The sequence below is a fragment of the Pectobacterium sp. A5351 genome (assembly GCF_028335745.1).
Lineage (GTDB): Bacteria > Pseudomonadota > Gammaproteobacteria > Enterobacterales > Enterobacteriaceae > Pectobacterium.
The window spans coordinates 3,111,072-3,168,742 of sequence record NZ_CP116477.1 but is presented as its reverse complement, the minus strand read 5'-3'; the positions used below and the strand labels follow the sequence as shown (position 1 = coordinate 3,168,742).

Here is a 57,671-nt window from a genome sequence, read left to right as displayed (position 1 = left end):
CGCAACAAGAGATTGAACAGGCGGCGCGGCTTGCCAGCGTTCATGACGACATTCTGCGTTTGCCTCAGGGTTACCAGACTGAGGTGGGTGAGCGTGGTGTGATGTTATCTGGCGGTCAAAAACAGCGGATTGCGATTGCCCGTGCGCTGCTGCTGGATGCTGAAATTCTGGTGCTGGACGATGCGCTGTCTGCGGTGGATGGGCGAACAGAGCACCAGATTTTGCAGAATCTTAAAACATGGGGCGAAAAACGGACGTTGATCATCAGCGCGCATCGCCTGTCAGCCCTCACTGAAGCGAATGAAATCGTGGTGTTGCAGCAAGGACAAACGGTGCAGCGTGGCACACATCGGGCGCTGGCGGCAGAACCCGGCTGGTATCGGGATATGCACCGCTATCAACAGCTGGAGGCGGCGCTGGATGATGTACCGCTGGTGGAAGGAACGAAAAAATGAATAGCCCTCAACAGTTTTGGCCAACCCTGAAACGCCTGTTGGCCTATGGTTCACCCTGGCGAAAACCGCTGATGTCAGGTGTCGTGATGTTGTGGGTTGCTGCTGCCGCAGAAGTTTCCGGCCCTATATTGGTGAGTTATTTTATTGATGTTCTGGTGGCCAAAGGCGAATTCCCGCTGGCGATTGCGGCGGGTCTGGCGATGGCCTACATCCTGCTGCAAGTTCTGGCGGCACTGCTGCACTATTTTCAGACGCTGTTGTTTAACCGCGTAGCGGTCGGTGTCGTTCAGCAACTGCGCATTGATGTAATGGATGCGGCTTTGCGCCAGCCACTGAGCACATTCGATACGCAACCCGTTGGACAACTGATTTCACGCGTCACCAATGACACCGAGGTCGTCAAAGATCTGTACGTCATGGTGGTGTCAACGGTATTACGCAGTGCGGCGCTGGTCGGTGCGATGCTGGTGGCGATGTTCAGCCTGAGCTGGCAGATGGCGCTGATTGCGCTGATGATTTTCCCTGCGGTCGCGGTGGTCATGGCGCTGTACCATCGTTTCAGTACGCCGATTGTACGCAAGGTGCGAAGCTATCTGGCCGACATTAATGATGGTTTCAACGAAGTGATTAATGGCATGGGCGTCATTCAGCAGTTTCGCCAGCAGGCCCGCTTTGGCAAGAAACTGGGGGCCGCCAGCCACGCGCATTATGACGTGCGAATGAAGGCGTTGCGTCTGGAAGGTTTCCTGCTGCGGCCACTGCTGAGCCTGTTTGCTGCGATGGTGCTGTGTGGTTTGTTGATCCAATTTGGTTTCAGTTCGATGGGATCGGTTGGCGTCGGGGTCTTGTACGCGTTTATCAACTATTTGGGCCGTCTGAATGAACCGCTGATAGAACTGACAACCCAGCAATCCATGTTGCAGCAGGCGGTCGTCGCTGGTGAACGTATCTTTGAATTGATGGATGGCAAAAAGCAGAGCTACGGCGATGACGAGCGTCCTTTGGCGACGGGGCGCGTCGATATTGACGATGTCTCTTTCTCATATGGTACAGAAAAACGCGTGCTACAGAATATCTCGCTGACGATCCCAGAGCGCGGGTTCGTCGCGCTGGTCGGGCATACCGGCAGTGGGAAAAGTACGCTAGCCAGCTTGCTGATGGGGTATTACGCGCCGGATGAAGGTGAGATTCGGCTGGATGGCCGCCCGCTGTCGATGCTCTCTCATGCGGTGTTGCGCCAAAATGTGGCAATGGTGCAACAGGATCCGGTTGTGCTGGCGGAATCCATGTTTGTGAATGTGACGCTGGGGCGTGATATCAGCGAAGAAGCCGTCTGGCACGTGCTGGAAGTGGTACAGCTTGTCGAACTGGTTCGGGCTTTCCCTGAAGGGCTGCATACGCGCATTGGCGAGCAGGGGAATAACCTGTCTACCGGACAAAAGCAGCTGTTGGCGATAGCGCGGGTACTGGTGCAAACGCCTAAGATTTTGATTCTCGATGAAGCGACGGCGAATATTGACTCTGGCACGGAACAGGCGGTGCAAAAGGCGCTCCGTATCATCAGGGAACAGACGACCTTGATTATCATCGCCCATCGGCTTTCTACTATCGTTGAGGCCGACACGATTATGGTGCTCCATCATGGACAAACCGTTGAACGGGGAACACATGATCAACTGCTGCAACAGCAAGGGCGCTATTATCAAATGTATCAGTTGCAACTCGCCGGAGAGGATCTTGCAGCCACCAGCACTGAGCCTTGCATTGCCTAACTCTATTAGCTGTCATTCTGTGGTCTGCACCGCCTTGAGTGGTGCAGACTGACAGTCTGCTCACGGCTTCGCACCATCAGTAAGCATCGTGATTCCGGTTTTTACCTGTACTGCACTGAAAACACCCCTCGCGCACTAAAATAGTGCAATTCTTGCCCGGTTCTTCCTGCATTTCTTTCCCGCTGTGTTTTCTTTTTGCCCTTTCTTATCGTTAATCGCGTTCTCTTTCCTGATTTATGCCAGATAAATCATTTATGGCACACCCTTTGCTTTAGTCATGACGTAGACCTACTTCATAGAGCACGTAATCGAACAAGTGACGGGCGAAAGCCTGAACGTAATGGCTAGGGGGAAGACAAATGAAACTGGTTACTGTGGTGATAAAACCATTCAAGCTGGAAGATGTACGTGAAGCGTTATCTTCTGTCGGCATCCAGGGGCTCACCGTCACTGAGGTGAAAGGATTTGGTCGTCAGAAGGGGCACGCGGAACTCTACCGTGGTGCAGAATATAGCGTTAACTTTTTACCCAAAGTAAAAATTGATATTGCGATTGCAGACGACCAATTGGATGAAGTGATCGATGTTATCAGCAAAGCGGCGTACACCGGAAAAATTGGTGATGGCAAAATTTTTGTCGCCGAGTTGCAAAGGGTTATCCGTATTCGTACGGGTGAAACTGACGAAGCCGCACTTTAACAACACCTAACGTAGATACGTAAATAGGGATGGATGAAAATGAAAAAATTACTCTCTTCATTAGGTCTCGGTGTGGCGGCATTACTCCCGTCCTGGGCAATGGCTGCAACACCGACGATTGATAAAGCGGATAACGCTTTTATTATGATTTGTACCGCGCTGGTACTTTTTATGACTATACCGGGCATCGCACTGTTTTATGGCGGCCTGATCCGCTCGAAGAACGTTCTGTCCATGATGACGCAGGTGAGCGTAACATTCGCGATGGTTTGTATCTTGTGGGTGGTTTACGGATATAGCCTGGCTTTCAGCGAAGGTAATGCCTTCTTCGGTGGCTTCAGTACGTTTATGCTGAAAGGCATCGGAATTGAATCGATTAGCGGCACCTACTATCAATTTGTACACGTGGCGTACCAGGCTTCCTTTGCCTGCATCACCGTTGCGCTGATTGTCGGGGCGATTGCTGAACGTATCCGTTTCTCTGCTGTACTGATTTTCGTTGCGCTGTGGCTGACATTCTCCTATCTACCGATGACGCACATGGTGTGGGGCGGTGGTTATCTGGCATTGGATGGCGCGCTGGACTTCGCGGGTGGTACGGTGGTTCACATTAACGCCGCGGTCGCTGGGTTGGTTGGTGCTTATTTGCTGGGCAAACGTGCTGGTTTTGGCAAAGAAGCCTTCAAACCACATAACCTGCCGATGGTGTTTATCGGTACGGCGATTCTGTACATCGGCTGGTTTGGCTTTAACGCAGGTTCTGCGGGTGCCGCAAACGGTATTGCTGCTCTGGCTTTCCTGAACACGGTTGTCGCTACTGCTGCTGCGATTTTGGCGTGGGTTGGTGGTGAGTGGATGGTGCGCGGTAAGCCTTCTCTGCTGGGTGCATGCTCCGGTTGTATCGCGGGTCTGGTGGCAATCACACCAGCAGCGGGTACGGTTGGCGTCGGTGGTGCACTGATCATCGGTCTGGCTGGCGGTATTACCGGTCTGTGGGGCGTTACGGTACTGAAAAGATGGCTGCGTGTGGATGACCCATGTGATGTATTTGGTGTACATGGTGTGTGTGGTATCGTTGGTTGCATTCTGACTGGTGTATTTACTTCGGCATCTTTAGGTGGCACGGGCTATGCGGAAGGCGTGACGATGGCGCATCAGGTTTGGGTCCAGTTATTCAGTGTGATCATTGCTCTGGTTTGGTCTGGCGTGGTGGCATTCATCGCTTTCAAAGTGGCGGATATGATTGTCGGCCTGCGTGTTCCTGAAGATCAAGAGCGCGAAGGTTTGGACATCAACAGCCATGGTGAGAGTGCTTACAACCAATAATTGAGCTTGTCCAAATGCAACAAACGGGCGTGGAGTTTCCTCCACGCCCGTTTTACGTTATGAGGCTGCCACAGTCTTTACGATTGGCGGCGGCGCATCACCCCTTCCTGTACGCTGGATGCAACCAGCACGCCTTCTCGGGTATAGAACTGCCCACGGACAAAGCCACGAGCACCGGATGCGGATGTACTTTCTATGGTGTATAACAGCCAGTCATCCAACCTGAAATCACGGTGGAACCACATTGAGTGATCAATCGTGGCGACCTGCATACCCGGCTCCAAAAAGCCAACGCCATGAGGCTGTAAGGCTGTGAGTAGGAAGTTGCAGTCAGAGGTATAGCCAAGCAGATATTGGTGAATACGCTTATCGCCCGGCAATGGGCCGCAGGCCCGGCACCAGACATGTCGTACCGGTTCGTCCACTTCGCCTTTTAGGGGGTTATGGAATTTAACCGGACGCATCTCAATCGGGCTGGCCTGAATGAATTTATCGCGAAAGCGGGGCGGCAGGAGATGCTGCATATCTTGCGCGATTTCCTGCTCGGATTTCAGCGCTTCTGGCGGTGGAACCTCAGGCATCACATTCTGGTGTTCAAACCCTTCTTCATGACTTTGAAACGAGGCCGTCATATAAAAGATAGGGCGACCATTCTGGATGGCACTGACGCGTCTGGCGCTGAAACTGTTGCCATCGCGCAGGTTTTCAACGTCATAAATAATCGGTTTCTGGCTGTCGCCGGGCAGCAAAAAGTAGCTGTGGAAAGAGTGAATGTTACGTTCTACGGGAACGGTCTGTTTGGCGGCTGACATGGCTTGGCCTACGACTTGCCCGCCAAAGACCTGGCGCAGTCCCAAATCATCGCTTTGTCCGCGAAATAGCCCTTCTTCGAGCTTCTCTAAATGCAGGAGGTCGAGAAGGTGTTGTAGTGGTTGACTCATGGTATCAGCCCCAATAGATGAAAATGGCGAGTTATATGTTTGTTTTGTAAGGTTTAAAATATCTAATTATGGCTTTTCACTACAATAAATATGTGGCTTTAAGGAAAATATCAGAATTTTGCACCATTATTATTGTGTTGGGTGAATCATACTCTTTATGAGTACCAGTTTTCGATACTGGTAGTCTGACAATAATAAAGGAGACTGACCGAATGAAATTATGGCATATCTTAGGTGGTATCACGTTATCGGTGGCTCTGGCTGCATGCACACAGAGGGGGGATTATGGCGTATCTCCTCAAACTGGTGCACCTGTCACCAGTGTGTCTTCACAGCACCCGGTTGTTGCCATGCCAGCGGTAACCGGTACTGTGAATATTCGTCAGCGCATTACGCTCCCTCACAACGCCGTGTTAACCGTTACGGTGTCTGATGCATCGCTGGCAGATGCGCCTTCAAAAGTCATTACTCAGCGGGTGACGAGAACAGAAGGAAAGCAGGCACCTTTCCAATTCGAGTTACCGTATAATCCGGCTGATATTCAACCCAACGCACGTATCTTACTCAGTGCAGCAGTTGCAATTGATAATCGCGTCGTGATGGTGACGGAGAACGTCTTGTCGGTCATTAGCAACGGGGTCAATAACGCCGATTTGGTGCTGGTCCCTGTCGCCTCTGTTCCTCTACCGGCTAAAAATCAGGGATCGATGATATCCAACCCGGCGAATGAGACCTCTCATATGCTTCAGGGGCAACCTGCATCGTCACCTGTGGCAACCTGGTAACATGAGCTGCATACGCGCCGCTATGGCGCGTATTGCCAGCGGTATTTCGCCAGTTCAATCTTTCCCTGACGATTGAAAATAACGCCCTCTGCTTGCAGCGCTGATTTCTGACGCACATAGTCTCCACCGACCAGCGATATTTCGCCTTTACGATTGATTACCCGATGCCAGGGGAGTTTGCTGTCCTTCGGCAGACGTTTTAATACACCTCCTACTTGCCTTGATGCCCTGGGGGAGTCGGCAAGCTGAGCGATGTCGCCATAGGTCGCTATTTTTCCGTAAGGAATGGCCGCGACGATTTGAAAAACGCGTTGGCGGAAATTATCGTTTTCTTCTGACATCAGCGGATGTTCCTGCTGTTCCTAAACTGATTGGGTATCATAGTGGCACAGTGGGGTGGGTAAGAAAACAACGGTTAGTCTGTGTTAGCTTGCAATTGCTTATCCCATCGCCGATAATGCCCACCGCTTTGTGACACGCTGTCGTTATCATGTGCGAGCTGTTATAAAGTCGTCAATGGAGGCCCTGTCGGTTCTCCCGCAACACTAACCTGTGGATTCGGTCAGGTCCGGAAGGAAGCAGCCGCAGCAGGAAACGTGTGTGCCGGGATGTAGCTGGCAGGGCCTCCACCATTTCTGCTCTTCTATAGCCGCTTCGTCGTCAGAGTAGCCTTCATCTTCTTCCGGGCGTAAACCCAACGCTTTCTGCCATAAATCTACTCTTTGGCACACATAAGATCTGAACTGCCGCTCTCCGTTTTACCGTTCTTTGTTTCTTCGGAAGGATATCGTGCATCTTTACCAGGTGAGTAATAATTGCGCCAATTATTACCTCTTCTGTTTTCATCACTGGATATACTATTAGTGATGTTATCGATACGGTTGTTATAAATGATAAACGGTGGGGAAATAAGCGTAGTGGTATGAAGTAAAATTCATTCTTACTTAATATTAAAAAATACAATTTGTTACAAGTCTTACTCGATTAATACGTTAAAAAGATAATAAAAACAAAGGCCGATAATATTATCGGCGCAGTGTATTTAATGTCAGTTTTTGTATGCGTTTCGTTGGAAATTAACGGACGTATCGCCATACCGCAGTAGGCACTTTGTCATAGAGTTTGTTCATCGTCAGTTCTGCCAGACGATGATCGGCAGCGGAAAAGAACATCTCCAGTTCATCATTGGATAGCTCATACTTGTTTTTTTCAATAACGCGTTCGAGGGTGTCAATGGTTGTGCATTTACGCAAACGCATCAAATAGTCAATTTTTTTCATAATGGCCTATGCAAACAGTACCTGGTGGTTAAAAAATATAAATAAATTATTGCTTAAGTTTTAGCAGGCGTACAGACGTTCTCCCCTGAGAACATTCCGAATAATTTTGCTTTGGACTTCTGCCAGCACCGCAGCTCAGCATCATTAATACCGTAGTTGCTAAACAAGACGTAAGTATCATCCAAATACTTTTCAACCTGCTCTGAAAGCTCACTTTCGTTAGGGTATTTTATTTTAAATGTGAGAATAAACGTAGCGATATGCTCAATAAGTTCATTTAATTGGAGATTGATCGCAGATGTTGGATCATTGACCCAGCCGTGACTGCTATCACCTAACGTTGCTATGCTTTCGTCACACAGATTCTCACATAAGAATCTGAGTTGGGCAATATCATAATGTTTTGGTGTGTACTCATCCATATCAATCCCTCCGTTAAGCCGTTATTCAGTGTTACTGCGGTTAACACCTGGTAAACAGGTAGACTGATGAAACTTGCAAGATAAAACGTTAACGCTGTTTCGTATTCATGTTGTGACAAACAGAGCATTGAGCCATTGTGATTTGTTCAGCAATGAAGGAGACAACAGAGATGTTTGTACCTCCTACTCTCTACTATGTCGTGAAATAGGGTTGGCGTAAATACCAACCTATCATGACTTAACCTTAAGTATAGCTATACCATGTTGGTTATGGTTACGTCATTCTATATATGACTATAGCAAAAGCGTTCGTAAAATTCGCGGATAATAGGTAAGGTTTTTACCGCTATTTATTTTGATTAATTCTCAGATTTTTTGTTGTAACAATGAGCATAGAATAAACTCGGCTGCGGATTATTTAATTATTTCTATCTGAAAATATGAGAAATGGCAGAAGGAATGCGAAGAGATTGTTCAGTGGATAAGTTATGTTGGTGCGGATTATCTTATTGTTTCATAAGTTTTTTCATGCGCGCATCCCGTACAGTCTTGTTAACGTCATAACACAGACTGTACGGGATGGGGTCGAGAAAGATTAACCTTTTTTCTTTTTCCCGCCTTGCACGGCCTTAAAGCGCGGATTAGATTTGCATATAACGTAAACTCGACCGCGACGACGGACCACAATACAATCTTTGTGACGATTTTTTGCTGAACGCAGCGAACTAAGCACCTGCATTTAATAACCCTCTCTGATTACTTGAAGAAGTTCCCAAAGCGCTGCTGGAAGCGCGCCGTGCTGCCTTCTTTGGAATACTCTTTTTGCTTCCCGGTGTAATAGGGATGCGATGCCGAAGATACGTCAATGGTGACGTAAGGGGAGCTGGTACCCTCCAGTTCAATGGTTCGATCGGTTTTAATCGTTGATCCCGTCCTGTAATAGACATCTGCGCTGGTATCATGAAATACCACGGTGCGATAGCCAGGATGAATACCTGCTTTCATATCTGCTCCTTTTGTTATGTTATAACGTAATAATATTGCGCTTTTTTGGCATCAGGATCAACCATTATGTTGTGTTGAGGCTGTTGCATCCCCTAAGTCACTATAGACACGGATAAAGAGGTAAACAGCGCTGCTTGGCACGAGTTAGTCGACCTGAAAGGGAAGAGGATCTGGGAATAAAAAAGGCCGCGAGGCGGCCTTCAGAGTGATGACAAAGTCCTGGTCGTAAGGGCAGGACTTTGATCTAATAAGGTCAGTGCAAGTAATGGATAATGGACTGACCACCATGCTCAGAGAACCTTTCCCTCAGCAGTACCCGTTTGAAACCATCACCCTTGATGAACTGGTCCCGAAAGACCATCTCGTACGTAAAATCGATGCCGCCATCGACTTCGAATTTATCCGCGATGCGGTAAAACATCTTTACTGCCACAACAATGGCCGCCCGGCTATTGACCCCGTGCGGCTGATTAAAATGATGCTCCTGGGCTATCTGTTCGGCGTCCCCTCTGAACGCCGGTTGGTGAAAGAAATCCAGGTCAATGTGGCTTACCGCTGGTTCCTGCGCATGGGCCTGACGGAGAAAGTCCCTGACGCCTCCACCCTCAGCCAGAACCGCATCCGCCGGTTTAATGACAGCGATGTCTTTCAGCACATTTTTGACCATATCGTGGCGCAGGCCCTGACTCAGGGAATGGCGAACGACCGGGTGCTCTATACCGACAGTACCCACCTTAAAGCCGACGCGAACCCGCGTAAGGCGGTGAATGAGCCGCGTCCGGAAGGCGTCAGCGAATATTTTGCAGCGCTGAATGCCGCCGTGTAGGCCGACCGGAAGCAGCACGAAAAAAAGCCGCTGCCCGGCGTAAAAAAGACGCCAGAAAGCGCCGCCGCCGTTAAGAACACCAAAGTCAGCACCACCGACCCGGAGAGCGGCTTCATGCACCGGGACAACAAACCGAAGGGCTTCTTTTACCTTGACCACCGCACGGTGGACGGGAAACACGGCATCATCACCGATACCTTCGTCACGCCAGGGAATGTGCATGACAGCCAGCCGTTCATCGGCCGTCTTAAGCGTCAGACAACGCGGTTCGGTCTGGATACGGTGGCGGTGGGCGTGGACGCAGGTTACTTCACCTCAGCGGTCTGCCATCTGACACAGGAGATGGGCATCAGGCTGGTACCGGGTTACCGGAGGCCGAACAAAGGACAGAATGCGTACCAGAAGAAGCACTTCACGTATGACCCGCAGAACAATGTGTATATATGCCCGGCGGAACAGCGCCTGACGCACGGTACGACAGACCGTAACGGCTACCGGCATTACCGGTCAGATAAAATGCGCTGCGCGGTATGCCCGTTACGGGAGAAATGCACGACCAGCAGACAGATGCAGAAAACGATAACGCGACACGTATGGGAGGCGTCGAAGGAAGAGGCGAACAGGCTGCGGCTGACGAAATAGGGTAAAAAGGTGTACGCCCGACGTAAGGAGACGGTGGAAAGGAGCTTCGCGGATGCGAAACAACATCATGGTCACCGGTATGCGCGGTACCGTGGCCTGACGAAAGTCCAGATGCAGTGCCTGCTGGCGGCGACGGCACAAAATATGAAGAAGATGGCGCTGCTGGCGCTACTTTATAGTCTTTATCGGTGGCTGAAAGCGTGCGTAGAAGGCCGGAAAGCCCCCTCAGTCGGAGAGAAAACACAGATGCCTGGGTTATGGAAAAATCTCGCGATCGCGACCTTTGGTCGCTAAAAAAAGAACCCCACCTGAAAACGTGGGGTTCGTCAGCAGTCTGAAAGGCCGCGAGGCGGCCTTTCAGAGTAGATATGGGGCTGTCTTAGTGCGCTGTTGTGTCGTCTACTTTCTTGCCGAAGCGACGGCGGACAACCACAAAGAACACTGGAACGAAGAAGATAGCCAGCACGGTTGCGGTAATCATCCCGCCCATTACGCCAGTACCAACGGCGTTCTGTGCACCGGAGCCTGCGCCGCTACTGATTACCAGCGGCATCACGCCCAGGATAAAGGCAAGGGATGTCATCAAGATTGGGCGCAAACGCATACGAACGGCATCCAGCGTTGCTTCTATCAGTCCTTTCCCTTCTTTTTCCATCAGATCTTTAGCAAACTCGACGATCAATATGGCGTTCTTCGCGGATAGCCCTATGGTTGTCAGCAAGCCCACCTTAAAGTAAACGTCATTTTCAAGACCTGTCATATTTGCCGCAATCAATGCACCGATGATCCCTAATGGAACAACTAGCATAACGGAGAACGGTATTGACCAGCTCTCATAAAGTGCTGCCAGACACAGGAACACGACTATCAATGAAATGGCATAGATTGCAGGTGCCTGGTTGCCGGATAACCGCTCTTGATAGGACATACCCGTCCATTCGTAGCCGATACCTTGCGGTAATTGGGTAACAAAGTTCTCCATCAATGCCATGGCTTCACCGGTACTCTTACCTGGTGCGGCTTCGCCTTGGATCTGCATGGATGGCTGGCCGTTATAACGCTCCAGACGCGGTGAACCATATTCCCAGTGGCTCTGTGTAAATGCAGAGAATGGCACCATTTGTCCGTTACTACCGCGGATGTACCAGTTTTTGATGTCATCCGGTAGCATACGGAAAGGTGCATCGGCCTGAACGTAAACTTTCTTCACACGACCACGGTCGATAAAGTCATTCACGTACGAGCCGCCCAGCGTTGTCGCCAACGTTGAGCTGATGTCCGACAGTGACACACCAAGCGCCTGTGCTTTTTCCTGATCGATATCAAGACGGAACTGCGGGGTATCTTCCATTCCGTTTGGACGAACCTGTACTAACGTATCAGGGCGTTGTGCGGCCATACCCAACAGTTGGTTACGTGCTTCCGTCAGTTTTGCATGGCCAAGGTTAGCCTGGTCAATCAACTGGAAGTCGAAACCTGTCGCAGTACCCAGTTCGATAATTGCAGGAACGTTGGCGGCAATAACGATAGCTTCTTTATACTGGCTGAAGACCGCGTTAGCTCTTCCTGCAATGGCCTGAACTTTATTCTCCGCGCCGCTCCGTTCACTCCAGTCATTCAGGCTGGCGAAAGCCAGACCGGCATTCTGCCCACGACCCGAGAACCCGAAGCCTGTTATGGTAAACACAGACTTGACGTTACCTTTCTCGTTCTCGAGATAGTATTGCGTCATTCTGTCCATGATTTTCTGGGTGTTTTCCTGCGTTGCCCCTGAAGGCAACTGAACGATGTTCAGGAGAACCCCCTGATCTTCGTCTGGCAGGAAGGAGGTCGGTAAACGTAAGAACAACAGCGCCAGACCGACAACAATCAGCAGATAGATGACCAGGTAACGACCCGTGCTGCGCAGGATATTGGCTACGCTATCGGTGTAATGATGCGTGCTTTTCTCAAACAGCCTGTTGAACCAGCCGAAGAAGCCTGTTTTCTCACCGTGATCGCCTTTGGCAATCGGTTTGAGCAAGGTTGCACAAAGTGCTGGCGTCAAAATCAACGCGACTAGTACCGACAGCACCATTGCCGAAACGATTGTGATGGAGAACTGGCGGTAGATTGCCCCTGTGGAACCACCGGTAAACGCCATCGGGACGAATACCGCAGACAGCACCAGCGCAATACCAACCAGCGCGCCCTGGATTTGCTCCATAGAACGTTTGGTTGCTTCTTTAGGCGACAGACCTTCTTCCGCCATGACACGTTCCACGTTTTCCACAACGACGATGGCGTCATCTACCAGAAGCCCGATGGCGAGAACCATCGCGAACATCGTCAAGGTGTTAATGGAATAACCAAATGCAGAGAGGATAGCAAATGTCCCCAGCAAGACGACCGGCACCGCGATAGTTGGGATTAGCGTGGCACGGAAGTTCTGTAAGAACAGATACATAACCAGGAATACCAGTACGATGGCTTCTACCAGCGTTTTCACTACTTCGTTGATCGAGATCTTAACGAAGGGCGTTGTGTCGTAGGGGTAAACGACTTTCAGGCCGGCAGGGAAAAATTCTTCCGCTTTGGTTAATGCATTTTTTACTGCAGTTGCCGTATCCAGCGCATTCGCGCCCGTTGCTAATTTAATACCAATACCGGCAGCGGGCTGGCCATTAAAACGTGCAATCGTGTCATAATTTTCTGCGCCCAGCTCAACGCGTGCGACGTCTTTAAGGCGAACCTGAGATCCATCAGCGTTAACCTTCAGAAGTATTTTAGAAAACTCTTCTGCTGAATTCAGTCGGGTTTGCGCAATGATCGATGCGTTCAACTGCTGGCCAGGAACCGGTGGCGCGCCACCCAGTTGCCCTGCGGCAATCTGGTTGTTTTGAACTTTGATCGCGGCGGTGACATCACCTGAGGTTAGTTGGTAATTATTCAGCTTGTTCGGATCCAACCAGATACGCATCGCGTATTGGGCACCAAACAGTTGTGCATCACCCACGCCGGATGTCCGGCTAATAGGATCTTTAACGTTAGCAGCCACGTAGTCAGCGATATCTTCCTGTGACATTTTGCCGTCTTCACTGATGAAGGCGGCAACCATGAGGAAGCTGCTACTGGATTTCTGAACGTTAACCCCTTGCTGCTGTACTTCTTGCGGTAGCAGTGGCATAGCCAGTTGCAGTTTGTTCTGCACCTGAACCTGCGCGATGTCCGGATCCGTACCTGCCTCAAACGTCAGCGTAATCTGAACCGTACCAGAAGAGTCACTGCTTGATGACATATACATCAGGTTATCGATACCGTTCATATTCTGTTCGATAACCTGCGTCACGGAATCTTGCAGCGTTGATGCATCGGCCCCTGGATAAGTTGCCGTTACGTCAATCGCGGGTGGTGCGATCGTCGGATACTGGGCAATCGGTAATTTAACAATTGCCAGCAATCCCGTCAGCATCACCATGATGGCGAGTACCCATGCAAAAATGGGTCGATCTATAAAAAACTTAGCCATGAATTATACCGGCTCCTGTTAGAACGTCTTAAGGCTTCGCGGGTTCTGCTGGCGCTTGCTGCGCCTGCTGATTTTCTTGAGCGACTTCTTTAGCCTTCACCTGCGCACCGGGTCTGATTTTTTGCAGACCCGTAACAATAATGCGATCGCCCGCTTTCAAGCCTTCGGTAACCAACCATTTGTCACCAATTGCCTTACTGGTTGTAAGCGTGCGAGGTTCCACTTTATCGCCTTCCCCAACTACCATGGCGGTAGCCTGGCCACGTGGATCGCGGGTGACACCTTGCTGCGGCACTAATAAGGCCGTCGGGTTAACACCGGAATCAAGACGCGCGCGTACAAACATACCAGGAAGCAGGTTGTGCTGTGGGTTAGGGAAAATGGCGCGCAGCGTGATGGAACCAGTGGTTTCATCTACCGTGACATCAGAAAATTCCAATGTACCTGCCTCGGTATATTCAGTACCGTTTTCCAACAGCAGTCGGACATTGGCTTTGCCTGCACTTTGTTTCAGCGTACCGTTTTCCAGCTCTCTTTTGAGTTGCAGGAAATCATTGCTGGACTGCGTGACATCAACATAGATCGGATCAAGCTGCTGCACGGTTGTTAGTGCTGTGGCTTGCCCAGTTGCCACCAATGCGCCTTCCGTGACTGTAGATTTACCCACGCGCCCTTCGATGGGAGCATTCACTTTGGTGTAAGCCAGATTGATTTGTGCGGTGTCCACTGCTGCTTTAGCTGCTTGAACGGCAGCATCAGCCTGACGGGAAGTGGCAACGGCCTGATCGTAATCCTGCTTGCTGACGTAGTTGGTGCCCAACAGCGGTTTATAGCGGTTAACGGTCAGATTAGCAATTTCTGCCTGAGCCTGAGCCTGAGCGAGTGAACCTTTGGCGCTGTTGTAGCTTGCCTGATAGGTCGCCGGATCGATCTGATACAGCGATGCGCCCGCTTTAACGTCAGATCCTTCAATAAAATTGCGTTTGAGGATAATTCCGCCGACCTGTGGGCGAACCTCGGCAATGCGGTAAGCACTTGTACGGCCCGGCAGCTCGGTCATCACATTCAGTGCTTCCGTTTTCAGCGTAACAATACCCACTTCAGGCATCTGCTGCTGTGCGCCGTCTTGCTGATTATTGCCGCTATCACATCCTGCGAGCATTAAGCCGCCAGAAAGCATCAGAACTGCCGCCAGAGGCGTTAGCCTTCTGTTTTTGTTCATAGATAAACCTCAAGTGTCCGATTTGAAATTGACCAATGGATCACAAGCCCAAAAACCCATTGCTGCTATAGTCTTATGTTCGTGCTATGTTACAAACATACTTGAATGTATGTAAATCTTAATTTCCTTCAAATACAGCGATATGGCACGAAAAACCAAACTATCATGGCGCGAAAAACTAAAAAACAGGCTCAGGAAACCCGACAACAGATACTGGATACTGCGTTAAGAGTGTTCTCTGAGCATGGTGTGTCTGCGACTTCATTGTCCGACATTGCAACTGCTGCTGGTGTGACTCGCGGTGCTATTTATTGGCACTTTAAGAACAAAACCGAAATTTTCGATGAGATCTGGGCGCTGGCAGAGTCAAAAATCAGTGAGTTTGAAATAGAGTATCAGACAAAATTCCCTGATAATCCACTCCGCGTGATGCGTGAATTATTGATTTATATGCTGCGTTTAACCGTTAGTGATACTCACTGGCGTTCCATTATGGAGATTGCTTTTCACAAATGTGAGTTTGTCGGTGAAATGCTGCAATCGTACAATGCGCGCAAAGAACTTTATCTTTCCTGCTATGTCGACATTGAAGAAAACCTGATTGAGTGCATTCGTCTGGGCATGTTGCCGACGGACATTCATCCCCGCCGTGCAGCGATTGCGCTGCGTGCCTATTTTTCCGGCGTAATGGAGAACTGGCTATTTATGCCGGAGAGTTTCGATCTCGATCAGGAAGCTCCGGCGCTTGTGGATGCCTTTATCGATATGCTGCATTTTAGCCCGGCGCTACGTAAACCCGCTGAGTAAGCCGTCGCTCAACGGCGCTAACGCCTCTTCTCTCTAATCACCTGGGTGATCTTTGATGATGAGGTCTGCATCGCTTTCTTTTGGCGAGAGCTTTTTCTCAAAATCGGTACGTACAATCTCCAGAGCAGCTAGCGCAATACGTGGTTCGATCTGGTTTTCTTCCAGCAACATAATCAAATCGACTGCTAGTTTGATTTCGGGTGGGGCGTTTTCAAGTGACATGAAGTCGTTCCTTTTTTTCCTCGGCGATGCCGCCGCGCTATAGCCCTCGCTCCCGGCGTTCGATCTGGCGCTCCAGTCGCGACAGCGCCTGACGGCAGCGTGATAGTCGTCCTTCCAGCGCTGCCAGTTCTTTTTGCAATCGCTGTTGCTCGCTGAAAAGCGTCTGCGCAATGAGCAGACTTTCTCTATCCTGAATCATAGAGAGCAAACGGCGTTCATAATCCTGATGTTCTGCCAGTTTGTGATACACATCTTCCGGCGTCGGGGCCGCATGCTGCTCTTGCCTGCGTAATGACTGGGTTGCCAGTTCACGCTGTAGTGCGGCTATCTGGCTGACCAGCTTTTCTGCCAGAAATGCCACACGCTCGGTGCGTTGCTCTGCGACCAACTGTTTTATTGTCTGCAAATTTTGTTCAACTTCGGCGCGATAATCCCGTAGTCGGGTGCCATAGCTGCTAAAAAGCTGGCGATCAAAGCGCGATTGCGGCACGGCTTTATCCGCCAGCGGTTCGAGTTCTTTCGCCAGCGTAGTAATTTGTTGTTCAAGCGCCTGTAGCAATCGGTGCGTGTTCACTGGTTTCCCTTACGGTAAGGCTGATGATTCAGCAAGTCGGCGCGTGGTGTATTGATAATCGTTAGCCAACATCGCCTTAGTACCCTGCATGAGGATATCTTAACTAATTCATCAGGCAAGGTGGTGATAAAGTGTGATGGACATTATCGTAGACAAAGCATATTGAGTAGACAAAACCTATTGATAGCGAACAACGTATAAAGGTGAATATGTATCGCGTGTTGCTGATTATATTAGGGTGGGTTTCCGTTGTGCTGGCAACGTTGGGCGTCGTGTTACCTTTATTACCGACAACGCCTTTCTTGCTACTGGCCGCCTGGTGTTTTGCCCGCTCGTCCCCGCGTTTCCATGACTGGCTGCTGTACCGCTCCTGGTTTGGCAGCTATCTGCGCCATTGGCAGCAGCATCGGGCACTGCCGCCGGGCGCAAAATGGAAGGCAGTCACCATGATTCTGTTAACGTTTGCGCTTTCGCTCTGGCTGGTCAAACTGGTTTGGGTCAGGATTTTGCTATTGGTCATTTTGGCTATTTTGTTGACCTTCATGCTTCGTTTACCCGTGATTGATCCAGAACAACAAACGCAGGGCGCGGATCCGAAAAGATAGCGTAAGCGGCAGCCTCTGTGACGGGAATACAAAAAATACGCACCCAGAGTGCGGATAGTTGCATTTGCCCGTCACTTTGACTAAATTTGACCGTTTTCGTGCGCGGGTCGCCATTTTCCTCTTTGTCATAATGCCTCTTCATCACCTCATGCGATGATGAAAGCCTTGTGGTGACCGGCATTTGTATGTTCAGAACGTTTTATCAGGCACAACTATGATGACCGTAACAGCCCAGCAGCAGGCAGAATTAATTAAAAACAGTATCAAAAGCATCCCCGATTATCCGAAGCCGGGCATACTGTTCCGTGATGTCACCAGCCTGCTGGAAGATCCTGTGGCCTATGCAGCCAGTATTGAGATGCTGGCAAACCGTTACCGCAACACCGGTGTGACGAAGGTTGTTGGTACGGAAGCGCGTGGTTTCCTGTTTGGCGCTCCGGTTGCGTTGGCGCTGGGCGTGGGTTTTGTTCCCGTGCGTAAACCGGGCAAGCTGCCACGTCCGACGATCAGTGAAAGCTATGAGCTGGAATACGGTTCAGATACGCTGGAAATTCATGCAGATGCAATCTCCGCTGGTGATAATGTGCTGGTGATCGACGATCTGCTGGCAACCGGTGGTACGCTTGAAGCCACAGTGAAATTGATCCGTCGTTTGGGTGGTTCGGTCAGTGATGCCGCTTTTATCATCAATTTGTTCGATCTGGGTGGCGAGCAACGCCTGACCGAGATGGGTGTCACCTGCTATAGCCTGGTTGACTTCCCCGGACATTAATCATAACAGTCTCGCCGATAGCGGCGTGGCTGTGTTAGCATGATTGCCTCAATAACTCGACTGTTGCGGTATTGATGAGCTATCAGGTTCTTGCCCGTAAGTGGCGTCCCCAAACCTTTACCCACGTTGTCGGTCAGGAACATGTCCTGACCGCGCTGGCTAACGGCCTTTCCCTAGGCAGAATCCATCACGCTTATTTGTTTTCTGGCACCCGTGGCGTCGGGAAGACGTCGATTGCCCGTTTGCTGGCAAAAGGGCTGAATTGCGAACAGGGCGTGACGGCAACGCCCTGTGGCCAATGTGATAACTGCCGTGAAATCGAACAGGGCCGTTTTGTCGATTTGATCGAAATCGATGCCGCGTCTCGCACTAAAGTAGAAGATACGCGCGATCTGCTGGATAACGTGCAATATGCCCCCGCGCGTGGGCGGTTCAAGGTGTACCTGATTGATGAAGTACACATGCTATCGCGTCACAGCTTTAATGCGCTGTTGAAAACGCTGGAAGAACCCCCTCCGCACGTTAAATTCTTGTTGGCGACTACCGATCCGCAGAAATTGCCTGTGACCATTCTGTCACGCTGCCTACAATTTCACCTCAAAGCGCTGGATGTCGAACAGATTCGTGCGCACCTAGAACAGGTATTGCAGGCAGAGAATCTCATCAGCGAACCTCGTGCGTTACAGCTTCTGGCGCGTGCCGCCGATGGGAGCTTGCGCGATGCGCTGAGCCTGACCGATCAGGCTATTGCTATGGGGCAGGGGCAGGTCACGACCGCTTCAGTCAGCCAAATGCTGGGCACGCTGGACGATGAGCAACCGCTGGCACTTATTGAGGCGTTGGCGAAAGGCGATGGTGCACAGGTCATGTCGCTGTTAGATCAGGTCGCGGCTCGGGGTGTGGACTGGGAATCGCTGCTGGTAGAAACCCAGACGCTATTACACCGCATTGCGATGGTTCAACTGCTGCCTGCTGCGCTGGGTGATGATTACGCCGCAGTTGAAGCCCGCATGCGGGATTTGGCGCGTGCGCTGCCGCCTGCGGACGTGCAGTTGTATTACCAGACGATGTTAATTGGCCGCAAAGAGCTGCCTTTTGCGCCAGATCGTCGCATGGGCGTTGAAATGACGCTACTGAGAGCGCTGGCGTTTCATCCCAGCCAGATTATCGCCGAACCTGTAGCGCCGGTGAGTGCTGCGCCTGCTCAGGCTGCGCGAGCTCCTGTTACTCAACCCGCCGTGCCGCCGCAGCCTGTTGCCGCTGCATCGGTGAGGACTCGTACGCCAGCGCCGCAGAACAATGAACCTCTGGCTGACGTACAGGCACCCATTTATTCTCCCGAACCACCGATGGATGCATCCGCGTATTCGCCACCGTTAGGGGAACCCTCTGCCTCATCGGCTTCTCAGCAGCCGCATGGTGAGAGTGAATTGCCTGATGCGACTTCCCAATTGCTACAGGCTCGCAGCCAACTGCTGCGAAAACAGGGGAGTACACCACCAAAAAAGGCTGATCCGGCAGCGTCTGACAACACGCGGCCGGCAACCTCAGCGCTGGAGCGATTGGCTTCGGTGACTGAGCGCAGCATTCAACGGCAAAACGCGAAAACGTCTCCCTCCGAGCCCAAAAAGCCGGAAGCGTATCGTTGGCGGGCGCAGAATAAAGTCGAAGAAGAGAAGGTCGATATCGCAACGCCAAAAGCGCTGCGTTCAGCATTAGAGCACGAAAAAACGCCAGAACTGGCGGCACGGCTGGCGGAAGAGTCACTGGAGCGGGATGCCTGGGCGGCGGAAATCCATCGCCTGACGCTACCAAAGCTGGTACAACAGCTGGCACTCAATGCGTTTAAAGAGAGCGAAGAGGCAGACAAGATTCATCTGCATCTGCGTTCATCCCAGCGGCATCTGAATTCGCCTGCGGCGCAAAAGACGCTGGCGGACGCATTGACGGCCCACTACGGGCATCCTGTAGAATTACTGATTACTGAAGACGATAACCCGGCGGTGCGGACGCCGCTGGAGTGGCGTCAGGCTATATACGAAGAGAAACTGACGCAGGCGCGTCAGTCGATTCTGGCCGATACAACGATTCAAACGCTGCGGCGTTTCTTTGATGCGGAACTGGACGAAGAAAGTATCCGCCCTGTTTAACCGCTGCGAGTGCGCAGCCCGACGTGATAGAGAGAAAACTATGTTTGGTAAAGGTGGAATTGGCAACCTGATGAAGCAAGCCCAGCAGATGCAGGAAAAAATGCAGCAGATGCAGGAAGAAGTGGCGAATCTGGAAGTCACGGGCGAATCGGGCGCGGGTCTGGTGAAAATTACGATCAACGGTGCGCATAACTGTCGCCGCGTAGAAATCGATCCCAGCCTGATGGAAGATGACAAAGAGATGCTGGAAGATCTGATTGCTGCGGCATTCAATGACGCCGCCCGCCGCATCGCGGAAACGCAGAAAGAGAAAATGGCGTCTGTTTCCAGCGGTATGCAACTGCCGCCGGGCTTCAAGATGCCGTTCTGATGCAGACCAGTCCGCTTCTTGAATCATTGATGGAAGCGCTGCGCTGCCTGCCGGGCGTTGGGCCCAAATCGGCACAGCGCATGGCGTTTCAACTGCTGCAACGTAACCGCAGCGGCGGTATGCGTCTGGCGCAGGCGTTGACGCGGGCGATGTCCGAAATCGGTCACTGTAGCGATTGCCGGACATTCACCGAGCAGGACGTGTGCGCGATTTGTTCGAACTCGCGCCGCCAGCAAAACGGGCAGATTTGCGTGGTGGAAAGCCCGGCGGACATTCAGGCTATCGAACAGACGGGACAGTTTGCCGGTCGTTACTTTGTACTGATGGGACATTTGTCGCCGCTTGATGGCATTGGCCCGGACGATATCGGTTTGGGGCGGCTGGAAGAGCGCCTGCAAGTGGAATCGATAAGCGAAGTGATCCTGGCTACTAATCCGACGGTAGAAGGCGATGCTACGGCAAACTATATCGCGGAACTGTGCGCGCAACACGGCGTGATGGCCAGCCGCATTGCACACGGCGTTCCCGTTGGCGGTGAGCTGGAAATGGTCGATGGCACCACGCTTTCCCATTCGCTCGCGGGCCGTCAGCCTTTCCGGTTTTAATCTGTCGGCTGCCAGCATCATTATCTGGCAGCCGCAGTCTTGTTTTCCTCTTTCATCTCACCGTTTTCTTTTTTCGCTGAAATTTACCCCTTGAAATCCCCCCGGTTTATCCCCATTTGCTACTTATCGTCAGTTTAATCAGCCTGAATAATATTAGGATTGAGGTAAGCAATAATGAGTATGAAAGGCCAAGAAACTCGCGGGTTCCAGTCTGAAGTTAAGCAACTCCTGCATTTGATGATCCATTCGCTTTATTCCAACAAAGAAATTTTTCTGCGTGAATTGATCTCCAACGCCTCCGATGCGGCAGATAAGCTACGTTTCCGTGCGCTGTCTGCACCGGAACTGTATGCGGGCGATGGCGACCTGCGTGTGCGGGTATCTACGGACAAAGAAAAACGCACGCTGACGATTTCTGATAACGGCATCGGCATGAGCCGTGATGAAGTGATTGATAATCTCGGTACGATTGCGAAATCCGGCACCAAGGCGTTTCTTGAATCGATGGGTTCCGATCAGGTTAAAGATAGCCAACTGATTGGCCAGTTCGGTGTAGGCTTCTACTCTGCCTTCATCGTGGCAGATAAAGTGACCGTGCGTACGCGTGCTGCGGGCGCGAATGCCGATCAGGGCGTGTACTGGGAATCTGCCGGGGAAGGCGATTACACCATCGCTGACATCACCAAAGACGACCGTGGAACGGAAATCACTCTGCATCTGCGTGAAGGCGAAGACGAGTTTCTGGATGACTGGCGTGTGCGTTCCGTCATCAGCAAATATTCCGACCACATCGCGCTGCCGGTGGAAATTGAATCCCGGACGGAAAGTGAAGAAGAAGGTGGTGAGTCCACCGTTAGCTGGGAAAAAATTAACAAGGCACAGGCTCTGTGGACGCGCAGTAAGTCTGAAGTCAGCGATGATGAGTACAACGAATTCTATAAACACATCTCCCACGACTTTTCCGATCCGCTGAGCTGGAGCCACAACCGTGTGGAAGGTAAGCAGGAATACACCAGCTTGCTCTACATCCCTGCCCGTGCACCGTGGGATATGTGGAACCGCGATCATAAACACGGTCTGAAATTGTACGTTCAGCGCGTCTTTATTATGGATGACGCCGAACAATTCATGCCGAACTACCTGCGTTTTGTTCGCGGCCTGATTGATTCTAACGATCTGCCATTGAACGTTTCCCGTGAGATTTTACAGGACAGCCGTGTGACGCAAAACCTGCGTAATGCGCTGACCAAACGCGTGCTGCAAATGCTGGACAAACTGGCGAAAGACGACGCGGAAAAATACCAGACGTTCTGGCAGCAGTTCGGTCTGGTACTGAAAGAAGGCCCGGCAGAAGACGGCAGCAACCGTGAAGCGATTGCGAAACTGCTGCGTTTTGCTACCACGCAATCTGACAGCTCCGCGCAGACAGTGTCGCTGGAAGATTACGTTAGTCGGATGGTGGAAGGTCAGGACAAGATCTACTACATCACGGCAGACAGCTATGCGGCGGCGAAGAGCAGCCCACATCTGGAGCTGTTCCGTAAGAAAGGTATCGAGGTTCTGCTGTTGTCCGATCGTATTGACGAATGGATGATGAGCTACCTGACTGAGTTCGACGGTAAATCCTTCCAGTCAGTCAGCAAGGCCGATGAGGCACTGGATAAACTGGCTGACGAAGAAAACGAGGAACAGAAAGAAGCGCAAAAAGCGTTGGAGCCGTTTGTTGAACGTGTGAAAACCCTGCTGGGCGAGCGCGTTAAAGACGTGCGTTTCACCTACCGTTTGACTGATACACCTGCGATTGTCGTGACGGATGCGGATGAGATGAGCACGCAGATGGCGAAGCTGTTCGCGGCAGCGGGCCAGCAAGCACCGGAAGTGAAGTACATTTTTGAGCTAAATCCGGATCATGCGTTAATTAAACGCGCGGCTGACGTTTCTGATGAAGCAGAGTTTGGCGAATGGGTCGAACTGCTGCTTGATCAAGCTCTGCTGGCTGAGCGTGGGACGCTGGACGATCCGAACCTGTTCATTCGTCGTATGAATCAGCTGCTAAGCGCCTGATAGTGATACCCTTCAGACCCCGGAGTTAACCGGGGTCTTTCCCCCCGATTTTTACGTTTCCTTCCGTTATTGCACATTTCTTCGTCTACACTGAATGGCAACATTGGGCAGACGGCAAACCGTATTTTTGGGTATCAGGCTTTTTTTCGTCTGCCTGCGCGTTGCTGAAGCGTGCCCGTTCCTTGAGCATAAGCGTCTGGAATGGTATGGTTTAGCGTTTTTCAAATTTATTTTATAAATATTACATAGCAAGGGGATTTACGCGATGCGTATTATTCTGCTGGGCGCTCCGGGCGCAGGCAAAGGTACTCAGGCTCAATTCATCATGGAAAAATACGGTATTCCGCAGATTTCCACGGGTGACATGCTGCGTGCAGCGGTAAAAGCCGGTACTGAATTGGGCAAGCAGGCTAAAGAAATCATGGACGCGGGTAAACTGGTCACTGATGAACTGGTCATTGCTCTGGTTAAAGAGCGCATCGCCCAGGACGATTGCCGTAACGGTTTTCTGCTGGATGGCTTCCCACGCACCATCCCGCAAGCTGATGCCATGAAAGAAGCAGGCATCAATGTCGATTACGTTATCGAATTTGCCGTTCCTGACGAACTGATTATCGATCGTATCGTTGGTCGTCGCGTCCATGCCGCGTCTGGTCGTGTCTATCATGTAAAATTCAATCCGCCTAAAGTTGAAGGCAAAGACGACGTGACGGGCGAAGAGCTGACTATTCGTAAAGACGATCACGAAGATACCGTGCGTAAGCGTCTGGTTGAATATCATCAGCAGACGGCACCACTGGTTTCTTACTATCAGAAAGAAGCGGATGCGGGCAACACGCGCTATTTCAAAGTAGAAGGCACGCGTAAAGTGGAAGAAGTTCGCGCAGAACTGGAAACTATTCTGGGCTAATTTTTCGCTGCGAGTCCCACCTTGTCACAGAAATGCCAGACGACGGTCTGGCATTTTTTCGTTCTAAAATCCTCACAGGCTTGGTTTCCTCTATTGATAGCATCGGCGTTATCCCTGCTATCTACCCGTATTTGTTTAGCTTTTTTTCGCTACAATGGACACTTGATGTTACGCACTGGCGGGCTGAAAGAAGGCCTGCTTCTCCATAAAAGGAAGACGGCGATGAAACAAGAGAAATACGGTGTGCTGATGGTGAACTTAGGGACACCCGATGCGCCGACGCCGCAGGCGGTGAAGCGTTATCTGGCGGAGTTTCTGAGCGATCGCCGCGTAGTGGATACGCCACGTCTGCTATGGTGGCCGCTGCTGCGCGGTATCATTCTGCCAACTCGCTCACCACGAGTGGCGAAGCTCTATCAATCGGTCTGGATGGAAGGAGGATCGCCGCTGTTGGTGATTAGCCGTCGACAGCAGCAGGCACTGGCGGCGCGAATGCCGGAAACGCCCGTTGAGCTGGGGATGAGCTATGGTTCACCCAGCCTGCGTTCGGCGCTGGATAAATTACTGGCGCAGGGCGTAACGCAACTGGTGGTCTTGCCGATGTATCCGCAATATTCCTGCTCAACAACCGCAGCAGTGTGGGATGGGCTAGCGACACAGCTGCGTGATAATCGCCAACTGCCTGCGATTCGCTTTATCCGTGATTACGCCGAGCATTCTGCTTATATTGCAGCGCTGAAGCACCGTGTCGAGCAGTCTTTTGCTGAACATGGTGAACCGGACAGGTTAGTAATCTCTTATCACGGTATCCCCGTGCGGTATGCCAATGAAGGAGATGACTATCCGCAGCGCTGTCGGGCGACGACAGAGGCGCTGATTGCCGCACTGGGACTACCGGCAGAGAAAGTGATGATGACCTTCCAGTCGCGCTTTGGCCGTGAACCCTGGCTGACGCCGTACACGGATGAAACCATGCAGGGGCTGCCCGCGCAGGGCGTTAAACATATTCAGATTATGTGCCCAGGTTTTGCTGCTGACTGTCTGGAAACGTTGGAAGAGATTCAGGAACAGAACCGTGAAATTTTCCTTCATGCAGGCGGAGAGGCTTTCCACTATATTCCGGCGCTTAATGACGATCCGCTGCACATCGATCTGCTGGAACAGTTAGTGAGTAAAGCAGAGTAGGGACGAGATTGCCTTGTCTGGTGATGTTTGAAGACATGGCGCACAGCGTAAAAAAATGGCGGGCTTATATTTGCCCGCCATTTTTGTTTGTCTCTAACGTGCCGCTATTTAGATAGGACACGCCTGAGGTGCTGGGGGAACATCATCCAGCTTCAGCAGCGTGATCATGCTATTGGCAATCTCCCGCTCGCCCATGACCACCTCGTTGGCACCGTGCTCGGTAATGTAGCTGACTTCATCGTCGTAGTGCGCGCGGGCAATAATCTCCAGGTCAGCGCGCTTCTCACGGGCTGCCGCGACAATTTCCCCCGCTTCATAGCCGTTCGGAATCGTCAGCAATAACCAGCGGGCACAGTCCAGACGCGCAATGTCCATGATTTCAGGCTTGGTCGCGTTACCCAATACCGCTTTAATTCCCTGTTCACGCAAGGCATCAACGCGGGTACGGGAATTCTCAATGACCACGATGGGAATGCCAGCCTGATGCAGTTTGGCACCAATCAGGCTCCCTACGCGACCATAGCCGACCAGCAGCGCATGATTGCACATATCGACAGGAATCTGTTTCTCTTCCTCAATCGCTTCTTCCACGATCTGCTCTTCGATGGTTTCATGCTTCGCCAGATAGCGTTCAAGCAGCGTAAACAGCAGCGGGTTTATCATGATGGAGAGTATAGCGCCGGCCAGCACCAGATTCCGCCCCTCTTCGGACAGCAGCCCCAACACAATGCCGAGCCCAGCCAAAATAAAGGCAAACTCACCGATCTGCGCCAGACTGGCGGAAATCGTTAATGCCGTCCGTTTTGAGTGGCCAAAGAGTCGAACCAGCACGAAAGCGGCGGCTGACTTACCGAACACGATAATGGCCAGGGTGATCAGCACGGAAATGGGGTCGTTGAGCAGGATCATCGGATCAAACAGCATACCGACAGAAACGAAGAACAGTACGGCGAAAGCATCGCGCAGCGGCAGCGTATCGTGCGCCGCACGCTGGCTGAGTTCTGATTCGTTTAGTACCACGCCAGCGAAGAAGGCACCCAGCGCAAAGGAGACATCAAACAGTTTCACTGCGCCGAAGGCGATACCCAGTGCCATTGCTAACACCGCCAGCGTGAAAAGCTCGCGTGAACCAGTGCTGGCGCTTTTTGCCAACACCCACGGCACCAGACGGCGACCCACAACAATCATCAGGGTGATAAACGCAATCACTTTACCGATGGTCCAGGCCAAATCGGCTAGCAGTTTGCTGGTGTCAGCATGCTCAGCGCCGATCATATCGCCGAAGGCCGGTAGCAGAACCAGCGTCAGCACCATCGCCAGATCTTCCACAATCAGCCAGCCGATGGCGATTTGACCGCGTTGGCTATCAATAAGCTGTCGTTCCTCCAGCGCGCGTAGCAGAACCACGGTACTGGCGGTGGACAGACAGAGGCCGAAAACCAGGCCGCTCGCCAGGCTCCAACCCAGCATGGAGGATAATCCCATTCCAAGCAGCGTCGCCACGGCAATCTGGGCTATGGCGCCAGGAATGGCGATGGACTTTACCGCCATGAGGTCTTTCAGCGAGAAGTGCAGGCCGACGCCAAACATCAGCAGGATGACGCCAAGTTCAGCCAGCTCGGAGGCCAGTGACGTATCAGCGACAAAGCCAGGGGTAAAAGGACCGACAAGTACGCCTGCGGTAAGGTAACCAACAAGGGGAGAGATTCGCAGGCGGTTTGCCAGAATGCCCAGGAGGAAGGCAAGAACCAGCCCTCCAGCGATAGTAGAAATTAGCGGTGTTGCAGCATGCATCCCAACTCCTTGTGCCATAGGTGAAACGTAATTGAGCGGATTTACCCTTCTTGCCTTGAAGCTACAGCGTGGCTAGCGGCGCTTACGTACCCTTATCACTCTTATGTATGTACCGAAAAGCGTATTGGATCCGTTCGTTTGCTGTCTGGCTGCAACGCCAATTATTCTGGGTATACACAAATTCTATTGCATATAGCGAAATGTTGCTTGGGTAAAAGTGGTATTTTATGAAAAATATCAGTTTCTCCAGCTAAAGGTAGTGTAACACAGATTTCAGGATGGTTTCTCGCGATAAGCATTGATAAACATGCGTAATTATTCTGATAGCGTGATGTTCTCGGTGCTAATACCTTACTGCTTTTCTATGTATTCAGCGGAATAATTTTATCCACCGGTGTAAAACGTCGGAAAACAGAGGATAAACGGTGTGATGCCGGGTTATTTCGGTGAAGCATCCATATTAGCAAGAGTTCGTGACGGCACGACGACAGCATCGGGTCGGCGAGCTATCACTATAGCGGTTATACCTCATCTGATTTTGTCGGCTATCGCACATTGCTGACGGACGGGGCGAATGTGCTTCGCGCATTGTTCATCTTGCTGTGCTAATTTGTGTGGTGAATTTCTCAGTGGTTCCACTGCGTCTTTAAAATAAACGGAGATTTATCATGCGCTTTTCAATAAAAGCTCTGGGATGTGCGATGGCGGTATCGCTGGCGCTAACACCTGTTATGTCAATGGCTTGGGTGAAAGATAAAACATACGCCATCACCATTTTGCATACGAATGACCACCACGGCCACTTCTGGCATAACGATCACGGCGAATATGGGCTGGCGGCGCAAAAAACGCTGGTCGATCAGATTCGTCAGGAAGTGGCGAGTAAAGGTGGCAGCGTATTGCTGCTTTCCGGCGGTGATATTAATACTGGCGTGCCTGAGTCCGATTTACAGGATGCGGAGCCAGATTTTCGTGGTATGAACATGGTTGGCTATGATGCGATGGCGCTTGGCAACCACGAATTTGATAATCCACTGTCTGTCCTGCGTCAGCAGGAGAAATGGGCAAAATTCCCGCTGTTATCGGCCAATATCTACCAGAAAAGCACCAATCAGCGCTTATTTAAGCCTTATGCTCTGTTCGACAAGCAAGGTGTGAAAATCGCGGTTATCGGCCTGACAACGGACGATACGGCCAAATTAGGCAATCCTGAGTATTTTACCGATATCGAATTCCGTAATCCTTCTACGGAAGCGAAGCAGGTTGTTGAACAATTGCGTAAGAGCGAAAAGCCAGATGTGATTATTGCTGCGACGCACATGGGGCACTATGACGACGGTAATCATGGTTCCAATGCACCGGGCGATGTAGAAATGGCACGTAGCCTGCCAGCCGGCTATTTGGACATGATCGTCGGGGGGCACTCGCAGGATCCGGTCTGTATGGCGCAGGAAAATAGAAAACAGGTGGATTATGTGCCGGGTACGCCTTGTGCTCCCGATCGTCAGAACGGCACCTGGATTGTTCAGGCGCATGAGTGGGGGAAATATCTTGGCCGTGCTGATTTCACCTTCCGCAATGGTGAATTGAAGCTTGAGCACTATCAGTTGATCCCCATCAACCTGAAGAAAAAGATAGAAAAAGACGGCAAGACCGAACGTGTTTTCTATACGCATGAAATCACGCAGGATCCTGACGTTGTGAAAATGCTGACGCCGTTCCAGGAAAAAGGGCAGGCGCAGTTGGGCATCAGGATCGGCAGTGTGAAAGGCAAACTCGAAGGCGATCGTAATCAGGTGCGTTTCCGTCAGACCAATCTGGCGCACGTGCTGCTGTCGGCACAACTTGAGCGTGCAGGTGCGGATTTTGCTGTCATGAGCGGCGGTGGCGTTCGTGACTCGATTGAATCCGGTGAGATCACTTATAAAGATGTCCTTAAGGTTCAGCCGTTTGCCAACACGCTGGTTTATGTGGATATGAAAGGCAGCGATGTCGAGAAATATCTGGCCGTCGCAGCGAATAAAAAGGTGGATTCCGGTGCCTATGCGCAATTCCTCAACGTCAGTTTGACGGCGGACGGGCAGGGCGTACGGAACGTGAAAATCAAAGGTGAGCCATTGCAGGCCGATAAAGTTTATCGCATGGCAACGCTGAACTTTAATGCGATGGGCGGCGATGGCTACCCGCGTCTTGATAATCTGCCGGGCTATGTGAACACCGGCTTTGTCGATGCTGAAGTGCTGAAACAATATATCGAGAAGCACTCTCCGCTGGACGCGGAAGCCTACGCGCCGAAAGGTGAGATTGTTTATAAGTAACTAATAATCATGGCGGTTTTTGTCTCTTTGCTGATGACTGAAACCGCCATTTTTTCTGTGTGAGCTCTTAAAGGCTGTGCTGCATGTAAGCCGCGCATTACAAAAATGAATTGAATCTAATTTGCTGATTTCATTTATTAAATCATCTGGCGCTTAGTAAAGTGCTTTAAAATCATGCCCCTGCCTAATGAATGATACTCCCTGTGCCTTTTATTAACGGAGTCATCAGCACCATGAAAGACATTAATATTGAAATCAATGTTTGTGACAGCACAGGTAAATCAACATGTATCGTTCATCCTCCTATTCAGGTTAATCCCTATACCTGCTGCCATTCAGATAATGGCGGCGGTCAAGAACCCGGCGTCTCCGGTGTTGCTTCTGTATTCGGGCGTACCGGCATCGTAACCGCACAAGCTGGGGACTATACGGCCGATCAAATTACTGAAACTGCCACCAGGCAATTTGCCTCGCCGGATGAAAAGGCGGTCTGGAATGCAAAGCAGGACGCATTACTCTCTGGTACCACTATCCGCACTGTCTTTGGTCAATCGCTGCTGGGTAGTGGTGATATTTCACCTACGCCGGCACAAATGGGCGTTGCAGCCATCGGGCATACTCATACCACGGCGGAAATCACTGACTACACGCCAAAAACGAAGCAGCTTATTCATTCCTCGCTGGAGGCTGGGGCAGGTGTAACGCTGAGTTATAACCCGGTGAATGAGAAAACGGTAATTAGCGCGGTGGGGGGGACGGGCGCAGGCGGTTCGGGCTATATCGTTGCCGATCGTCAGGGCGTAACGGCGGGGCAGAATCACGCGTTCAGCATTAGCCCACAAAATACATTTAACCTCGCGGCGTATGCGCTGAAAGAAGAAGCGGGTGCGGCGAATCAGACTTATGTGGTTGATGACTTTAATGCATCGAGTGAGCCTAATTATAACGCGACAAGTGATGTTATTTTTGATGGTAAAATGCATGAATTTTCTGGTGAAGAGTTTACGCTTAGTAAGGATGGAAACATCTACTCTGCGCCAGTTCGAGCAGATGGAAAATTTATTAATATTTCTGTTGTTAAAAAATCTGTTGTTCCCAAAATGACATCGAACACAAATCCCGTTGGGTATGTCATTAGTGCTAGTGATATGTCCAGGCCTCAGTTCTTACCTTATTTTGCATTTGATGATAACAATAACTTATCTAGCAATGAATATGATTCTTGGGGAGGATTAAATGCTGCGACTGTCGCCAGTCCTCACTGGATTAGGGTTGATCTACCAACCCCGACGAAAATTTCCAGTTATAGCTTTGCTAACAGAACGGTCATTTACAATAATGGACCAAAGAACTGGATTTTTCAGGGATCTAATGATGGTGGCAATACCTGGGATAATTTGCATGTTGTAAATGATGACATCAATAACACGCTGGGCGCCGTTCGTAGCTATAGCTTGCCATCTCCTGGAACATATAAAAGTTTCCGGTTATTTGTTACTGCTGGTTGTAATAATAATAACTATTTAACATTGAAGAAATTTAACTTATTTCAGCCTGAAAAGTTTTTAATTAGCAGTAAGGATAAGTGGTATTCTGCGAATAATGGCGTCTTGACTGAAATTTCCACCGCTGATTTCGATAGTGGTTTCACTAATTCGGGCTGGATATCGAATGCATCAATTTCTGACATGCTGCCAATCAAGGTTGTTGGCAATGCTCAAATTGATTTATTGTCGTCGTATATTCCTTACACGCAAATAGCCATTCAAAAATCACTGATGTCCGCAGTATGGTCAAAAATCAATGCCGCAACGCTCACAGCCACACAGGCAGGCAACGGCAAAGTGCGTGTCGCTGTCACGCGGGATTTAGTGAACTGGCATGTCTTGCGGAGCGGAGCGTGGGTTGATGTGGGGGCGCTGTCAGCCGATACGGCGGGCGCAACGAAACTGATCGCCGACGGTATGACGCCTGCAGAGCTTGGCGCTATTACGGCGGCCCAGTGGACGCAACTGTTTTCCACAAACAACGGTGTGCCGGACTCGCTTGCCTTTGCGTTCGCGCTTGATATTACCGATCCGGCGGCAGATGTCGCGACCATTGACCGACTAGTGCTGAACATTAACGATGCGTCGAGTTGGAAAGTGCAGTCTCCCGCAGAAGTGGAGATCCGCTGGCGCACCGACAGCGTGACATTCCGCACCGTAACGGCAGGCAATTACAAACTGGCGTATCAGGTTCCGTAATCGTTCACCACATTCAATGTGCAACTGGCCGCGAAGTTCGCGGCCTTTTCTTTTTATACCGCCCCATTTATCCCTTGCCACTTACCGCGTCATTCTAACCGCTTAACTCGCTATTCTGCCGCCTACCCAAATACCTGCCTCACGCGCGTACGCGATGGCGTAATGTGCCGCCACGATTTTCCTTTATCCGAAACACGCGATGGCAAGCGTTATCGCGCAACGTCTTACCAGGGTTTCTTTTTCCACAGCTAACAAAATCAAACGATCGTAATTTTTAATTGAAGGATGTCTTATGAAGAGCAGTTCCATTCTTAAACACATCCCCTGGATGATTCTTGGAATCATCGGGGCTGCCTGCCTCGGCGTAGTCGCACTACGTCGCGGTGAGCATGTCAGTGCATTATGGATTATTGTTGCTTCTGTCGCCGTTTACCTCGTGGCCTATCGATACTACAGCCTGTATATCGCACAGAAAGTCATGAAGTTGGATCCGACCAGAGCAACTCCTGCCGTTGTTAATAACGACGGTCTTAACTATGTGCCGACGAACCGTAACGTCCTGTTCGGGCACCACTTTGCCGCTATCGCTGGTGCAGGCCCGCTGGTTGGGCCGGTACTGGCCGCGCAGGTCGGTTACTTGCCGGGCACCTTATGGCTGCTGGCCGGGGTAGTGCTGGCAGGTGCAGTACAGGACTTCATGGTTCTGTTTATTTCAACCCGCCGCAATGGTGCGTCGCTAGGCGAAATCGTTAAGAAAGAACTGGGCCCTGTACCGGGTACGATTGCGCTGTTCGGCTGCTTCCTGATCATGATCATTATTCTTGCCGTACTGGCGCTGATTGTGGTGAAAGCACTGGCAGAAAGTCCATGGGGCGTCTTTACCGTTTGTTCAACGGTGCCGATCGCGCTGTTTATGGGCATTTACATGCGCTTTATCCGTCCGGGTAAAGTCGGTGAAGTCTCAGTGATGGGTATCGTGCTGCTGGTCTTGGCGATCTGGTTCGGCGGCGTGGTTGCACATGACCCGTACTGGGGCCCGGCGCTGACCTTCAAAGATACGACGATTACCTATACGCTGATTGGCTATGCTTTCGTGTCTGCGCTGCTGCCGGTATGGTTGATTCTGGCTCCGCGTGACTATCTGGCAACCTTCCTGAAAATCGGTGTCATCGTCGGTCTGGCGATTGGTATCGTGATCCTGAACCCGGATCTGAAAATGCCAGCGGTAACGCAGTTTGTGGATGGCACTGGCCCGGTCTGGAAAGGTACGCTGTTCCCGTTCCTGTTTATTACTATCGCCTGTGGCGCTGTATCTGGTTTCCACGCGCTGATTGCGTCCGGTACCACACCGAAACTGCTGGCTAACGAAAACGATGCGCGTTTCATCGGCTACGGTGCCATGCTGATGGAATCTTTCGTTGCGGTGATGGCGCTGGTTGCGGCATCGATTATCGAACCCGGTCTGTACTTCGCGATGAACACCCCGCCAGCGGCGCTGGGTATTACGATGCCGGATCTGCACCGACTGGGCACGGCGGATGCGCCGATGATCTTGGCGCAGTTGCAGGATGTCTCCGCCCACGCGGCGGCGACCGTTAGCTCCTGGGGCTTCGTCATTTCTCCAGAGCAGATTCTGCAAACGGCGAAAGATATCGGTGAACCTTCTGTTCTGAACCGTGCTGGTGGCGCACCAACGCTGGCTGTTGGTATCGCACACGTGTTCCACCAGATCATTCCTGGTGCCGACATGGGCTTCTGGTATCACTTCGGTATTCTGTTTGAAGCGCTGTTCATCCTGACTGCGCTGGATGCAGGCACACGTGCTGGCCGCTTCATGTTGCAGGATCTGTTGGGTAACTTCGTTCCGTTCCTGAAGAAAACCGACTCTCTGATTGCAGGCATCATCGGTACGGCGGGCTGCGTCGGCCTGTGGGGTTACCTGCTGTATCAAGGCGTGGTCGATCCGCTGGGCGGCGTGAAGAGCCTGTGGCCGTTGTTCGGTATCTCTAACCAGATGCTGGCTGCCGTCGCGCTGATTCTGGGTACGGTGATTCTGATTAAGATGAAACGGACACAGTACATCTGGGTAACGCTGCTTCCGGCGATTTGGCTGCTGATCTGTACGACCTGGGCGCTGGGTCTGAAACTGTTCAGCGACAACCCGCAGTTGGAAGGCTTCTTCTATATGGCGAACATGTTCAAGGGCAAAATTGCGGAAGGCGGTGCTGACCTGAGCGCGCAGCAGATTGCGAACATGAACCATATCGTGACCAACAACTATACCAACGCCGGTCTGAGCATTCTGTTCCTGATCGTGGTGTACAGCATTATTGCGTATGGTATTAAAGAGGCACTGGCCGCCCGTAAAGTGGCTGAACGTACCGATCAGGAAACGCCGTATGTGCCGGTTCCTGAAGGTGGCGTGAAAGTCTCTTCCGGCCACTAAGTCACTCGCCCGTCAGATTTTGCGAGACAGCTAGCAAGGCTGAATGTGAAAGATGACGGGTACAGATACCCTGTATAATGTATAACGTTATACAGGGTATTTTTTATCTAGCCGCTATCGCAGGCGATGGTCTGGAGGTAATGATGTTTGGCAATCTGGGAAAAGCAGGAAAATATTTGGGCCAGGCGGCGCGTATGCTGGTCGGTATGCCAGACTATGACACCTATGTGCAGCATATGCAGACCAACCACCCGGATAAACCTGTGATGACGTACGAAGAATTTTTCCGCGAACGCCAGCAGGCGCGTTACGGCGGAGATGGCAAAGGCGGGATGCGCTGCTGTTAACGATTTGGAACCTGTTATGACTCAACCACTTTATGTCACTATTCTGACCGGTTTTCTCGGCGCGGGAAAAACCACCTTATTACGACATATCCTGAATGCCGATCACGGCTATAAAATCGCCGTGATTGAAAATGAATTCGGCGAAGTGCCGATTGATAATACGTTAATCGGCGAACGCGCCAGCCAAATTACGACACTGAGCAACGGCTGCATCTGCTGCACGCAGTCCAATGCGTTGGCCGATGCGCTGCTCGATCTGATTGATGGCGTAGATAACGGTACGCTGGATTTTGATCACGTCATTATTGAATGCACCGGTATGGCCGATCCCGGGCCGGTAGCGCAGACTTTCTTCTCTCATGAGGTTATCTGCGAGCGTTTTGTTCTGGATGGCATCATCACGCTGGTGGATGCGGTACACGCGCAACAGCAGCTCGATCAGTTCACTATCGCGCAGTCGCAGATTGGCTATGCCGACCGCATACTGCTAACTAAAACCGATGTGGCAAATGAAGACGACACGCTGCTACCGCGTCTTCAGCGCATTAATGCGCGAGCACCGATCTATCCCGTAGTACACGGCGATATCGATCTGAGCGTGTTGTTTAACATCGATGGCTTTGTTCTCGGCGATAATGTGCTCAGTGACAAACTGGACGTGAAAACGCCTGTATTCCGCTTTGTTGCCCCTGCGCAGAATAACGTGCAATCAATCGTTGTGTATCTCGATAAGGCGGTTGAGCTTCAGTCCGTTTCCGATGTGATGGAAAACCTGCTACTGCAATTCTCCGATAATCTACTGCGTTATAAAGGCATTCTGGCTATTAACGGTGACGATCGCCGTTTGCTGTTCCAGGGCGTTCAGCGTTTGTACAGCGCCGACTGGGACAGAGAATGGCAGCCGAATGAAGAAAGAAAGAGCGTGCTGGTGTTTATTGGTGTGGACTTACCTGAACAGGAAATCCGTGACGCTTTCGCTCGCCTGACGGCATAGCACTATTCCTCTTATCTGTGCTTCGTTTTGAATAACGCGAAGCGTTAGCCCTTTAGGGCGATGTTCATCAATGAGCATCGTAACGCGGCAAGGAAACGAATTTTCTCAACCAAAGGCTGTCCTTCGGTGAGAGATAGGATGTCTCTCATGTCATCCCGATAAGCTTACTCAAGTCAGTGAGTTGGGTGACTGACAAATCCGCCAGAGGCAAATTTGAACGCTGCTTACAGCGGCCCCAACGAGGCGGGGGCATGTCAGTGTGCCGAGTAACGCAGCCAACGCATATGAAACTTGAAGTATGACGAATATATGAAGCGGTAGCAGGGGACACACTGGCCGTGGAGTCCTCTGCTATCTGCTTCGTTTTGATGCTACATCGTCAGGCAGGCTATGCTCATTTAATCGCGAGTATTAATCATGCTTGGCGATATCGGCAAAGGTGGCGCGCAGCAGTCGCGCCAGATCGTCTGCCGATAGTTCAATATCCAACCCGCGTTTACCGCCGGAAATGAAAATGGTGTCGAACTGGCGTGCTGGTTCATCAATCACGGTCGGCAGCAGTTTTTTTTGCCCAAGCGGGCTGATTCCCCCAACCAGATAACCGGTTACACGCTGGGCGATGACCGGATCGGCCATATCGGCTTTTTTGGCCGATAGCGCGCGAGCGACTTTCTTGAGATCTAGCATTCCGGCGACGGGCGTGACGGCTACGGCGAGGTTTTTCGCATCACCATTCAGAGAAACGAGCAGCGTTTTATAAACCTGTTCTTTATTCAGTCCCAGCTTTCTGGCCGCTTCCTCGCCAAAATTGGTTTCGTCACTGTCGTGGTGGTAGCTGTGCAGCGTAAAGGCGATCTTATTCTTTTCGAGCAGATTGACTGCGGGTGTCATGATTTTACTGTCCTTAACCCTTGAACAGGTTTTATCTTGCAGACGCGGTTGTGCGTCATAATGTGTTCTTTTACGGGGTTGCTGAATGACCGTTTTTAAGCAACATGGGTAAATTTTCATCGCCATACAGATGCAGAGCGCCGACGGCAACAACGTAGTGTCCGGGTGGTAGCGCCTGAAGTTGCTGTTGCCAGCGGCGGTTACGCTGACCCATCAGCAGGTCGGTCATTTCATTGCTGAATGTCGCGGGGATATCCGGCTTATATTGGCCGGGCCTGCTGTCTAGCCACCAGCCGACCATCGTTTGTAACAAGCGAGCATTGGTGTGCCAGTGCTTAATGGTATCCTCCAACAGCAGCAAACCACCCTGTGGCAGTTGCTGTAACAACTCAACCTGCGTCTGCTGCCCTTCTAGTTCGATAACCTGAATACCGTGAGATTTCGCCGCGTTAATTAACTGATAATCGATGCCATAGTCGGGGCGTAAGCCCAGCAACTGCGCCTGCCTTGCTTGCAGCATCAGCGCGGCCTGCCAGGCTGGCAGCGTATCGATATTGCTCTCATCGAAAGAGAGCGATTCGCAGATTTTTTGCAACTGGCGGTAGCTGTCTGGGCTGAGGCGCTGCACGAGCGGCGGCTCGGCATCATTATGGCCGAAGGGGGAATGCGCATCAGAGATATCGGCTTCGACGATGAGGGCGGTTGCCTGACGGAGCTGTTGCAGCAGCGTATCGGGTAGCGGTGCCATATCCTGACTGCCCATATGAATACTGCCGACCAGATGCAGCTGTCGTTCATTGGTAAGCTGAACGTCTATCGCCGGGTAGGCATAAGCCAGCGGTGAAATAAAGCCAAGAAAAGTCGCGATTCTACGCAGCAGTTGCCCCATTGATTCCGTCTCCTGATGTGGGAATAACTATGCTAAACGCTAGATGCGGAACAATACAAGGTATACCAATCCTAAGGGCACTGAAGCCTCAGTGTTTGGCTGATCATTCGTTATCGATTTTCCCTGCATGTAAAATATTGATGGGTGTGTATTGGTGTGTATAATAAAATCAGGTTAGGAGGATATATGAAATCAACTGACCTGATAAAGGAGCTGGCAGCGGCAGGTTGTGAGTGCAAACGGCATAATGGCGGAAGCCACCAAATATGGTGGTCACCCATTACCGGAAAAACGTTTCCGGTGCCGCATCCCAAAAAGGATTTACCACTTGGAACTGTCAAATCCATCAAAAAAATGGCGGGGATCTAATCCCCGCCTTTTCGGAGGCAATATGTTTTTTTCAGTCGGTGTGGAAACGCCAAAAGATGATGCTACGGCATATGGGCTGATCGTTCCGGCATTGTGTACTGATGATTACGGCTGTTTCTCTGCGGCTGACAGCCAGCAGGATATCGCACGCATGGCGCGGGAAGCGATTTTAGCCCTTATTGATGAAGCGGTGAGTCGCGGAAATCTGGACATTAAGCGACTTAATGATGCTGGGCATCTGATCTATGCGGCGATGCCTGATTTTGCGGACTATGATAGTTGGTTTGTGCTGGATGTGGATCTATCGGCTTTTGAAGGAAAGCCACAGCGATTGAACATTTCACTTCCTGATACGTTGATACAGCGTATTGATAATCGCGTGCGGGAGCAGCCGGGTACTTATCGCGATCGCAGCCACTTTTTGGCGGAAGCTGCACGCCATGAGCTGGAGTGAGCCTGGTTAAATAGGTCTGACGACAGTCGATAAAAAACCTGACAATTTCCGAAAGAGGAAACGCGGCGCGTTGTTGAGACGCACCGCGTTAGCATTACTGGCTTTTAGGTTTAAAGCGCAGCAGGCGGTTGGCGTTGCTGACAACCGTGATGGAGGAGAGCGCCATGGCGGCACTGGCGACCACCGGGCTGAGTAGCGCACCGGTCAGCGGGTAAAGCACGCCCGCGGCAATCGGGATCCCCAGCGAGTTATAGATAAACGCGCCCAGCAGGTTCTGCTTCATGTTGCGCAGCGTGGCATTGGAGAGCGCCAGCGCATCGGCGACACCGTGCAGGCTGTGGCGCATCAGCGTGATGGCGGCGGTTTCAATCGCAATATCGCTGCCACCGCCCATCGCAATGCCGACATCGGCCTGCGCCAGCGCGGGCGCATCGTTGATGCCATCACCAATCATTGCCACGCGTTTGCCTTGAGCCTGTAACTTTTTGATGGCTTCCGCTTTTCCGTCTGGCAACACCCCGGCAATCACCTGGTCGATACCCGCTTCTTGCGCGATGCTTTTCGCCGTGAGCGGGTTGTCCCCCGTTAGCATGACGAGCTGATAGCCCTGCCGGTGCAGACGCTGCAAGGCGCTGACGCTATCCGCTCGCAGCGGATCGTGGATAGACAACACCGCGATGATGTGACCATTCGCCGCCAGCAATACTGGCGTGATACCGCGCTGAGCCTGCTCGTTGATCAGTGCTTCACCTTCGGTGATATCGACCTGATGCTGTTTGAGCAGTGCCGGATTCCCCAACAGCAGAGTGGCATCGCCGATCTTGCCGCTGACGCCGAGACCGCGCAGTGTACGGAACTGCTCGGTTGGCGTGAGCGTCAGATTCTCTGCTCGTTCAAGAATCGCTTTTGCCAGTGGATGATTCGATCCCTGTTCCAACGAGGCCGCCCAGGCCAGCGCCTGTGTTTCCGTCACGTCACCGAAGGTATGAACCGCCACAACGCGCGGCTGTCCTTCGGTTAGCGTACCGGTTTTGTCAAACACCAGCACATCCAGCTTGCTGGCCTGCTGTAAGGCATCGGCATCTCGCACCAGCACGCCAAACTCCGCAGCACGTCCGACGCCGGAAATAATCGACATCGGCGTTGCCAGCCCAAGTGCGCAGGGGCAGGCAATGATCAGGACGGTCGTGACGATGATGAGCGTGTAGACCACCTGCGGCTGCGGCCCAACGAAGAACCAGATCGCACCGCTGAGAAGCGCGATAGCCACAACGACGGGAACAAACACGGCAGAGATGCGATCCGCCAACTGGCCGATAGCGGGTTTGCTACTTTGTGCCTGCCTGACCAGCCGGATAATGCGCGACAGCGTGGTTTGATTACCAATTGCATCCGCTCGGAAGAGAACGCTGCCGTCGGAAACCAGCGTACCCGCATGCACCGTATCGCCAGCCGTTTTGACTTGCGGGATCGGTTCCCCGGTGAGCATGGCTTCATCCACCCACACTTCACCTTGCAGTATCTCGCCATCGACAGGAATACGATCGCCGGTTGTCAGGCGCAGCGTCATGCCGGACTGCACATCGGACAGCGGAATCGATTTCTCGCCTTCTTCTGTTACGACGCGGGCGGTGGGGGGCGTCAAGTCGAGCAGTCGTTCCAGCGCACGAGAAGAGCGCTGGCGGGCACGCTGTTCCAGCGCATGGCCCAGATTGATTAAACCGATGATCATCGCGCTCGCTTCGTAATAAAGATGGCGCGCCGCCATCGGGAAAAGATCCGGCCACAGGTTAACGGTAATGGAGTAAAGCCACGCCGCACCTGTTCCTAGCGCGACCAGTGTATCCATGGTGGCGGCACCGTTTTTCAGGCTACGCCAGGCGTTACGGTAAAAATGGCTGCCAGCCAATACCATCACCGCCAGCGTCAATATCCCGATGATGAGCCATGGTGTTTGGCTTTCTGGCGTCAGACTCATGCTGCCGCCCAGCACGCCCCATAGCATTAGCGGAACACCAAGCAGTAAGCCCAATGCGGCTTGCCATTGGAAACGGCGAATAGCCTGCTGAGAGGTTTGCTGCTGGCGCGCGCGGCGTTCTTCTTCGTCCTGAATGATTTCCGCCCCATAGCCTGCTTGCTCAATGGCAGCAATCAGCGCTTCCGGCTCGGCATGACCGCTGACCAACGCACTGCGTTCGGCCAGATTGACCCGCGCCTGCGTGACGCCGCTGACGTTTTGCAACGCCGTTTGTACACGGTTCACGCAACTGGCGCAACTCATGCCCTGCAGCAGGAGTTGCACGCTGTCGTCAGCGTTATTGAACGCTGTTGTTGTTGCCGGAAGAATACTCTCGGCCGCTGGCAGCGCTTCCGGCGTTGTCGCTACCTGTGCCAGCGGCTCAGTTTTTGGGTGGATGTTCTCCTGCACGCTGGCGTGATAGCCGGCTTCTTCAATCGCGCTAATTAGTGTCGTGGCCTCAACGTTGCCATAAACGGTTGCCTGCTCTGTGGTGACATCCGTCGCCACAACGCCGGGAATGGCTTCCAGCACTTTACGCGTAGCGGCGACGCAGTGGTTGCAGCTCAGGCCGGAAAGCTGGAGGGACACATCTGGCGTAGTCGCAAGCTGCGCTTCGTAGCCAGCCTGTTCAATGGTGTCGATCAACGTTTGTGAATCAACGTCGCCGCTGACGCTGGCGTACTGTTGTGTGACGTTGGTTTGTTCGACCGCAGGCAGCGCGTCCAGTGCTTTTTTAACGCGTTGGACACAGTGCCCGCAGGTTAGACCCTGCAATGACAACACGATGGTTTGTGACATAATAATTTTCTCCCATGATCACAGCCGGAGGTGAAAGACGTTGACCGGCTATCTGATTTTTACTAGTTATTGGGTAAGGTAAACCTTCTAGCAAGGGGAGGGTCAAGGGGGAAATCATGAATATCAGTGATGTCGCGAAAAAAACCGGTCTTAGCAGTAAAACCATTCGCTTCTATGAAGAGAAAGAACTTCTGACTACACCGCTGCGTTCTGAAAATGGTTACCGCAGCTACGATGATCATCACGTCGAAGAACTCACGCTGCTGCGCCAGGCTCGTCAGGTTGGGTTTAATCTGGATGAATGCCGGGAACTGGTGACGCTGTTTAACGATCCGCTGCGGCGAAGTGCGGATGTCAAAGCGCGTACCTTGCAGAAAGTGCAGGAAATCGAAATGCATATCGAAGAGCTAAAAACGATGCGTGAACATTTGCTGGCACTGGCCGAGCAGTGTCCGGGGGACGGCGGAGCGGACTGTCCGATAATCAATAATCTGGCGGGCTGTTGTCAGAAGAGTAAGTCGTCAGAAGCGTAAATCGCCAAAAAATAAGTCGTCATAAAGGGGAGACGGGCTCCCCTAAAATAGGTGCGGTTAGCGCTCTGTTGGGCGTACATGCAGCGTGATACCATCAATAGCAATTACTTCAACATGTGTACCGGCGGGCAGATCCTGCTCTGATTTTACACGCCAGCTGCTGTCACCGATGTTTACCCGGCCGAAACCGTTAGTCACCGGGTCGGCCAGCGTGGCGCGCAGGCCAATCAGTTGCTGCCCGCGCTGGTTGAGCGTTGACTGCGGGCGTGACAGCGTCCGTTTACGCAGCCAATACCACCAGAGCAGCGCCGTGACGATCGTCAGGATGGCAAAAATGGTTCCCTGCCATGGCCAGTCCAGCGGCATGACCCACGTGAGCAGCCCAACCAATACCGCTGATAAGCCGCTCCACAGCAAATAGCCACTGGCGCCCAGCATTTCGGCGGCTAAAAGCAGGCCACCGAGCGACAGCCAGAACCAGTGCGCATTTTCCATCACCAGTTCAATGCCCATTATTTACCTCGGCTTTCTTTACTGTCTTTAACCAGTTCTGCAATTCCGCCGATGGCACCCATTAAATTGCTGGCTTCCAGCGGCATCATGATGACTTTGCTGTTATTGGAAGAACCAATCTGTTGCAGTGCATCGGTATATTTCTGGGCGATGAAGTAGTTGACTGCCTGAATGTCGCCCGCCGCGATGGCTTCGGACACCATTTTGGTTGCCTGTGCTTCTGCTTCCGCCGCACGTTCACGCGCTTCTGCTTCCAGGAACGCGGACTGACGCAGGCCTTCTGCTTTCAGGATCTGCGACTGTTTTTCCCCTTCTGCTTTCAGGATCGCGGCCTGACGCACCCCTTCGGCTTCCAGAATATCGGCACGTTTGTTACGTTCCGCTTTCATCTGTGCGTTCATCGCGGCAATCAGTTCTGTTGGCGGACGAACGTCGCGGATCTCAATACGGGTAATTTTAATACCCCACGGGTTGGTCGCTTCGTCAACGATGTGCAGTAGGCGGGTATTGATGCTGTCACGCTGAGAAAGCATTTCGTCCAGTTCCATCGAACCCAGAACGGTACGGATGTTGGTCATCGTCAGGTTGACGATAGCCTGTTCCAGATTGCTGACTTCATAGGCGGCGCGTGCCGGATCGATAACCTGGATAAAACACACGGCGTCGATCGTGACGTTGGCGTTATCTTTCGAAATGATTTCCTGTGAGGGAATATCCAGCACCTGTTCCATCATATTAATTTTGCGGCCGACACGATCCATAAATGGCACGACCAGATTAAGGCCCGGCATCAGTGTTTTGGTATAGCGACCAAACCGTTCCACAGTCCATTGATATCCCTGGGGGACGATTTTGATGCCTGACCAGACAACGATGAGCGCAACAAAGATCAAAATAGGAATGACGGTGAGCATGTTTTAAAACCTCCAGGTTGTTTTATCCCCGTCATACTTCAAGCTGCATGTGCGTTGGATTCCCTTACTCACCCCAGTCACTTACTCGTGTAAGCTCCTGGGGACTCGCTCGGTCTCCGCCTGCCTGCAACTCGAATTATTTAGGGTATATATCGGTCAAAAGACGATTTCAGCGGATAGTGTAACTCACTTGCGTAGGAAAGCGGGCAGGAAATGCGCCCGCCACCAGCGAGAGCGATAGGCGGTTTAGCCGGTATGGCGAGGACGGAACGGGACTAAATATCGAGTTCGATGTCGCCTTGCGGCATGCAGCAGCAGGGGAGGATTTCATCCTGTTGGATGCAGGCCAGCGGAGTTTGGCGATAGGCCACTCTGCCTTTTACCAGACGCAACCGACAGGAGCCGCAATAACCGGAGCGGCACTGGTATTCAATGCTGACGCAGTTGGACTCCAGCACATCCAGCAGGGAAGGGCCGTCGTCTGAGCAGGAAAACTGCGCACCGGATGTGCGCAGTGTGATCGTTGGATTGCTCATCGCTTACAGTTGGAAATCGCTCAGGTCGTCGTCGCTGATTTCTGAATCGATCTGGCCGACCAGATAGGAGCTGACTTCAACTTCCTGAGGCGCGACCTGCACGTTATCGGATACCAGCCAGGCGTTGATCCACGGAATAGGGTTCGTGCGCGTCTGGAATGGCAGCGGTAGCCCAACCGCCTGCATGCGGATGTTGGTGATGTATTCCACGTATTGGCACAGAATATCTTTGTTCAGACCAATCATTGAGCCGTCGCGGAACAGGTATTCCGCCCACTCTTTTTCTTGCTGAGCAGCGAGCACAAACAGGTCATAACACTCCTGCTGACACTCTTCGGCAATCTGCGCCATTTCTGGGTCGTCATGGCCGGAACGCATCAGGTTCAGCATGTGCTGCGTGCCGGTCAGGTGCAGCGCTTCATCACGGGCAATCAGCTTGATGATTTTGGCGTTGCCTTCCATCAGTTCGCGTTCTGCAAAAGCGAAGGAGCAGGCGAAGCTGACGTAGAAGCGAATCGCTTCCAGCGCGTTTACGCTCATTAGACAGATATACAGCTGCTTTTTCAGCGTATGCAGATTTACGGTCACGGTCTTGCCATTAACCTGATGTGTCCCTTCACCCAGCAAATGATAGTAGCTGGTCATCTCAATCAGCGAGTCGTAGTAACCGGAGATATCTTTGGCACGCTTTAGAATCTCTTCGTTCGTCACGATATCGTCAAACACCAGCGACGGATCGTTCACGATATTACGAATGATGTGCGTGTAGGAGCGTGAGTGAATGGTTTCCGAGAACGCCCAGGTTTCCACCCAGGTTTCCAGCTCAGGGATAGAAATCAGCGGCAGCAACGCCACGTTCGGGCTACGTCCCTGAATGGAATCCAGCAGCGTTTGGTATTTCAGGTTGCTGATGAAGATATGCTTTTCATGATCGGGCAGCGCCTGATAGTCGATGCGATCGCGCGACACGTCGACTTCTTCCGGACGCCAGAAAAAGGACAGCTGCTTTTCGATCAGCTTTTCGAAAATTTCATACTTTTGCTGATCGAAACGCGCGACGTTAACTGACTGACCGAAGAACATCGGTTCGAGCAACTGGTCATTCTTGTTCTGTGAAAAAGTGCTATAGGCCATGAGTCTCTCCAAAAAAATGCCGTGAGCATTTTTTAACGCCGCTTGTGAAGGCCCATAAGGGACGGGCAGCGACGCCTGCTATAAAAGATGAAAGGCTGCATCGGCAGCCTTTCATTATTGGCTTAAATCTTACACGCGCCGCCTTCGCAGCCGTCGTCCTGTGGTTCTGCTAACAGGTCGTCTTGTGCGTCTTCAGCGCCGTCACGGGTGTTTTGGTAATACAGTGTTTTCACGCCGAACTTGTAGGCCGTGACCAGATCTTTCAGCAACTGTTTCATCGGTACTCGACCTGATGGGAAACGTGACGGATCGTAATTGGTGTTGGAGGAGATCGCCTGATCAACAAACTTCTGCATCAAACCCACCAGTTGCAGGTAGCCATCGTTGCTCGGCATTTCCCACAGCAGCTCGTACGCGTCTTTAAGCGTTTCGTATTCCGGCACAACCTGGCGCAGAATACCGTCTTTGGATGCTTTAACGCTGATGTGGCCGCGCGGTGGTTCAATACCGTTGGTCGCATTGGAGATCTGAGAGGACGTCTCAGACGGCATCAGTGCTGACAGCGTGGAGTTACGCAGCCCGTACTCTTTAATGTCGTTACGCAGCGCTTCCCAGTCGAGATGCAGCGGCTCGTTGCAGATCGCATCCAGATCGCGTTTATAGGTATCGATAGGCAGGATACCCTGCGAATAGGTGGTTTCATTGAACCACGGGCAGGCACCTTGCTCGCGCGCCAGCACGTTAGAGGCTTTCAACAGGTAGTATTGAATGGCTTCAAACGTTCTGTGCGTCAGGTTGTTGGCGCTGCCGTCAGAGTAACGCACGCCGTTTTTCGCCAGATAGTAAGCGAAGTTGATCACGCCAATTCCCAGCGTGCGGCGGCCCATCGCGCCACGCTCTGCGGCCGTGATTGGGTAATCCTGATAATCCAGCAGGGCATCCAGCGCGCGTACAGCCAGCGTCGCCAGCTCTTCCAGATCGTCTAAGCTGTTGATCGCGCCAAGGTTGAAAGCAGACAGCGTACACAGCGCGATTTCGCCGTTTTCATCGTTCACGTCGTCCAGCGGCTTGGTCGGCAGCGCGATTTCCAGACACAGGTTGGACTGGCGAACGGGGGCGATCTGCGGATCGAACGGGCTGTGCGTATTGCAGTGGTCAACGTTCTGAATATAGATACGACCGGTAGAAGCACGTTCCTGCATCATCAGAGAGAACAGCTCAACGGCTTTGATGCGCTGTTTGCGGATGCTGTCATCCTGCTCATATTGCACATATAGACGCTCGAACTCATCCTGATCGGCGAAGAACGTGTCGTATAATCCCGGTACGTCAGACGGGCTGAACAGCGTGATGTCTTCACCTTTTACCAGACGCTGATACATCAGTTTGTTCAACTGTACGCCGTAGTCGAGGTGGCGAACGCGGTTGCCTTCTACACCACGGTTGTTTTTCAACACCAGCAGGCTTTCTACTTCCAGATGCCACAGCGGATAGAACAGTGTGGCAGCCCCGCCGCGTACACCACCCTGAGAGCAGGATTTCACCGCTGTTTGGAAGTGTTTGTAGAAAGGAATACAGCCGGTGTGGAAGGCTTCACCGCCGCGAATCGGGCTACCGAGCGCACGGATACGGCCCGCGTTGATGCCGATACCGGCACGCTGGGAAACGTATTTCACGATTGCGCTGGATGTCGCATTGATGGAATCGAGACTGTCGCCGCATTCGATCAGCACGCAGGAGCTGAACTGACGCGTTGGCGTGCGCACGCCCGCCATGATTGGCGTTGGCAGGGAGATCTTGAACGTGGAAATGGCGTCGTAAAAACGTTTGACGTAATCCAGACGCGTTTCGCGCGGGTAGCCGGAGAACAGGCATGCCGCGACCAGAATGTACAGGAACTGGGCGCTTTCGTAGATATCACCGGTGACGCGGTTTTGTACCAGATATTTCCCTTCCAGCTGTTTAACCGCCGCGTAGGAGAAATTCATGTCACGCCAGTGATCGATGAAAGCGTCCATCTGGGCGAATTCTTCTGGGCTATAGTCTTCCAGCAGATGCTTGTCGTACTTGCCCAGTTCCACCATCTTGGTGACGTGAGTCAGCAGGGCTGGCGGCTCAAACTGACCGTAGGCTTTCTTGCGCAGATGGAAGATAGCCAGACGCGCAGCCAGATATTGATAATCCGGGCTTTCGCGCGAGATCAGATCGGCCGCAGCCTTAATGATGGTCTCGTGGATATCGGCGGTCTTGATGCCGTCGTAAAACTGAATGTGGGAGCGAAGTTCGACCTGAGAGACGGAGACATTGTGTAAACCCTCTGCGGCCCAGGTAATGACGCGGTGGATTTTATCCAAATTGATTTTTTCTTTACTGCCATCGCGTTTGGTAACGAGCAAGCTCTGGTTCATGTTGGGATTTACCTGTTGGTGAAAATAAAAAATATCCCCTGTTTATTCACAGAAACCACCCTGTGACTAACTCTGTGGATAAATACTAGATATAGATATTTTTTGATAAAAGGCTACTACATGGTGAGTATTGTAGTGTGGATTCTTTGAAGAACAAGAGTTGATTTTTCGTTAATTTGGAGGTTTAAGAAAAGATATTTTGTTAAAAACCTCGCCTGATAAGGCCTGTGGCGATGTCAATATCATTCTGGGTTTTGATAAGAAAAAGAAAACCTGAAGACTTTGCTGGTTTTGGCACCAGAAGGAGCAAGGCGCGCGGTAAGAAACCGCGCAGCATTTAAGAATACTCTGAATCCGATCTATTTATCGTGGCGCGTGTGCAGCATGTAGTTCACGTCCACGTTTGGACCCAGTTTAAAGCGGTCTGTCAGCGGATTGTAGTGTAGCCCGGTGATGTGTTTTTCACGCAGCGGCGTACTGTCAACCCAGTGCATCAGCTCAGCCGGGCGGATGAATTTCTTAATGTCATGCGTGCCGCGCGGCACCATTTTTAGCACATACTCAGCGCCGATAACGGCCATTAGCCACGCTTTCGCATTGCGGTTGATGGTGGAGAAGAAGACATGTCCGCCGGGTTTGACCAACTTGGCGCAGGCCTGCACCACGGATTGCGGGTCGGGAACGTGCTCCAGCATTTCCATACAGGTGACAACATCGTAGAGGCCCGGATGAGCATGGGCATGGGCTTCTACCGTTTCCTGGACGTAGTTGAGGGTGACACCGCTCTCCAGCGCATGCAAACGTGCGACCTGTAGCGGTTCTGCGCCCATATCAAGCCCGGTGACGTCTGCGCCTTCACGCGCCATGCTCTCGGCTAAAATGCCGCCGCCGCAGCCGACGTCCAGCACTTTTTTGCCGAACAGACCGTCCGCACGCTGCGAAATATAGCCCAGACGCAGTGGGTTAATGCGGTGTAACGGTTTGAACTCGCCTTCTAAATCCCACCAGCGTGAAGCGATAGCCTCAAATTTGGCAATCTCCTGATGGTCAACGTTCGGAGTTTGATTTTCTACATTCATCTGTCATCACTGCCTTTCGTCATCTTTATACTGCCGCGAGTATACTCCCTTCGTGTCGCAACGTGCAGCGGTGTCGTTTTTCTCTGAGGGATATCCGGTGAATAAAAGTCCATTGGGAAAACCGTCTGTTCGGGGCGGAAGGGAGTTTCCCCCGAAACGGCGGTTTGTGATATAATTTTTCACCTTTTGAACAGTTCACCTAATCTGAACGGTTCACTTTTCTGAACACGGGTAGATGCCTAAATAGAGGGATAGCGGCTCCATGAGCGACCTTGCCAGAGAAATCACACCGGTCAACATTGAAGAAGAGCTGAAAAGCTCGTATCTGGATTATGCGATGTCCGTTATTGTCGGGCGTGCATTACCAGATGTTCGTGATGGACTGAAACCGGTACACCGCCGCGTACTGTATGCGATGAGCGTACTGGGCAACGACTGGAACAAACCGTATAAAAAATCCGCCCGTGTCGTCGGGGATGTCATCGGTAAATACCACCCGCACGGCGACTCTGCCGTTTATGAAACCATCGTGCGTATGGCGCAGCCTTTTTCACTGCGCTATATGCTGGTTGATGGTCAGGGTAACTTCGGTTCGATTGACGGCGACTCCGCGGCGGCGATGCGTTATACCGAAATTCGCATGGCGAAAATTGCCCATGAACTGCTGGCCGATCTGGAAAAAGAGACGGTCGATTTTGTGCCGAACTATGACGGCACCGAGCAGATTCCTGACGTCATGCCAACGCGTATTCCCAACCTGCTGGTTAACGGTTCTTCCGGTATCGCCGTCGGGATGGCAACGAACATTCCTCCGCATAACCTGACGGAAGTCGTGAACGGCTGTCTGGCGTATATCGACGATGAAAACATCAGCCTTGAAGGATTGATGGAACACATCAAAGGCCCGGATTTCCCGACGGCGGCGATCATCAATGGTCGACGCGGTATTGAAGAAGCCTATCGCACCGGGCGCGGCAAAATTTACATCCGTGCGCGCGCTGAAGTGGAAGCGGACGCGAAAACCGGACGTGAAACCATCATCGTGCATGAAATTCCCTATCAGGTGAACAAAGCGCGCCTGATCGAGAAAATTGCCGAGCTGGTTAAAGACAAGCGTATCGAAGGCATCAGCGCACTGCGTGACGAATCCGATAAAGACGGTATGCGTATCGTCATCGAGATTAAACGTGACGCTGTGGGCGAAGTGGTTCTGAATAATCTGTATTCCCAGACGCAGCTTCAGACGTCATTCGGCATCAACATGGTCGCTCTGCATCAGGGCCAGCCGAAGATCATGCCGCTGAAGGACATTCTGGTTGCGTTTGTGCGCCACCGCCGTGAAGTGGTGACGCGTCGTACCATTTTTGAACTGCGTAAAGCCCGTGACCGCGCCCATATCCTGGAAGGTTTGGCGATTGCGCTGGCGAACATCGATCCGATTATCGAACTGATTCGCCGTGCTCCATCACCTGCTGAAGCGAAAGCCTCGCTGATCGCACAAGCATGGGAACTGGGTAGCGTGGCGGCGATGCTGGAACGTGCGGGCGATGATGCCGCGCGTCCAGAGTGGCTGGAGCCAGAATTCGGTATCCGTGACGGTCGCTACTACCTGACGGAACAGCAGGCGCAGGCGATTCTGGATCTGCGTTTGCAGAAACTGACCGGCATGGAGCACGAGAAGCTGCTGGATGAATATAAAGCGTTGCTGGCGGAAATCGCCGAGCTGCTTTATATCCTCAATAGCCCTGAGCGCCTGATGGAAGTCATCCGCGAAGAGCTGGAAGCGATCAAAACGCAATACAGCGACGAACGTCGTACGGAAATCACGGCGAACACCGCTGACATCAACATCGAAGATCTGATTAACCAAGAAGATGTTGTCGTCACGCTGTCTCACCAAGGTTACGTGAAGTATCAGCCGCTGAGCGACTATGAAGCCCAGCGCCGTGGGGGCAAAGGTAAGTCTGCCGCACGTATAAAAGAAGAAGACTTTATCGATCGTCTGCTGGTGGCCAACACCCACGATACGATTCTGTGCTTCTCCAGCCGGGGTCGTCTGTACTGGATGAAGGTATACCAACTGCCGGAAGCCAGCCGCGGTGCGCGTGGTCGCCCGATCGTCAACCTGCTGCCGCTTGAAGCGGATGAACGTATCACCGCAATTCTGCCGGTACGTGAGTACGAAGAAGGCCGCCACATCTTTATGGCAACCGCGAGCGGTACCGTGAAGAAAACGGCGCTGACGGAATTCAGCCGTCCACGTAGTGCGGGGATCATCGCCGTTAACCTGAATGAAGGTGACGAGCTGATTGGCGTTGACCTGACCGACGGTAGCGATGAAGCGATGCTGTTCTCTGCGGAAGGTAAAGTGGTTCGCTTCTCCGAGCAGGCGGTGCGCTCCATGGGTCGTACGGCAACGGGTGTTCGTGGTATCAATCTGCAAGGCGAAGATCGCGTCGTTTCACTGATCATTCCTCGCGGCGAAGGCGATATCCTGACCGTGACGCAAAATGGTTTTGGTAAGCGTACTGCCGTGAGTGAGTACCCGACCAAGTCGCGTGCGACGAAAGGGGTTATCTCTATCAAGGTCAGCGAACGTAACGGCAAAGTGGTTGGCGCGGTTCAGGTCGATGCCGCAGACCAGATCATGATGATCACCGATGCGGGAACGTTGGTGCGTACTCGCGTATCGGAAGTCAGTATCGTTGGCCGTAACACGCAGGGTGTGACGCTGATTCGTACGGCGGAAGATGAAAATGTTGTCGGCCTGCAGCGCGTGGCTGAACCGGTAGAAGATGAAGAGCTGGATGGCGTGGTAAAAGTTGAAGGTGAAATTGCCGAAGACGACGACGCGATCGATGACATTGATGGCGATGATGACATCGCAGAAGATGACGAATAAGCCTTTTCCTTAGCCGGAATGAGTCGAATAAGCCAGCGCGATGCGCTGGCTTTTTTTATCGACACTCGGTAGTGTATCAGCAAACTGGTTCTTCCATTATTCAACGGTATCCACTTGAAATATCTCGCCTCATTCCATACCACATTAAAAGTTTCCCGCTATTTATTTCGGGTTCTGGCGGTCATGCTGTGGGTGCTAGGCGCACTGATATCCGTTTTTTATGTCACTAAAGTATTGAATGAAAAAGAGTCAGAGCTGCGGCAGGAGTATAACCTCAGCTTTGATCAGTCGCAGGGCTATATCCGACACGCGTCGGATATTGTGCGCGAGCTCCAGTATCTGGCGGCAAATCGGCTGGTGCTGGCGAGAGAAAAAGCAGAGCCGCCAATGGAAGGGGGCCCCGGTGTCTCCGTTTATTCGCTCGCGCCCGGCGCAACCTGTTCCACGCAATATGGCGGGAATGCGGCGCTGCTTTCATTAAGTCATTTCTTTAACGGCTGGCAGGATAATTTCTCTGCCGTCTACGATCTTAACCGGGTCTTTTTTGTCGGCGGCGATCGGCGCTGTATGGTTGATTTTGGCATCCGTAACCAGTCGCTCGACCGTGATAATTTGCTTAAAAACGTGCAGGATCGGTTTCAGGATCAGAAGAAGAATCGCACCCAAACCGGGCGCGATGAAACACTCTATTGGATTACTCCCGCGTCTGTCCCCGATGTCGGCTATTTATATGCGTTGACGCCGATTTATGTGGATAACAAGCTGGAAGTCATCATGGGGATTGAACAGACGATTCGTCTGGATGACTTCGTCACCATAGGTAAATTTCCAATCGGTGCCAAGTTGCTGGATCAATACAATCAGGTCGTTTTGCAGTTTTCCGATGATAAGGGGCGTTACGCTTCGTCGGTAGATGGCTATCCCTCCGATCATAACTATTTTGGCTATGTGAATGGTTATGATGAACTCATTTTGAAGAAGTCGCTGCCGCCGACGTCGTTCAGCATCGTGTATTCACTGCCGTTGAAAGTGCTGCTCTCCCATATCAGCGCCTTAATGATCAACATGCTAGTGCTGAATATGCTATCGGCTATCTTGTTGTTTGTGCTGGCGCTGGTGTTTGAACGGAAAATGCTGCTGCCGGCGGAGGTGAATGCGTTCCAACTGGAAGAGAACGAGCAATTCAACCGTAAGATTGTGGCCTCAGCGCCGGTAGGGATTTGTATCCTGCGTATCAATGACGGCACGAACATCCTCAGTAACGAACTGGCGCACAACTATCTCAACCTGCTGACCCACGAAGACAGATTGCGCATTACCCGCATCATTTGCGAGCAGCAATCCAAGTTTGTGGATGTCATGACCAGCCGCAATCATCACCTGCAAATCAGCTTTGTTCATTCGCGCTATCGTAATGAAAACGTGGCGATTTGTGTGCTGCTAGACGTCAGCGCGCGCGTCAAAATGGAAGAGTCGCTACAGGAAATGGCGAATGCTGCCGAGCAGGCCAGCCAGTCGAAATCGATGTTTCTGGCTACCGTCAGCCATGAATTGCGTACGCCGCTGTACGGGATTATCGGTAACCTCGATTTACTGCAAACCAAATCGCTGCCGCAGGACGCCAATCGTCTGGTGGCGGCGATGAATAACTCTTCCTCGCTGTTGCTGAAAATCATCAGCGATATCCTCGATTTTTCCAAGATTGAATCGGAACAGCTGAAGATCGAACCGTGTGAGTTTGCGCCGCATGAGGTCATCAGCCACATCACTAGCAACTATCTTCCACTGGTGGTTAAAAAGCGCCTGACGCTGTACTGCTTTATCGATCCCAATGTGCCAGTCAGCCTGTTTGGCGATCCCGTGCGTTTACAGCAGGTGTTGTCTAACCTGCTGAGCAACGCCATCAAGTTTACCGACACAGGCTGCATCATTTTTGAAGTCGGCTGCCGCGATGGCTATCTGGAATTTGTGGTGCGTGATACCGGCGTAGGGATTCAACCTCGCGAGGCGGTGAAGCTGTTTGACCCGTTCTTCCAGGCGGGGAGCGGCGTTCAGCGCCATTTTCAGGGCACGGGGTTAGGGCTGGCGATTTGTGAAAAGCTGGTCAACCTGATGGATGGAGACATTACCATCGAGTCTGAACCTGGGCTCGGCAGCCTGTTTGGCGTCAGAATTCCGCTGTATAAAGCGCGTTATGCTCCCGCAGCGATCAACGCCAGTCTGCAAGGGAAAATGTGCTGGTTGAGGATACGCAATGCCCGGCTGGAGGCTTATCTGCTGACGTTGTTGCAGGATCAGGGGTTGCAGGTCGCGCGTTATCAGAACCAAACCGTGTCGCCTGATGATGTGATGATTAGCGATTACGTGTCAGAAGAGGATGTTAACGTTCGGGCGCATATCGTGATGAGTGGCGCACATACTGGACTAGCGCAGGAAGTGAGCGACGGGCACTGGGTGCAAGGGACGTCCACACCTCAACATCTGCCTGATTTGCTCGAGAAAATTTATCGTTCAGAAAACGAGGATCGCGCGTACGCCGAGATTTCACCGCCGCTGACCCACTACGAGCGCGCTGAGAATGGCGATATTATGATTCTGGTGGTTGACGATCACCCCATCAACCGCCGGCTGCTGGCGGATCAGCTTGGTTCTCTGGGTTATCAGGCGATGACGGCGAATGATGGGATCGACGCACTGGGAGTATTGAGTAAAAATCATATCGATATCGTGCTGACGGATGTCAACATGCCGAATATGGATGGTTATCTGTTCACACAGCGTATGCGAGAGCAAGGATTACGTTTTCCGGTTATCGGCGTGACAGCGAATGCATTGGCGGAAGAACGAGATCGTTGCCTCGGGGCAGGGATGGATAACTGTTTGTCAAAGCCGGTGACGCTGGATACTCTACAGCAGGCGCTGGCGTATTACAGTGACGTGGTGCGCCAGACGAGAACATCTGAGGAATAACCTGCACCAGCGGTTGCCGGTGCAGGCCGGAAAGGTTTAGTCGACCTGCGTTGCGCCGCCATTAACGGAAGACAGGTAGTTCAGCAGGGCAATATCGTTGTCGACGCCCAGCTTGGTCATCGCTGACTTCTTCTGGCTACTGATTGTTTTGATGCTGCGGTTGAGTTTTTTGGCAATTTCGGTGACCAGAAAACCTTCTGCAAACAGACGTAGCACTTCACTTTCTTTTGGAGACAGGCGTTTGTCGCCGTAGCCGCTGGCGCTGATTTTCTCCAACACTTTGGATACGCTGTCCGGCGTGAATTTCTTCCCTTTTTGCAGGGCAGCCAGCGCTTTGGGTAAATCGGTCGGCGCACCCTGTTTCAGCACGATGCCTTCGATGTCCAAATCCAGCACCGCACTCAGAATCGCCGGATTATTATTCATGGTGAGAACAATAATAGAGAGATGAGGAAAATGGCGCTTAATGTATTTAATGAGGGTAATGCCATCGCCGTATTTATCGCCAGGCATGGATAAATCGGTAATTAAAACGTTAGCGTCCAGCTTAGGCAGGTTGTTGATCAGCGCTGTTGAGTCTTCAAATTCGCCAACCACATTGACCCATTCAATCTGCTCAAGCGATTTTTTGATGCCAAAAAGGACAATAGGATGGTCGTCGGCAATAATTACGTTTAAGTTACTCATCGTTTTGGTTACTCATCTTGTTGGCTACCTTGCTGCCCTTTAGGTTCTATTGGGGATAGTAATGCACTGACAAACCTCTCAATTTCATGAAGGTTAGCCTCGATCTGTTCACTATCATGCGCGGTAATATGCTGTTCAAGCTGTTCACACAACTGTTTGCCAGGATGCAGATTTAGCATGGCAAACACGCCTTTCAGCCGGTGTGCCGTCTGCGAAAGTGACGGGAAATCGCCTGCTTCCGCTTCAGTATACAGCCTCTTTAAATCATCCGGTACTGTCTCCACGAACAGCGAATAATAGTCGCTTGATGCCAATTGCGCGGCGTAAAATTCGACATCATCCAGTTCCCCTTCCTGTAGCGCATCGGGTGATGTTTCCAGTTGTAGCTCAATCAGCTTAAGTAATGCCTCCAGCAGGAGGTGGCTGATATTATAATTCACCCGCAAACGGCGCGGGCCCAAAGGTGTTAATGTGTCATCGTCGTGACTCAACAGCAGCGTATAATCTGCCTTGTTTTCCGGGTCGTCAGTAATACAGATATCGGCTTCCTGATTAATCTGGCGTTCATCGTTGACCAGATAATTCGCTCCCCAGCCCGTCAGCATATTGCCGACAATATGCTGTACTTCATCAGACGTCACATCCAGCAGAATGGTAATACCATCCAGAAGTTTTTCTTCCTCAACGGGAAGCGCTTCCGGCTCCAGTTTTAGCGTCAGAATATAGTGTGTACCTAACCCGGACTTACTGTTGATGGTTAACGCACCGCCCAGTTTATTACAGAGTTGATTACACAAAAATAAGGTCAATCCTGAATTTTGTCCGAAACGATCGGAAGTGGCAGGGTGCAGGAAAGGATGGCGGATATTTTCCTGTTCTTTGCCTGAAACATGGGTTCCCGTATCGCTGACCTGAATAATCAGCGTATCTGACTCATTATTTTTTCTGTCAACTGACACCGTAATTTTGCCGTAATCCGTATTAGTCACCGAATAATTCAGCAGCAGCGCCAGCGTCTTTTTCAGCAGCCCGGCATCACCCACGTAAGTTTGATTACTATCGAGGTTGTAATGATGGAACAGGGCCAGACCTTTTTGCTTCAATCGCGGCAACAGCTCAAGAAGCACATTGTCCATCAGCGCCAGCAGCGAAAAGCTGTCGTTGACCACGGTCCATTCCTGCGCTTCCAGCCTTTCGTGCAGGGCAATATTTTCCAGTAGCTCGATAGCGCAACGGGTATCTGCCGTGAGCTGCTTCAGTGTGTGTGTCTGCACGGTTCCCGTATCGCTGTGGCGTAGCGCATGAATATGCTGTTGCAGTGAAATTAACGGCTGTTTGAATTCGCTGAGCAGGTTTTGAAATAAGCGTTTTCTGGCATGAATATTTTTTTCATATTCACGCTGGGCGAGCAGTAACTTCCGCTGCACCAGAATCTCTTTATCCTGTTCACGCAGCAGGAAGAGGCAATAGTCTGGCGAATGTTGGCTACGAATTTGGCGGATTTCATACATTTCATTATTAATTGTGACCTGAATGATGCCCTGATGCTCGTCCGCCATATTGGTGATTTTTTGCAGGCTCAGGTGCGGAAGTAAATGCTCCGCACGCTCATTTTGTATGATGATTTTATTGCTGCTGAAGTCATAAACCAGCACGCCCATCGGGATTCTACTCGTGGTTTCACGGTAAATATCCAGCTTCTTTTCCAACTGCTGGGATAAATCCTCTACGGGGTGCGCATACTTCCGACGGAAAAGATAAAAGCCCGCGATGGATAAACTCAGCAGAACCAGATTCAGCAGTAGAAGCCAGACGTTATTACGCAATGAATCAATAATCAGGGCTTTTACGGGCACCTGAAAAACAATTTTTAGCGGCGCATTAACGAGCGTGGCGGAGATTTCAATATTGGAACCGTGAAGCTGCACGTCGGCCGCGCCTTCACCATTATTGTTGCTGTCCATCGTGCTGGCCGCCGGCGTATCCGGCTTCAGCATAAGATGCTCACGCGGAATGGTGTCCGGGATTAAATCATTAATCGGCAGATCGAAGGCCAGAATTGTCGCCAGATGGCCCGGCTGATTGAAGGTGGTGCGCAGAGTAAAATAGTAGTCGTTATAGAAGCGTAATTTACGCAGCGGGGAAAAACTTTCGCGCTCGTCTAACACATTCGCCTGTTGTAGCATTTCCGTCCTACGAGCCTCGGCGATGACCGTAATATAATTGCCACGGAACTGCGAAGAGATATCTTTCAGCGTCTGCGTGGAAATCATCGTCAAGCTGTTGTCGATACCATTCAGGTAATACATGGAATAAATGTTGTTTTCCGCTCCCCAGAGAATATCAAGATAACGGGATATCCGACGAACCGACGTCAGCGTTCCTTTGTCGTGTTGCCCGAAAATCAGCGCGTCCGTTTTCTGACCGTTTTTTTCTACGTAGAAAACATTCGGCATTAAATTAATGGCGGTAATGTTGGCATCGTTAGCGGGCGGTTCGCTGTTCAGGCTGCCGTATATTTGATAGGTGAAAAAACGGTAGGTATCGATGCGTTTTTGTATGCCCTGAGCAATGGTCGTCAGCGAATGTTTTTTGTCCGCCAGCAAATCGTTGATGTAGCTATAGCCGAACATTCCGGTAATAAGGATCGATAACACCGTAAGGAGAGAAAAATAACGCAGGATCATGGCTGGGATCAATTAACGCTCCTGATTAGCGGATGACGGCACGCGTACTGGCGCTGGCGGCCAGCAACAGCAGTGCGACAAATTCGAATGCGGTAGCCAAATTGCTGAACTGAACGGTGCAATAAAGCTGAGGCCATCCGAACGACGTAACAAGGGCCTATTTTTACCATAACTCGTGCCCTGAATGGAAAGAATCCTGGTGCGCAGTTCAAGAGGGAGGGATAACACGTTTCCTGAGGCCATATCGCGGGCAAAAAAAGGCCGATTAGATAACCGGAAAAAGAAGAGATCAATTAAAACAATAATGATGATGGAGTGAAATTTTAAAGCGATGCACACGCGTCGTTTTGCCGTTTGATGTGATTTTGCGCTGAATTCACCCTCATGGTCGTGGAGATAACCCTCATGGGCCGTCGCATCAGCAATGGCCCATGAGGGTGACGGATAGGGATGGCGCGTCATAAAAAATGCGAGAGACGTACCTCGCGAAGGGTGACTTTGGGCTCTTGCGTAAGCTCTCACCCACGACGTGTTTTTTTCCCGTATAATCCCCTACTTTGTGTTAGGTTTCCGGGGTGACGGTGAAACAACTTTCC

48 protein-coding genes, 1 other RNA gene and 1 pseudogene (2 of these 50 cut by a window edge) are annotated in these 57,671 nt (G+C 51.6%); 27 read left to right on the top strand and 23 right to left on the bottom strand.

Annotation, left to right across the window (positions count from 1 at the left end; all coding sequences use genetic code 11):
- From O1Q74_RS14695 to amtB, 4 genes are all read left to right on the top strand, one after another.
- Positions 1–455, top strand: partial view of a SmdA family multidrug ABC transporter permease/ATP-binding protein gene (locus O1Q74_RS14695; RefSeq protein WP_271874254.1) — the 3' portion only. The gene continues 1,312 nt to the left of window position 1, outside the view; the window shows 455 of its 1,767 coding nt (coding positions 1,313–1,767); its start codon lies off the left edge, out of view; the stop codon is at positions 453–455.
- Positions 452–2,227, top strand: coding sequence for a SmdB family multidrug efflux ABC transporter permease/ATP-binding protein (locus O1Q74_RS14690; protein ID WP_271874252.1), 1,776 nt, complete (start codon positions 452–454; stop codon positions 2,225–2,227). Before O1Q74_RS14695 ends, O1Q74_RS14690 begins: the two co-directional genes overlap by 4 nt.
- Before the next feature lie 359 nt (positions 2,228–2,586).
- Positions 2,587–2,925 carry a P-II family nitrogen regulator gene (glnK, locus tag O1Q74_RS14685; RefSeq protein WP_002208627.1) on the top strand — a complete coding sequence of 113 codons (339 nt, stop codon included), beginning with the start codon at positions 2,587–2,589 and terminating at the stop codon, positions 2,923–2,925.
- Between the two features lie 39 nt (positions 2,926–2,964).
- Positions 2,965–4,251, top strand: a complete 1,287-nt coding sequence (amtB, locus tag O1Q74_RS14680; RefSeq protein ID WP_271874146.1) for an ammonium transporter AmtB — start codon at positions 2,965–2,967, stop codon at positions 4,249–4,251.
- Positions 4,252–4,328: 77 nt separating this feature from the next.
- Here amtB and tesB read toward each other — a convergent pair whose 3' ends face one another.
- A complete protein-coding gene (gene tesB / locus O1Q74_RS14675; protein ID WP_271874145.1) occupies positions 4,329–5,192 on the bottom strand; it encodes an acyl-CoA thioesterase II in 864 nt (287 codons plus the stop codon).
- A gap of 212 nt (positions 5,193–5,404) precedes the next feature.
- Between tesB and O1Q74_RS14670 the strand changes: the two genes are divergently transcribed.
- Positions 5,405–5,977, top strand: a complete 573-nt coding sequence (locus O1Q74_RS14670; protein WP_271874143.1) for a YbaY family lipoprotein — start codon at positions 5,405–5,407, stop codon at positions 5,975–5,977.
- A 20-nt stretch (positions 5,978–5,997) separates the two neighbouring features.
- On the opposite strand, the gene O1Q74_RS14665 is transcribed toward O1Q74_RS14670, so the two are convergent.
- Positions 5,998–6,318 carry an MGMT family protein gene (locus O1Q74_RS14665; protein WP_271874142.1) on the bottom strand — a complete coding sequence of 107 codons (321 nt, stop codon included), beginning with the start codon at positions 6,316–6,318 and terminating at the stop codon, positions 5,998–6,000.
- Between the two features lie 185 nt (positions 6,319–6,503).
- On the opposite strand from O1Q74_RS14665, the gene ffs reads away from it, so the two are divergent.
- Positions 6,504–6,600, top strand: an RNA gene (gene ffs / locus O1Q74_RS14660) — signal recognition particle sRNA small type.
- A gap of 453 nt (positions 6,601–7,053) precedes the next feature.
- On the opposite strand, the gene O1Q74_RS14655 is transcribed toward ffs, so the two are convergent.
- The 4 genes from O1Q74_RS14655 to O1Q74_RS14640 all read right to left on the bottom strand — a co-directional run bounded on the left by O1Q74_RS14655 (position 7,054) and on the right by O1Q74_RS14640 (position 8,684).
- A complete protein-coding gene (locus tag O1Q74_RS14655) occupies positions 7,054–7,257 on the bottom strand; it encodes an HHA domain-containing protein (protein WP_005976087.1) in 204 nt (67 codons plus the stop codon).
- Positions 7,258–7,310: 53 nt separating this feature from the next.
- Complete coding sequence (gene tomB, locus O1Q74_RS14650; protein WP_271874138.1) at positions 7,311–7,679, bottom strand: Hha toxicity modulator TomB; 369 nt, start codon at positions 7,677–7,679, stop codon at positions 7,311–7,313.
- Between the two features lie 595 nt (positions 7,680–8,274).
- On the bottom strand, positions 8,275–8,418 hold the full coding sequence (gene ykgO / locus O1Q74_RS14645; protein WP_005976091.1) for a type B 50S ribosomal protein L36: 144 nt from the start codon (positions 8,416–8,418) through the stop codon (positions 8,275–8,277).
- A gap of 17 nt (positions 8,419–8,435) precedes the next feature.
- Positions 8,436–8,684 (bottom strand): type B 50S ribosomal protein L31, encoded by a 249-nt coding sequence (locus tag O1Q74_RS14640; protein ID WP_271874133.1) that lies wholly within the window; start codon positions 8,682–8,684, stop codon positions 8,436–8,438.
- A gap of 286 nt (positions 8,685–8,970) precedes the next feature.
- On the opposite strand from O1Q74_RS14640, the pseudogene O1Q74_RS14635 reads away from it, so the two are divergent.
- A pseudogene (locus O1Q74_RS14635) lies at positions 8,971–10,446 on the top strand (IS1182 family transposase).
- A gap of 85 nt (positions 10,447–10,531) precedes the next feature.
- On the opposite strand, the gene O1Q74_RS14630 reads toward O1Q74_RS14635, so the two are convergent.
- Both O1Q74_RS14630 and O1Q74_RS14625 read right to left on the bottom strand, forming a co-directional pair.
- Positions 10,532–13,660 (bottom strand): efflux RND transporter permease subunit, encoded by a 3,129-nt coding sequence (locus tag O1Q74_RS14630; protein WP_271874131.1) that lies wholly within the window; start codon positions 13,658–13,660, stop codon positions 10,532–10,534.
- Between the two features lie 28 nt (positions 13,661–13,688).
- Positions 13,689–14,882: an efflux RND transporter periplasmic adaptor subunit gene (locus tag O1Q74_RS14625; protein ID WP_271874129.1), complete on the bottom strand. Its 1,194-nt coding sequence runs from the start codon at positions 14,880–14,882 to the stop codon at positions 13,689–13,691.
- A gap of 165 nt (positions 14,883–15,047) precedes the next feature.
- Between O1Q74_RS14625 and acrR the strand changes: the two genes are divergently transcribed.
- Positions 15,048–15,689: a multidrug efflux transporter transcriptional repressor AcrR gene (acrR, locus tag O1Q74_RS14620; RefSeq protein WP_271874127.1), complete on the top strand. Its 642-nt coding sequence runs from the start codon at positions 15,048–15,050 to the stop codon at positions 15,687–15,689.
- Between the two features lie 33 nt (positions 15,690–15,722).
- Here acrR and rsmS read toward each other — a convergent pair whose 3' ends face one another.
- Both rsmS and priC read right to left on the bottom strand, forming a co-directional pair.
- Positions 15,723–15,911: a pleiotropic regulatory protein RsmS gene (gene rsmS, locus O1Q74_RS14615; protein WP_271874126.1), complete on the bottom strand. Its 189-nt coding sequence runs from the start codon at positions 15,909–15,911 to the stop codon at positions 15,723–15,725.
- Between the two features lie 37 nt (positions 15,912–15,948).
- Positions 15,949–16,485 (bottom strand): primosomal replication protein, encoded by a 537-nt coding sequence (gene priC / locus O1Q74_RS14610; protein WP_271874125.1) that lies wholly within the window; start codon positions 16,483–16,485, stop codon positions 15,949–15,951.
- 209 nt (positions 16,486–16,694) lie between these two features.
- Here priC and O1Q74_RS14605 point away from each other — a divergent pair, with 209 nt between their 5' ends.
- The 8 genes from O1Q74_RS14605 to hemH all read left to right on the top strand — a co-directional run bounded on the left by O1Q74_RS14605 (position 16,695) and on the right by hemH (position 25,146).
- The gene (locus O1Q74_RS14605; protein WP_271874124.1) at positions 16,695–17,090 is read left to right on the top strand and encodes a DUF454 family protein; all 396 of its coding nucleotides are present in this window, start codon (positions 16,695–16,697) and stop codon (positions 17,088–17,090) included.
- A 217-nt stretch (positions 17,091–17,307) separates the two neighbouring features.
- Positions 17,308–17,862 (top strand): adenine phosphoribosyltransferase, encoded by a 555-nt coding sequence (apt, locus tag O1Q74_RS14600; protein WP_117590688.1) that lies wholly within the window; start codon positions 17,308–17,310, stop codon positions 17,860–17,862.
- A gap of 74 nt (positions 17,863–17,936) precedes the next feature.
- Positions 17,937–20,012, top strand: a complete 2,076-nt coding sequence (gene dnaX, locus O1Q74_RS14595) for a DNA polymerase III subunit gamma/tau (RefSeq protein WP_271874123.1) — start codon at positions 17,937–17,939, stop codon at positions 20,010–20,012.
- Positions 20,013–20,052: 40 nt separating this feature from the next.
- A complete protein-coding gene (locus O1Q74_RS14590) occupies positions 20,053–20,382 on the top strand; it encodes a YbaB/EbfC family nucleoid-associated protein (RefSeq protein WP_005976112.1) in 330 nt (109 codons plus the stop codon).
- Complete coding sequence (recR, locus tag O1Q74_RS14585; RefSeq protein ID WP_180742276.1) at positions 20,382–20,987, top strand: recombination mediator RecR; 606 nt, start codon at positions 20,382–20,384, stop codon at positions 20,985–20,987. The genes O1Q74_RS14590 and recR overlap by 1 nt, the downstream gene beginning before the upstream one ends.
- Before the next feature lie 180 nt (positions 20,988–21,167).
- Positions 21,168–23,051 carry a molecular chaperone HtpG gene (gene htpG / locus O1Q74_RS14580; protein WP_271878944.1) on the top strand — a complete coding sequence of 628 codons (1,884 nt, stop codon included), beginning with the start codon at positions 21,168–21,170 and terminating at the stop codon, positions 23,049–23,051.
- Positions 23,052–23,316: 265 nt separating this feature from the next.
- On the top strand, positions 23,317–23,961 hold the full coding sequence (adk, locus tag O1Q74_RS14575) for an adenylate kinase (RefSeq protein WP_225087244.1): 645 nt from the start codon (positions 23,317–23,319) through the stop codon (positions 23,959–23,961).
- A 222-nt stretch (positions 23,962–24,183) separates the two neighbouring features.
- Positions 24,184–25,146 (top strand): ferrochelatase, encoded by a 963-nt coding sequence (hemH, locus tag O1Q74_RS14570; protein ID WP_271874115.1) that lies wholly within the window; start codon positions 24,184–24,186, stop codon positions 25,144–25,146.
- Between the two features lie 108 nt (positions 25,147–25,254).
- Here hemH and ybaL read toward each other — a convergent pair whose 3' ends face one another.
- Positions 25,255–26,940: a YbaL family putative K(+) efflux transporter gene (gene ybaL / locus O1Q74_RS14565; protein WP_271874114.1), complete on the bottom strand. Its 1,686-nt coding sequence runs from the start codon at positions 26,938–26,940 to the stop codon at positions 25,255–25,257.
- Between the two features lie 668 nt (positions 26,941–27,608).
- Here ybaL and ushA point away from each other — a divergent pair.
- The 5 genes from ushA (at position 27,609) to yjiA (ending at position 35,291) form a co-directional block, all read left to right on the top strand.
- Positions 27,609–29,258: a bifunctional UDP-sugar hydrolase/5'-nucleotidase UshA gene (gene ushA / locus O1Q74_RS14560; RefSeq protein WP_271874111.1), complete on the top strand. Its 1,650-nt coding sequence runs from the start codon at positions 27,609–27,611 to the stop codon at positions 29,256–29,258.
- Between the two features lie 233 nt (positions 29,259–29,491).
- Entirely contained in the window at positions 29,492–31,504 is a 2,013-nt protein-coding gene (locus O1Q74_RS14555) for a discoidin domain-containing protein (RefSeq protein ID WP_271874108.1), read from the top strand.
- Between the two features lie 292 nt (positions 31,505–31,796).
- A complete protein-coding gene (locus O1Q74_RS14550) occupies positions 31,797–33,950 on the top strand; it encodes a carbon starvation CstA family protein (RefSeq protein WP_271874106.1) in 2,154 nt (717 codons plus the stop codon).
- Between the two features lie 143 nt (positions 33,951–34,093).
- Positions 34,094–34,297, top strand: coding sequence for a YbdD/YjiX family protein (locus O1Q74_RS14545; protein WP_039353071.1), 204 nt, complete (start codon positions 34,094–34,096; stop codon positions 34,295–34,297).
- Positions 34,298–34,313: 16 nt separating this feature from the next.
- A complete protein-coding gene (gene yjiA, locus O1Q74_RS14540) occupies positions 34,314–35,291 on the top strand; it encodes a GTPase (RefSeq protein WP_271874103.1) in 978 nt (325 codons plus the stop codon).
- A gap of 411 nt (positions 35,292–35,702) precedes the next feature.
- On the opposite strand, the gene ybaK is transcribed toward yjiA, so the two are convergent.
- Positions 35,703–36,182 carry a Cys-tRNA(Pro)/Cys-tRNA(Cys) deacylase YbaK gene (gene ybaK, locus O1Q74_RS14535; protein ID WP_271874100.1) on the bottom strand — a complete coding sequence of 160 codons (480 nt, stop codon included), beginning with the start codon at positions 36,180–36,182 and terminating at the stop codon, positions 35,703–35,705.
- 70 nt (positions 36,183–36,252) lie between these two features.
- Positions 36,253–37,071 carry a TraB/GumN family protein gene (locus O1Q74_RS14530; RefSeq protein ID WP_271874098.1) on the bottom strand — a complete coding sequence of 273 codons (819 nt, stop codon included), beginning with the start codon at positions 37,069–37,071 and terminating at the stop codon, positions 36,253–36,255.
- 186 nt (positions 37,072–37,257) lie between these two features.
- Here O1Q74_RS14530 and O1Q74_RS14525 point away from each other — a divergent pair, with 186 nt between their 5' ends.
- Both O1Q74_RS14525 and O1Q74_RS14520 read left to right on the top strand, forming a co-directional pair.
- A complete protein-coding gene (locus O1Q74_RS14525) occupies positions 37,258–37,440 on the top strand; it encodes a type II toxin-antitoxin system HicA family toxin (protein WP_039485998.1) in 183 nt (60 codons plus the stop codon).
- Between the two features lie 22 nt (positions 37,441–37,462).
- Entirely contained in the window at positions 37,463–37,894 is a 432-nt protein-coding gene (locus tag O1Q74_RS14520) for a type II toxin-antitoxin system HicB family antitoxin (RefSeq protein ID WP_180742286.1), read from the top strand.
- A 94-nt stretch (positions 37,895–37,988) separates the two neighbouring features.
- On the opposite strand, the gene copA is transcribed toward O1Q74_RS14520, so the two are convergent.
- Positions 37,989–40,712 (bottom strand): copper-exporting P-type ATPase CopA, encoded by a 2,724-nt coding sequence (gene copA, locus O1Q74_RS14515; RefSeq protein ID WP_271874094.1) that lies wholly within the window; start codon positions 40,710–40,712, stop codon positions 37,989–37,991.
- A 116-nt stretch (positions 40,713–40,828) separates the two neighbouring features.
- On the opposite strand from copA, the gene cueR reads away from it, so the two are divergent.
- A complete protein-coding gene (gene cueR / locus O1Q74_RS14510) occupies positions 40,829–41,245 on the top strand; it encodes a Cu(I)-responsive transcriptional regulator (protein ID WP_271874092.1) in 417 nt (138 codons plus the stop codon).
- A 57-nt stretch (positions 41,246–41,302) separates the two neighbouring features.
- Here cueR and O1Q74_RS14505 read toward each other — a convergent pair whose 3' ends face one another.
- From O1Q74_RS14505 to ubiG, 6 genes are all read right to left on the bottom strand, one after another.
- Positions 41,303–41,758: an NfeD family protein gene (locus O1Q74_RS14505; RefSeq protein WP_271874091.1), complete on the bottom strand. Its 456-nt coding sequence runs from the start codon at positions 41,756–41,758 to the stop codon at positions 41,303–41,305.
- Complete coding sequence (locus O1Q74_RS14500; RefSeq protein ID WP_271874090.1) at positions 41,758–42,672, bottom strand: SPFH domain-containing protein; 915 nt, start codon at positions 42,670–42,672, stop codon at positions 41,758–41,760. The genes O1Q74_RS14505 and O1Q74_RS14500 overlap by 1 nt, the downstream gene beginning before the upstream one ends.
- A gap of 275 nt (positions 42,673–42,947) precedes the next feature.
- On the bottom strand, positions 42,948–43,208 hold the full coding sequence (yfaE, locus tag O1Q74_RS14495) for a class I ribonucleotide reductase maintenance protein YfaE (protein WP_271874089.1): 261 nt from the start codon (positions 43,206–43,208) through the stop codon (positions 42,948–42,950).
- Between the two features lie 3 nt (positions 43,209–43,211).
- A complete protein-coding gene (gene nrdB, locus O1Q74_RS14490) occupies positions 43,212–44,342 on the bottom strand; it encodes a class Ia ribonucleoside-diphosphate reductase subunit beta (RefSeq protein WP_010284080.1) in 1,131 nt (376 codons plus the stop codon).
- A 122-nt stretch (positions 44,343–44,464) separates the two neighbouring features.
- Positions 44,465–46,750 (bottom strand): class 1a ribonucleoside-diphosphate reductase subunit alpha, encoded by a 2,286-nt coding sequence (gene nrdA / locus O1Q74_RS14485; RefSeq protein ID WP_271874083.1) that lies wholly within the window; start codon positions 46,748–46,750, stop codon positions 44,465–44,467.
- Positions 46,751–47,109: 359 nt separating this feature from the next.
- A complete protein-coding gene (gene ubiG, locus O1Q74_RS14480; RefSeq protein ID WP_271874080.1) occupies positions 47,110–47,829 on the bottom strand; it encodes a bifunctional 2-polyprenyl-6-hydroxyphenol methylase/3-demethylubiquinol 3-O-methyltransferase UbiG in 720 nt (239 codons plus the stop codon).
- Positions 47,830–48,091: 262 nt separating this feature from the next.
- Between ubiG and gyrA the strand changes: the two genes are divergently transcribed.
- Positions 48,092–50,731: a DNA topoisomerase (ATP-hydrolyzing) subunit A gene (gene gyrA / locus O1Q74_RS14475; RefSeq protein ID WP_271874078.1), complete on the top strand. Its 2,640-nt coding sequence runs from the start codon at positions 48,092–48,094 to the stop codon at positions 50,729–50,731.
- A gap of 114 nt (positions 50,732–50,845) precedes the next feature.
- On the top strand, positions 50,846–53,701 hold the full coding sequence (gene rcsC, locus O1Q74_RS14470; RefSeq protein ID WP_271874077.1) for a two-component system sensor histidine kinase RcsC: 2,856 nt from the start codon (positions 50,846–50,848) through the stop codon (positions 53,699–53,701).
- 36 nt (positions 53,702–53,737) lie between these two features.
- On the opposite strand, the gene rcsB is transcribed toward rcsC, so the two are convergent.
- Genes rcsB through O1Q74_RS14455 form a run of 3 tightly spaced genes read right to left on the bottom strand, consistent with a single transcriptional unit; the run spans position 53,738 to position 57,537 of the window.
- Positions 53,738–54,388: a response regulator transcription factor RcsB gene (gene rcsB / locus O1Q74_RS14465; RefSeq protein WP_015839395.1), complete on the bottom strand. Its 651-nt coding sequence runs from the start codon at positions 54,386–54,388 to the stop codon at positions 53,738–53,740.
- Between the two features lie 8 nt (positions 54,389–54,396).
- Complete coding sequence (rcsD, locus tag O1Q74_RS14460) at positions 54,397–57,084, bottom strand: phosphotransferase RcsD (protein WP_271878941.1); 2,688 nt, start codon at positions 57,082–57,084, stop codon at positions 54,397–54,399.
- 3 nt (positions 57,085–57,087) lie between these two features.
- Positions 57,088–57,537, bottom strand: coding sequence for a hypothetical protein (locus O1Q74_RS14455; protein ID WP_271874075.1), 450 nt, complete (start codon positions 57,535–57,537; stop codon positions 57,088–57,090).
- A gap of 113 nt (positions 57,538–57,650) precedes the next feature.
- Between O1Q74_RS14455 and menF the strand changes: the two genes are divergently transcribed.
- On the top strand, positions 57,651–57,671 hold the 5' portion of the coding sequence (gene menF / locus O1Q74_RS14450; protein WP_271874073.1) for an isochorismate synthase MenF. 1,308 nt of this gene lie beyond the right edge of the window; only the first 21 of its 1,329 coding nucleotides appear in the window; it begins with the start codon at positions 57,651–57,653; the stop codon falls past the right edge of the window.

What these genes read in the sequence shown, in the direction of transcription:
- O1Q74_RS14625 (WP_271874129.1), bottom strand. Translation starts at nt 14,882, where the DNA reads ATGAACAAAAACAGAAGGCTAACGCCTCTGGCGGCAGTTCTGATGCTT.
- O1Q74_RS14590 (WP_005976112.1), top strand. Translation starts at nt 20,053, where the DNA reads ATGTTTGGTAAAGGTGGAATTGGCAACCTGATGAAGCAAGCCCAGCAG.
- cueR (WP_271874092.1), top strand. Translation starts at nt 40,829, where the DNA reads ATGAATATCAGTGATGTCGCGAAAAAAACCGGTCTTAGCAGTAAAACC.
- tomB (WP_271874138.1), bottom strand. Translation starts at nt 7,679, where the DNA reads ATGGATGAGTACACACCAAAACATTATGATATTGCCCAACTCAGATTC.
- ybaL (WP_271874114.1), bottom strand. Translation starts at nt 26,940, where the DNA reads ATGCATGCTGCAACACCGCTAATTTCTACTATCGCTGGAGGGCTGGTT.
- O1Q74_RS14550 (WP_271874106.1), top strand. Translation starts at nt 31,797, where the DNA reads ATGAAGAGCAGTTCCATTCTTAAACACATCCCCTGGATGATTCTTGGA.
- O1Q74_RS14605 (WP_271874124.1), top strand. Translation starts at nt 16,695, where the DNA reads ATGTATCGCGTGTTGCTGATTATATTAGGGTGGGTTTCCGTTGTGCTG.
- dnaX (WP_271874123.1), top strand. Translation starts at nt 17,937, where the DNA reads ATGAGCTATCAGGTTCTTGCCCGTAAGTGGCGTCCCCAAACCTTTACC.
- O1Q74_RS14630 (WP_271874131.1), bottom strand. Translation starts at nt 13,660, where the DNA reads ATGGCTAAGTTTTTTATAGATCGACCCATTTTTGCATGGGTACTCGCC.
- O1Q74_RS14655 (WP_005976087.1), bottom strand. Translation starts at nt 7,257, where the DNA reads ATGAAAAAAATTGACTATTTGATGCGTTTGCGTAAATGCACAACCATT.
- ushA (WP_271874111.1), top strand. Translation starts at nt 27,609, where the DNA reads ATGCGCTTTTCAATAAAAGCTCTGGGATGTGCGATGGCGGTATCGCTG.
- O1Q74_RS14690 (WP_271874252.1), top strand. Translation starts at nt 452, where the DNA reads ATGAATAGCCCTCAACAGTTTTGGCCAACCCTGAAACGCCTGTTGGCC.
- copA (WP_271874094.1), bottom strand. Translation starts at nt 40,712, where the DNA reads ATGTCACAAACCATCGTGTTGTCATTGCAGGGTCTAACCTGCGGGCAC.
- O1Q74_RS14520 (WP_180742286.1), top strand. Translation starts at nt 37,463, where the DNA reads ATGTTTTTTTCAGTCGGTGTGGAAACGCCAAAAGATGATGCTACGGCA.
- yfaE (WP_271874089.1), bottom strand. Translation starts at nt 43,208, where the DNA reads ATGAGCAATCCAACGATCACACTGCGCACATCCGGTGCGCAGTTTTCC.
- amtB (WP_271874146.1), top strand. Translation starts at nt 2,965, where the DNA reads ATGAAAAAATTACTCTCTTCATTAGGTCTCGGTGTGGCGGCATTACTC.
- ybaK (WP_271874100.1), bottom strand. Translation starts at nt 36,182, where the DNA reads ATGACACCCGCAGTCAATCTGCTCGAAAAGAATAAGATCGCCTTTACG.
- rcsB (WP_015839395.1), bottom strand. Translation starts at nt 54,388, where the DNA reads ATGAGTAACTTAAACGTAATTATTGCCGACGACCATCCTATTGTCCTT.
- O1Q74_RS14640 (WP_271874133.1), bottom strand. Translation starts at nt 8,684, where the DNA reads ATGAAAGCAGGTATTCATCCTGGCTATCGCACCGTGGTATTTCATGAT.
- apt (WP_117590688.1), top strand. Translation starts at nt 17,308, where the DNA reads ATGACCGTAACAGCCCAGCAGCAGGCAGAATTAATTAAAAACAGTATC.
- acrR (WP_271874127.1), top strand. Translation starts at nt 15,048, where the DNA reads ATGGCGCGAAAAACTAAAAAACAGGCTCAGGAAACCCGACAACAGATA.
- O1Q74_RS14545 (WP_039353071.1), top strand. Translation starts at nt 34,094, where the DNA reads ATGTTTGGCAATCTGGGAAAAGCAGGAAAATATTTGGGCCAGGCGGCG.
- rsmS (WP_271874126.1), bottom strand. Translation starts at nt 15,911, where the DNA reads ATGTCACTTGAAAACGCCCCACCCGAAATCAAACTAGCAGTCGATTTG.
- yjiA (WP_271874103.1), top strand. Translation starts at nt 34,314, where the DNA reads ATGACTCAACCACTTTATGTCACTATTCTGACCGGTTTTCTCGGCGCG.
- O1Q74_RS14505 (WP_271874091.1), bottom strand. Translation starts at nt 41,758, where the DNA reads ATGGGCATTGAACTGGTGATGGAAAATGCGCACTGGTTCTGGCTGTCG.
- O1Q74_RS14455 (WP_271874075.1), bottom strand. Translation starts at nt 57,537, where the DNA reads ATGACGCGCCATCCCTATCCGTCACCCTCATGGGCCATTGCTGATGCG.
- glnK (WP_002208627.1), top strand. Translation starts at nt 2,587, where the DNA reads ATGAAACTGGTTACTGTGGTGATAAAACCATTCAAGCTGGAAGATGTA.
- O1Q74_RS14670 (WP_271874143.1), top strand. Translation starts at nt 5,405, where the DNA reads ATGAAATTATGGCATATCTTAGGTGGTATCACGTTATCGGTGGCTCTG.
- htpG (WP_271878944.1), top strand. Translation starts at nt 21,168, where the DNA reads ATGAAAGGCCAAGAAACTCGCGGGTTCCAGTCTGAAGTTAAGCAACTC.
- nrdA (WP_271874083.1), bottom strand. Translation starts at nt 46,750, where the DNA reads ATGAACCAGAGCTTGCTCGTTACCAAACGCGATGGCAGTAAAGAAAAA.
- O1Q74_RS14665 (WP_271874142.1), bottom strand. Translation starts at nt 6,318, where the DNA reads ATGTCAGAAGAAAACGATAATTTCCGCCAACGCGTTTTTCAAATCGTC.
- O1Q74_RS14525 (WP_039485998.1), top strand. Translation starts at nt 37,258, where the DNA reads ATGAAATCAACTGACCTGATAAAGGAGCTGGCAGCGGCAGGTTGTGAG.
- adk (WP_225087244.1), top strand. Translation starts at nt 23,317, where the DNA reads ATGCGTATTATTCTGCTGGGCGCTCCGGGCGCAGGCAAAGGTACTCAG.
- recR (WP_180742276.1), top strand. Translation starts at nt 20,382, where the DNA reads ATGCAGACCAGTCCGCTTCTTGAATCATTGATGGAAGCGCTGCGCTGC.
- hemH (WP_271874115.1), top strand. Translation starts at nt 24,184, where the DNA reads ATGAAACAAGAGAAATACGGTGTGCTGATGGTGAACTTAGGGACACCC.
- nrdB (WP_010284080.1), bottom strand. Translation starts at nt 44,342, where the DNA reads ATGGCCTATAGCACTTTTTCACAGAACAAGAATGACCAGTTGCTCGAA.
- O1Q74_RS14500 (WP_271874090.1), bottom strand. Translation starts at nt 42,672, where the DNA reads ATGCTCACCGTCATTCCTATTTTGATCTTTGTTGCGCTCATCGTTGTC.
- tesB (WP_271874145.1), bottom strand. Translation starts at nt 5,192, where the DNA reads ATGAGTCAACCACTACAACACCTTCTCGACCTCCTGCATTTAGAGAAG.
- O1Q74_RS14555 (WP_271874108.1), top strand. Translation starts at nt 29,492, where the DNA reads ATGAAAGACATTAATATTGAAATCAATGTTTGTGACAGCACAGGTAAA.
- ubiG (WP_271874080.1), bottom strand. Translation starts at nt 47,829, where the DNA reads ATGAATGTAGAAAATCAAACTCCGAACGTTGACCATCAGGAGATTGCC.
- O1Q74_RS14530 (WP_271874098.1), bottom strand. Translation starts at nt 37,071, where the DNA reads ATGGGGCAACTGCTGCGTAGAATCGCGACTTTTCTTGGCTTTATTTCA.
- gyrA (WP_271874078.1), top strand. Translation starts at nt 48,092, where the DNA reads ATGAGCGACCTTGCCAGAGAAATCACACCGGTCAACATTGAAGAAGAG.
- ykgO (WP_005976091.1), bottom strand. Translation starts at nt 8,418, where the DNA reads ATGCAGGTGCTTAGTTCGCTGCGTTCAGCAAAAAATCGTCACAAAGAT.